Origin of the sequence: uncultured Algoriphagus sp., assembly GCF_963974835.1 — a bacterium.
Lineage (GTDB): Bacteria > Bacteroidota > Bacteroidia > Cytophagales > Cyclobacteriaceae > Algoriphagus.
Genome location: NZ_CAXBET010000013.1, coordinates 1 through 57,671, shown reverse-complemented (window position 1 = coordinate 57,671; position 57,671 = coordinate 1). Strand labels below are relative to the sequence as shown.

Annotated in this window: 39 protein-coding genes (1 of these 39 running past the window's edge); 19 read left to right on the top strand and 20 right to left on the bottom strand. The window is 40.5% G+C overall.

The features are described 5' to 3' along the window. The 8 genes from AACZ73_RS19165 to AACZ73_RS19130 all read right to left on the bottom strand — a co-directional run. Window positions 1-546, bottom strand: the beginning of a protein-coding gene (locus AACZ73_RS19165; protein WP_339880380.1) for a phosphoglyceromutase. The gene continues 549 nt to the left of window position 1, outside the view; 546 of the gene's 1,095 nt are visible here — the first part of the coding sequence; the start codon lies at window positions 544-546; its stop codon lies off the left edge, out of view. Window positions 547-702: 156 nt separating this feature from the next. Continuing rightward, window positions 703-2,253 (bottom strand): SusD/RagB family nutrient-binding outer membrane lipoprotein, encoded by a 1,551-nt coding sequence (locus AACZ73_RS19160; protein ID WP_339880378.1) that lies wholly within the window; start codon window positions 2,251-2,253, stop codon window positions 703-705. Between the two features lie 44 nt (window positions 2,254-2,297). Next, window positions 2,298-5,513 (bottom strand): SusC/RagA family TonB-linked outer membrane protein, encoded by a 3,216-nt coding sequence (locus AACZ73_RS19155; RefSeq protein WP_339880376.1) that lies wholly within the window; start codon window positions 5,511-5,513, stop codon window positions 2,298-2,300. A gap of 526 nt (window positions 5,514-6,039) precedes the next feature. Next, window positions 6,040-7,200 carry an efflux RND transporter periplasmic adaptor subunit gene (locus AACZ73_RS19150; protein ID WP_339880374.1) on the bottom strand — a complete coding sequence of 387 codons (1,161 nt, stop codon included), beginning with the start codon at window positions 7,198-7,200 and terminating at the stop codon, window positions 6,040-6,042. After that, the gene (locus AACZ73_RS19145) at window positions 7,200-11,525 is read right to left on the bottom strand and encodes a CusA/CzcA family heavy metal efflux RND transporter (protein ID WP_339880373.1); all 4,326 of its coding nucleotides are present in this window, start codon (window positions 11,523-11,525) and stop codon (window positions 7,200-7,202) included. Before AACZ73_RS19145 ends, AACZ73_RS19150 begins: the two co-directional genes overlap by 1 nt. A gap of 224 nt (window positions 11,526-11,749) precedes the next feature. Beyond that, window positions 11,750-13,129: an ATP-binding protein gene (locus tag AACZ73_RS19140; protein ID WP_339880371.1), complete on the bottom strand. Its 1,380-nt coding sequence runs from the start codon at window positions 13,127-13,129 to the stop codon at window positions 11,750-11,752. After that, the gene (locus AACZ73_RS19135) at window positions 13,126-13,794 is read right to left on the bottom strand and encodes a response regulator transcription factor (protein ID WP_339880370.1); all 669 of its coding nucleotides are present in this window, start codon (window positions 13,792-13,794) and stop codon (window positions 13,126-13,128) included. Before AACZ73_RS19135 ends, AACZ73_RS19140 begins: the two co-directional genes overlap by 4 nt. 308 nt (window positions 13,795-14,102) lie before the next feature. Next, complete coding sequence (locus tag AACZ73_RS19130) at window positions 14,103-15,353, bottom strand: PepSY-associated TM helix domain-containing protein (RefSeq protein ID WP_339880369.1); 1,251 nt, start codon at window positions 15,351-15,353, stop codon at window positions 14,103-14,105. 406 nt (window positions 15,354-15,759) lie between these two features. Between AACZ73_RS19130 and AACZ73_RS19125 the strand changes: the two genes are divergently transcribed. The 8 genes from AACZ73_RS19125 (at window position 15,760) to AACZ73_RS19090 (ending at window position 26,609) form a co-directional block, all read left to right on the top strand. Continuing rightward, window positions 15,760-16,380, top strand: a complete 621-nt coding sequence (locus tag AACZ73_RS19125) for an RNA polymerase sigma-70 factor (RefSeq protein ID WP_339880367.1) — start codon at window positions 15,760-15,762, stop codon at window positions 16,378-16,380. A 202-nt stretch (window positions 16,381-16,582) separates the two neighbouring features. Next, complete coding sequence (locus tag AACZ73_RS19120; RefSeq protein ID WP_339880366.1) at window positions 16,583-17,506, top strand: FecR domain-containing protein; 924 nt, start codon at window positions 16,583-16,585, stop codon at window positions 17,504-17,506. Between the two features lie 203 nt (window positions 17,507-17,709). Further along, entirely contained in the window at window positions 17,710-21,183 is a 3,474-nt protein-coding gene (locus AACZ73_RS19115; RefSeq protein WP_339880364.1) for a SusC/RagA family TonB-linked outer membrane protein, read from the top strand. Between the two features lie 29 nt (window positions 21,184-21,212). Next, a complete protein-coding gene (locus tag AACZ73_RS19110) occupies window positions 21,213-22,673 on the top strand; it encodes a SusD/RagB family nutrient-binding outer membrane lipoprotein (protein WP_339880363.1) in 1,461 nt (486 codons plus the stop codon). Window positions 22,674-22,710: 37 nt separating this feature from the next. Next, window positions 22,711-23,154: a hypothetical protein gene (locus AACZ73_RS19105; protein WP_339880361.1), complete on the top strand. Its 444-nt coding sequence runs from the start codon at window positions 22,711-22,713 to the stop codon at window positions 23,152-23,154. 59 nt (window positions 23,155-23,213) lie between these two features. Then, complete coding sequence (locus AACZ73_RS19100) at window positions 23,214-24,383, top strand: aminotransferase class I/II-fold pyridoxal phosphate-dependent enzyme (RefSeq protein WP_339880360.1); 1,170 nt, start codon at window positions 23,214-23,216, stop codon at window positions 24,381-24,383. Between the two features lie 15 nt (window positions 24,384-24,398). Continuing rightward, window positions 24,399-25,535 carry a permease gene (locus tag AACZ73_RS19095; protein WP_339880358.1) on the top strand — a complete coding sequence of 379 codons (1,137 nt, stop codon included), beginning with the start codon at window positions 24,399-24,401 and terminating at the stop codon, window positions 25,533-25,535. 303 nt (window positions 25,536-25,838) lie between these two features. Next, on the top strand, window positions 25,839-26,609 hold the full coding sequence (locus AACZ73_RS19090) for a DUF6503 family protein (protein WP_339880357.1): 771 nt from the start codon (window positions 25,839-25,841) through the stop codon (window positions 26,607-26,609). A 19-nt stretch (window positions 26,610-26,628) separates the two neighbouring features. Here AACZ73_RS19090 and AACZ73_RS19085 read toward each other — a convergent pair whose 3' ends face one another. Then, window positions 26,629-27,615 (bottom strand): alpha-E domain-containing protein, encoded by a 987-nt coding sequence (locus tag AACZ73_RS19085; protein ID WP_339880355.1) that lies wholly within the window; start codon window positions 27,613-27,615, stop codon window positions 26,629-26,631. A gap of 16 nt (window positions 27,616-27,631) precedes the next feature. After that, on the bottom strand, window positions 27,632-29,056 hold the full coding sequence (locus tag AACZ73_RS19080) for a circularly permuted type 2 ATP-grasp protein (protein ID WP_339880354.1): 1,425 nt from the start codon (window positions 29,054-29,056) through the stop codon (window positions 27,632-27,634). 316 nt (window positions 29,057-29,372) lie between these two features. Between AACZ73_RS19080 and AACZ73_RS19075 the strand changes: the two genes are divergently transcribed. Next, on the top strand, window positions 29,373-30,224 hold the full coding sequence (locus AACZ73_RS19075; protein ID WP_339880353.1) for a YitT family protein: 852 nt from the start codon (window positions 29,373-29,375) through the stop codon (window positions 30,222-30,224). Window positions 30,225-30,295: 71 nt separating this feature from the next. Here AACZ73_RS19075 and AACZ73_RS19070 read toward each other — a convergent pair whose 3' ends face one another. The 3 genes from AACZ73_RS19070 to AACZ73_RS19060 all read right to left on the bottom strand — a co-directional run bounded on the left by AACZ73_RS19070 (window position 30,296) and on the right by AACZ73_RS19060 (window position 33,590). After that, a complete protein-coding gene (locus AACZ73_RS19070) occupies window positions 30,296-30,718 on the bottom strand; it encodes a four helix bundle protein (protein ID WP_339880351.1) in 423 nt (140 codons plus the stop codon). An 81-nt stretch (window positions 30,719-30,799) separates the two neighbouring features. Beyond that, on the bottom strand, window positions 30,800-32,860 hold the full coding sequence (metG, locus tag AACZ73_RS19065; RefSeq protein ID WP_339880350.1) for a methionine--tRNA ligase: 2,061 nt from the start codon (window positions 32,858-32,860) through the stop codon (window positions 30,800-30,802). A 97-nt stretch (window positions 32,861-32,957) separates the two neighbouring features. Next, entirely contained in the window at window positions 32,958-33,590 is a 633-nt protein-coding gene (locus tag AACZ73_RS19060; protein WP_339880349.1) for a TetR/AcrR family transcriptional regulator, read from the bottom strand. Window positions 33,591-33,789: 199 nt separating this feature from the next. On the opposite strand from AACZ73_RS19060, the gene ligA reads away from it, so the two are divergent. Continuing rightward, window positions 33,790-36,246, top strand: a complete 2,457-nt coding sequence (gene ligA, locus AACZ73_RS19055) for an NAD-dependent DNA ligase LigA (protein ID WP_339880347.1) — start codon at window positions 33,790-33,792, stop codon at window positions 36,244-36,246. Here the strand turns inward: ligA and AACZ73_RS19050 are convergent, their stop codons facing one another. After that, on the bottom strand, window positions 36,247-36,825 hold the full coding sequence (locus AACZ73_RS19050; protein WP_339880345.1) for a hypothetical protein: 579 nt from the start codon (window positions 36,823-36,825) through the stop codon (window positions 36,247-36,249). 229 nt (window positions 36,826-37,054) lie between these two features. Here AACZ73_RS19050 and dapA point away from each other — a divergent pair, with 229 nt between their 5' ends. The 4 genes from dapA (at window position 37,055) to AACZ73_RS19030 (ending at window position 40,257) form a co-directional block, all read left to right on the top strand. Next, window positions 37,055-37,918, top strand: a complete 864-nt coding sequence (gene dapA, locus AACZ73_RS19045) for a 4-hydroxy-tetrahydrodipicolinate synthase (protein ID WP_339880343.1) — start codon at window positions 37,055-37,057, stop codon at window positions 37,916-37,918. A gap of 2 nt (window positions 37,919-37,920) precedes the next feature. After that, on the top strand, window positions 37,921-39,231 hold the full coding sequence (gene xseA, locus AACZ73_RS19040) for an exodeoxyribonuclease VII large subunit (RefSeq protein ID WP_339880341.1): 1,311 nt from the start codon (window positions 37,921-37,923) through the stop codon (window positions 39,229-39,231). Next, window positions 39,228-39,416: an exodeoxyribonuclease VII small subunit gene (xseB, locus tag AACZ73_RS19035; protein WP_339880339.1), complete on the top strand. Its 189-nt coding sequence runs from the start codon at window positions 39,228-39,230 to the stop codon at window positions 39,414-39,416. The genes xseA and xseB overlap by 4 nt, the downstream gene beginning before the upstream one ends. Window positions 39,417-39,552: 136 nt before the next feature. Next, window positions 39,553-40,257, top strand: coding sequence for a hypothetical protein (locus AACZ73_RS19030; RefSeq protein WP_339880337.1), 705 nt, complete (start codon window positions 39,553-39,555; stop codon window positions 40,255-40,257). 66 nt (window positions 40,258-40,323) lie between these two features. Here AACZ73_RS19030 and AACZ73_RS19025 read toward each other — a convergent pair whose 3' ends face one another. From AACZ73_RS19025 to AACZ73_RS19000, 6 genes are all read right to left on the bottom strand, one after another. After that, the gene (locus AACZ73_RS19025; protein ID WP_339880335.1) at window positions 40,324-40,824 is read right to left on the bottom strand and encodes a UpxY family transcription antiterminator; all 501 of its coding nucleotides are present in this window, start codon (window positions 40,822-40,824) and stop codon (window positions 40,324-40,326) included. 137 nt (window positions 40,825-40,961) lie between these two features. After that, window positions 40,962-44,366, bottom strand: a complete 3,405-nt coding sequence (locus tag AACZ73_RS19020; protein ID WP_339880334.1) for an efflux RND transporter permease subunit — start codon at window positions 44,364-44,366, stop codon at window positions 40,962-40,964. 4 nt (window positions 44,367-44,370) lie between these two features. Beyond that, a complete protein-coding gene (locus AACZ73_RS19015; protein WP_339880333.1) occupies window positions 44,371-45,504 on the bottom strand; it encodes an efflux RND transporter periplasmic adaptor subunit in 1,134 nt (377 codons plus the stop codon). Between the two features lie 157 nt (window positions 45,505-45,661). Continuing rightward, window positions 45,662-47,035 (bottom strand): TolC family protein, encoded by a 1,374-nt coding sequence (locus AACZ73_RS19010; protein ID WP_339880332.1) that lies wholly within the window; start codon window positions 47,033-47,035, stop codon window positions 45,662-45,664. A gap of 75 nt (window positions 47,036-47,110) precedes the next feature. After that, on the bottom strand, window positions 47,111-47,710 hold the full coding sequence (locus tag AACZ73_RS19005) for a TetR/AcrR family transcriptional regulator (protein WP_339880330.1): 600 nt from the start codon (window positions 47,708-47,710) through the stop codon (window positions 47,111-47,113). A gap of 486 nt (window positions 47,711-48,196) precedes the next feature. After that, window positions 48,197-48,751: a transposase gene (locus AACZ73_RS19000; RefSeq protein ID WP_339880328.1), complete on the bottom strand. Its 555-nt coding sequence runs from the start codon at window positions 48,749-48,751 to the stop codon at window positions 48,197-48,199. Window positions 48,752-49,107: 356 nt separating this feature from the next. Here AACZ73_RS19000 and purL point away from each other — a divergent pair, with 356 nt between their 5' ends. From purL to AACZ73_RS18975, 5 genes are all read left to right on the top strand, one after another. Continuing rightward, window positions 49,108-52,791, top strand: a complete 3,684-nt coding sequence (purL, locus tag AACZ73_RS18995; protein ID WP_339880464.1) for a phosphoribosylformylglycinamidine synthase — start codon at window positions 49,108-49,110, stop codon at window positions 52,789-52,791. Window positions 52,792-53,019: 228 nt separating this feature from the next. Beyond that, window positions 53,020-53,820, top strand: a complete 801-nt coding sequence (locus AACZ73_RS18990) for a LuxR C-terminal-related transcriptional regulator (protein WP_339880326.1) — start codon at window positions 53,020-53,022, stop codon at window positions 53,818-53,820. 339 nt (window positions 53,821-54,159) lie between these two features. Next, complete coding sequence (locus AACZ73_RS18985; RefSeq protein WP_339880324.1) at window positions 54,160-55,824, top strand: hypothetical protein; 1,665 nt, start codon at window positions 54,160-54,162, stop codon at window positions 55,822-55,824. 224 nt (window positions 55,825-56,048) lie between these two features. After that, entirely contained in the window at window positions 56,049-56,441 is a 393-nt protein-coding gene (locus AACZ73_RS18980) for a hypothetical protein (protein WP_339880322.1), read from the top strand. Continuing rightward, a complete protein-coding gene (locus tag AACZ73_RS18975) occupies window positions 56,438-57,598 on the top strand; it encodes a hypothetical protein (protein ID WP_339880320.1) in 1,161 nt (386 codons plus the stop codon). The genes AACZ73_RS18980 and AACZ73_RS18975 overlap by 4 nt, the downstream gene beginning before the upstream one ends. Window positions 57,599-57,671 lie beyond the last annotated feature (73 nt).

Here is a 57,671-nt window from a genome sequence, read left to right as displayed (position 1 = left end):
TGCATTGACCGGCACTCCACTTCGCTTTTCATTTATTATAAAAGGGAAAACATCCCATGATCCGAAAGCCAGTACTCTGCCCTTGAATTCATCCATCTGATTCAAGTACTCCAGCAACGTCACATTAGGGTTATCAATTTTATCATTGCTGGTGATCCGCTTATCATCTGCAAAGCCGCTCAACAATTCGTTGTATCCAGGATAGGAAAACCACATTTTATTACTGTTATCTACCTTATTGCCGTACGCACGGTTGCCATATAGCTGACCTTCATTTGCTAAAGTATTCCAAAAAAAAGGCATCAAAAGCTCTCTTCTTTTCTGTGGACTATCATCCCAAAAATCTTTAACCAATGATTTTGGATTCTTTACCAGTGCCGGGTCACCCACCAGCAGGGAGTCTGCCCCTTGAAATACTTCTTGCCATCTCATCCCATCCAGTGTAATTAAAATGATATTTTCAGTTTTGTAATCCTGTGCTTTAACGATGGAATACTGAAAAAACAGAATTGCAAATGCTGTCCAAACAATTGATTTTTTAAACATGACTCTCGTTGGGTTTTAAAAAAAGTCACCCCAAATTTTATTTGAAGAGTGACTTTTTAGATTTAATTACTATTCTCGAATTAAGGAAAAAAGAAACCTACCTACTGGGAAATTCTAAGAAAGTAGGCAGGATCTATTTTCTTTCACGTCAACTTACTAATCCACATCCCACCATACATGAGTAGTAATGGCATCAGGACCCTGACGGCCTATTGCATTCAAGTAATTTTCTCTGTTTTGCGACTGCACACTCGTAGGATACATAAATCTCACCGGAACAGTATTGATATAAGCTGCTGGGCCTGGTGTAATTTCGGGATAATCAGTTCTTCTCCAGTCATACCAGCTTTCCATTCCTGAGAAAAACAAAGCAAGCCATTTTTGAGTACCGATTTTGGAAAGCTTTTCCTCTGTGGAACCCGTGTAGGCTACCTCCGGATTAGCAAAATAAGCGTCATCTAACACTAGTACATCTGCAATTTGCGGAAGCCCAATGAGTTCATAACGGCTTTTGTAGTATGAGACGGAAGATTCTATTCCATTTTTATAATAGGTATCAGCTGTGCCTGCTGAGATATACCCCTTTTCTTTAGCTTCAGCCAAAATAAACTGCAGCTCCGAATAGCTCATCAAAATAGCTTGTGCCCCCACAGGATTTGCCAAGCTGGAACATGCGGAACATGACCATAGAAGCCCAACTCTGGAGATAAAATTCGACCCATTTTTAGCTGGATCCCCTGATGGAGAGTAAGCCAAGGCTTCTTCATCTGCCAAACCATTTGGAACTCCCTGGTAATCTCCTTTCGTCCCGATGACTCCAGCACCGGAATCATTAGTAGGCTGAGCATAGGCATATAATCTAGGATCATCCAATTCTTTCAATACGTCTTCCATTTTTTCACTTAATCTATACTCATCAAATGAACCTGATCTGGTCGTATACAAGCCATGTTGATTAGGCACATCCTGAAGATACTGCAAGGCGGCATGATCCTCATTTGAAGTGAAAATCGGGTATTGGGATGGGTTGGAAATAATCGCCTCCATATCAGCCGAAGGATCCATACGATCCGATAGTCTCATCAAAATCCTCAACCTTAGCGAATTGGCATATTTCTTCCATCTCAAAATATCCCCATCAAAAAGAATGTCGCCCTCCACACCCTCTGTGGTAGAACCGAGTAAATTATTAGCCATCTCCAGTTCCTCAAGAATTCCATTGTAGATAGTTTCCTGTGTGTCAAATACAGGATAATTCACTCCATCTTTAGCATTTGTTGCCTGTGTGTAGGGTAAATCTCCATACGCATCAGACATAAAAGAGTACATGCTGGCTCTCAGCACGTGCGCAATACCCACATAATTATTTTGCCCAGAGGCAGTGGAAATAGTAATGACATTACTCAAATCCCGCATGGAATTATAAAATGTATTGTAAGGGTCGCTCTCTGGACCCCAGTTGTACCGATCGCCGTTGGTAAACTGGATCTTGGCAGTTTGTTGCATCACCACATTTCCAGTCCCCCAGGCTTGACCGGAGATTTCATTGACTGTGTTGCGGATGATCGTTGGCAAAAGCAAACTGGAGGAAACAATCTCAGGACTGTTTGGATTTATGTTGACCTCCTCGAAATCTTTATCGCAGCCACTTAATGAAAGCATTGCTGCAAGCCCGATTCCTGCTATATATTTTATATTGAAATTCATGATTTTCTGTTTTAGAGAGTTTTTTAGATTCAAAGTTGAGCTGCTTAAAACTTCACATTAATATTGAAGCCCATACTTCTGGTAGAAGGGAAAGACATATCCTCTACACCCGGTATCAGTGTGCCACCACTCATGGAAAGAGTTTCCGGATCAAAGTGTGGATTCTCAGTCCAAAGGGCGAGGTTTCTTCCAACCAAGGATATTTTCACATCTTCAAATGGCAATCTTCCCAAAATTGATCTTGGAATAGTATATCCCAAAGTGACTTCTCTCAACTTTAAAAAAGTAGCGTCATATTTCGCAGCCTCTACGTTGTCTCTATTGTAATAGGTGTTGTGCCAGTTTCTTGACGTAGTTTCATAAGTATTTGGAGAATAACTACCGTCAGTATTCGCCACCACACCTTCTGAGATAATACCATTCCCCTCTCCTTCCAAATCATAGCCAGTTTCCCGGCCATAAAGGGTCTCAGCCAATTGACCTGAGGTACTACCAATCGTTTTGGTTCTTGATACTACAATCCCACCATATCTGAAGTCAAATAAGAATCCTAAGTTTAGCCCTTTATAGCTCAAGTTATTTTGGAAACCAAGCATCCAGTCTGGATTATAATTTCCCTGAAGCTTCAATTCCGACCCAGTAAGAGGTGTTCCAGTGCTATTGTGGATGATCTGACCGAAATATTCTGAGTTTTCATCTTCTACTCTGGAGAATCCTTTTCCGTAGATATTTCCCATTCTCTCACCTACCCGAGCTTGAATATTTGCTCCATTTCTGCCCGTAAGTGAATAGGTGTCCAAGCCTTCAGTCAGTTCTAATACTTTACCTCTGTTACGGGTGAAGTTGGCTAAGAAACTCCAGTTAAAACCACTGGATGTGTTCACTGGATTAGCATTCAATACGACTTCTATACCCTTGTTTTGGATCTCACCTGCATTGATGATTCGCGATGCATAACCAGTGGCAATATCCAATTCTATCGGGATAATTTGATTCTTGGTTCTGTTGTCAAAATACGTGAAATCCAGTCCAAGTCTTCCTTCGAAGAATCTAACATCAAGTCCTGTTTCAAAAGCACCTGTTGTCTCAGGCTTCAATTCAGCATTCGAAAGTCTACTTGACTCGGATTTTGCCTGCACAGATCCCCAAGCAGTTTGGGAGCTGTATACATTTGAAAGGCTATACGGGTCTGTATCATTACCAACTTGCGCATAAGCCAGTCTGGCTTTCAAAAATGAAATAGCTTTAGGCATAGTCACCATATCCGAGATCACAGCCCCGAAAGTAGCGGAAGGATAGAAGTAACTGTTGTTGTCCGAGGGCAAAGTACTTGACCAGTCATTTCTACCTGTAATGTCTAAGAAAAGAACGTTTTTGTATCCTATCTGACCAAAACCATACAGTGAGTTAATTCTCTTTTCCGAATTGTACTGAGACACCTGTAAGTTTACAGCCGTATTCGTAAAGTTGTAAATGCCTGGAATCAAAAGCTGAGGTGCAATAGTTTGCAAAGATCTGTTTTCCTGACGCATTTGGTTACCACCTACTGCTATGCTGTAAGTGAATATCTCTTTCGTACTCTCAGAGTAGGTCAATAGAAAATCCGTGTTCATTTCAGAGAAATATAAATTGTCTTCTCTGTAATTTCCTTTAGGGAAACGCTGCGTACTGAAAGCTCTTTTTCTATCTCTTAGCTCATTATAAGTATCTAAACCAGTTCTTAGCATCAGGTTTAACTTATCTGTAAACTTGTAGTTCACTGAGATATTACCATAGATTCTATCCTTCGCTTGTCCGTTGGTATTTTCATAGACGTTGAAGTATGGATTGTCATGGTAGTTGTAATTGTAATTAAACTGCTGTTCGCCTTCCCTACCTTCCATCCAGTAGTCTCTCAAATTGGCAGTATTAATCTGACGACCGTACCAAATCCACAGGTACATCAAGTTTTCTGTACCATAGCTAATGTTTGGTCTATTGCCGCTTTGAGATCGCTGATAGTTTACTGTTGTGTTGACAGATAGCTTGTCTGTTAGGTTTAGGCCACCATTTATTGAAATGGTATTTCTTTTCAAATCGGTGTTTGGGACTATGCCCTTTTGGTCCAAATTGGTCCATGATAGACGGATATTTGCATTTTCATTTGCGGCAGAGAGTGCAACATTATTTGATAGTGTCACTCCGGTCTGAAAAAAGTCCTTAACATTATCGGAATTGGAAACCCATGGAGTAGCAGTAATGGTACTTCCCGCTGGCGCAGTCAAATCGCCTCCCCTGAACCCAGGCACATCTCTAGGTGAGTCAAACTGTGGAATCAACAAACCAGCATCCAATCTTGGACCCCAACTCTCATCTACACCATCCGCGATGCCTGCACCTGAACCGTTTACATATTCAAATTGGCCGTTGTTTCCCTGACCATACGTGTTCTGCCAATCAGGAAGTTTCAGTGCATTGTCAAAAGTTGTATTGGAGTTGATAGTGACTCCAAGTCCTTTTTTGTTCTTACCTGTTTTGGTCGTGATCAAAATAGCGCCATTTGCTGCTCTAGATCCATAAAGTGCGGCAGCAGCGGGACCTTTTAATACCGTCATCGAAGCAATATCATCCGGGTTGATTTCACCTGCTGCATTACCATAATCCACTTCCTGATTACTTGATCCAGACGAACCAACGATATTATTGGAGATTGGAACTCCGTTGACCACGAAAAGTGGCTGATTTGCATTGATATTCAGAGAAGACTCTCCACGGATAGTCACACGGCTGGAACCTCCAATTCCTGAAGATCCGTTCGTGATCTGAACGCCCGCGACACGCCCACTTAATGAGTTCACCACATTAGTCTCGCGTGCTTCCGTAAACCTATCGCCTTCCACTTCCTGTATGGAGTAGCCCAAAGCTTTAGTCTCCCGCTCTACTCCAAGAGCAGTGACCACCACCTCATTCAGAGCCAGTCCTTCGTTAAGTGTTACATTAATTTCAGTTGAGCTGCCTACTGCCTTTTCGAGGGCTTCATAGCCTACAAAAGAAAAAACCAGAGTTTCTCCTACAGATGCTTGAATGGAGTAGGTTCCATCAACATCAGTTACCGTCCCGCGGCTGGTGCCTTTCACCAGAACTGTTGCTCCAGGCAAAGCTTCATTGTTCGTGTCAATTACTTTCCCTGTAATCCTGGCTTGTTGGGCGAAAGTAAGGTTGATGATAAACAGCATACACACTGTTACCATACATTGCCAAATGCTTTTTTTAGCAGTCATTATAAAGTAGAGGTTTTTAATAGATAAAAGTTTGGTTAGAATTATACCAAAGCTAAACCCCTAATAAAAAATTGGGATTAAAAGCTCATTAACAAAAAGTTAATTAATTTATTGTTAAAATAACAAAATAAAGCCTCAATCTTTTACTAATCAATAAAATATAGGTGAAAACAGTACGAATAATGATAGTGGATATTTTTATCACATTACCGTTGCGTTACTTAAAAGTATATAAATATTAAACCTTAGAACTTAGTACTTTTGATAGAATTATTCATCTCAACAAAGCTTTAGGATTTCTTGGAAAAAATGGGCCGATATATTTACTGTAATCAAGAAATCGCTTTCTAAAAAATAAAGCCGTACCCAAAGGCGCGGCTTTTGATCTTGGAAACATATTTTTACCTATTAATCTTCGGCATGACTTCAGTAAATAAATCTAACATCTATAGTCGCCTATCTTCTCAAGACTTTAATACTAATTAGGATTGTCAACTAGCTACTTACTAAATGGCAGAATAAGTACTTAAGGCAACAAATTAAATCCTCCATGAGTCAGAATTACAGTGTTTTGATCCAGCGCTTCATTAGGTGAAAGCTCGATCATCCCATCGCTTTCCAAGCCTGTTTTAACAGGTATTTTTTCCAACTTGAAGCCAGCCTCGGTCTTTTCACGCTGCACCAACACATAACTTTCTCCTTCAGAAACCACTACGGATGTCACTGGAACTACCCAGGCTTCTTTTGGATCCTGAATTAATTTAGCCTCCAAGAACATTCCTGGAAAAAGTAAAGCCTCCTCTTTTTCGTCCGGCAAATGAGCATGTACGTTGATTTGGCGCTCGCTATTAATTGACTGACCTACGACAAACACTTCGGCTTCCAAGGTTTTGCCAGGAACATCTGGAATCGTCACAAGTACTTTTTGACCCTTATGGATATTTGCAGCATCCTTTTCGAACACCACCAACTCAATATGCAAATGTTCTTTACTGATAATGGTCATCGCTTTCCCTCCAACAGACAGAAATGAGCCTTGCACCAAATGTATTCCATCCACAAAGCCAGAAATTGGCGATAAAACAGGAACCTTGGAACGAATGTTTTCAGGCTTCAACTGATCAGCGTTGATGTTGATTAGAGCCAATTGACGCTTTAGGCTTTCTGCCTTGGCTTTGGTAGCCTGAAAATCCGCTTCAGCTTTCAGATAGTTTTTCTGAGAAGCGATCTTCTCTCCAAACAAAGTGTTTTGCCGTTCATATTCTGCTTGCAGATAATTCAGTTGGCTACTTGCTTCCAAATAGTCCTGCTGCAAACGGATGAAGTCTGTATTTTCCAAATAGAAAAGCACTTCTCCCTTTTTCACAGGCTCACCTTCGAGTTTATTCAAACCACTTACGTAGCCGCCGAAATAAGCCGAAATCTCCTGAATACCCTCTACAGGAACTTTCACCATTCCCTGTACAGAAAGTCCTTCAGAGAACTCTTCCATTTTCGGGCTTCCCCACTCCATTTTCATCGTCTCAAATTGCTTCTGGGAAACTGTGATAAAGGGTCCTGAAGAAGTGCCTGCTTCTACTTCAACGCCTTCAGACTCGGTTTTTCCAGAACTAGTGCATTGAATAAACAAAAGACTGCTGCTTAATACTGTAGCGCTAAGGAATGTTTTTATATAGATATTCTTCATCAGTTCAGAAGGTAGTTGATGTCCAAAATAGTTTGTTGATAAGCAAATTTGCTTTGTAGGTATTGAAGGGTGATGGTCCTGGAGTTCTCTATCAGCTGCACATATTGAAGGAAGTCAATTTCCCCTTCCTGATATGATTGCTGCGCCTGTTGCAGAATTTGAAGTGAAAGTGTTTTTCCTTGGGATTCATAATACTCAATCACTCGGATATTTTGATCCAATTGACGATGCAGCTGTTGAGCTCGATTCTCCAACTGATTTCTGTATTGTTCAGCTTCCAGCTGGATTTTTTGCTGTTGAAATTCGCTGGTTTTCACATGGGACTTCTGAGCTCCAAAAAAAAGCGGTACTGAAATCCCTGCCTGAAATCCAGGATAGACTTTAGCGTTTTCTCCAGGATTGGTACCTCGAAATACTTCCAAATTAATGTCAGGAAGAAGTTTTCGTTTCTCAGTCTGAATCTGATAAATGGATTGATTAACCGCATTTTCATAATACGCTACACCTGGATGTGATTTCATATCCTCAGAAAGGACCACTTCTAAATCAATGTCTTCGTCTGAAAGCTGGAGATCACCTTCCCAGTTAAGAACTAATTTCAGTTTATCCATTGCTACCAATGAATTTTGGTGAGCTTCACTTTTTTTCAGACTGATCTCCTGACGCTTTGCATCAGCTGTCAATTTCTCCAGATAATTGCTTTCTCCTGTTTCAAATTTTCGTGTAGCGGCCCTGGTAAATTCTTTGTAAAGTGAATCCAAGTAGTCGTAGTTTTCTATCAATTCCTGCCAATATCTTGCTGCAATGAATGCCTTACTTACTTCTCCTTCAAGCTCTCGTTTTCGAAGCTCAAACTGACTGAGCTGCATTTCCGCTCCGGCTTCAAGGACATTTTTCTGAGCTCCGTATAGTGTAGGAAAAGCCATGCTTTGACTTATGCCCCACTTGCGGTTGTAAATCTCATTTTCAGCTATGTCATTTTTATCGATAGCATAATACACGTTCGTTTTATCGAGATTCCAGCCTTGACCGATTTTGGCATTTGCCATCTCAAGTGACTTGTCTGCAGCCTTGAGGTTCAGATTTCGCTCCATTCCTATATTAACCGCTTGTTCTAATGTGAGTGGACTTTCCTGGGCTTTACCAGCAAAAGAAACCATAAGGATCAACCCGAGGGAAGCTAAAACTTTCTTGGAAGTAGAGGAAGTCCCCCCATTCTTGGTTTTAAATAGCACATACAAAACTGGAAGTACGATCAGCGTAAGGATAGTCGCAGAAATCAAACCTCCTACTACTACTGTGGCTAAAGGCCGTTGAACTTCAGCTCCTGCTGAATTGGAAATCGCCATTGGCAAAAAGCCCAACGCCGCTGCAGATGCAGTAAGCAAAACTGGTCTCAAACGCTCCTTTGCGCCTTTGATTACCAGATCTTTGATATTTATATAATGTGATTCCATGGATTTGAAATGTTCAATTAGGACGATTCCGTTGAGGACTGCTATACCGAAAAGAGCGATAAATCCCACGCCTGCAGAGATACTGAAAGGCATATCTCTCGCCCAAAGCAACAGTACTCCCCCAATCGCTGAAAGTGGAATGGCGGAATAAATCATCAAAGCATCCCGAGAAGAAGAGAAGGCGAAGTAAAGCAGCACGAAAATCAGAAAGAGTGCAATAGGAACGGCAATCATCAGTCTGTTTCTGGCTTGCTGTAGATTTTCAAACTGGCCACCATAATCCACTCTGTAGCCTTCCGGAAGATCTATTTGATTGGCAACTATGGCTTGTATATCATCGACTACAGACTGCAAATCTCGGTTTCTCACATTCACACCGATCACCACTCTGCGCTGGGTATTATCCCTGGAAATTTTTGCAGGGCCTTTTGTATAGCTGATAGTTGCCAACTCTGAAAGAGGAACCGAACCACCATTTGGCAGTTGGATCGAGGCCTGCTCCAGATGTCGGATATCCTTCCGAAATGGCTCCGCAAACCTCACGACAAGATCAAATTGCTTTTCCCCTTCAAAAACTTTCCCCGCACTCATTCCCGCAAAACCCATCGTCACCACCTCATTCAGATCAGATATATTCAATCCGAACTTGGCTATTTTGCCTCGGTTGTATTCGATCTTCATCTGTGGAAGACCATCCACTTTTTCCAAAATTATATCTGCTGCACCTTCCACTCCTTGGATCGCAGCTTCGATTTCCTCAGCCGTGCTCAGCAACACATCTAGATCTTCTCCGAAAACTTTGATCGCCAAGTCTGCCCGGACACCCGTAATCAGCTCATTAAAGCGCATCTCTATCGGCTGGGTGAACTCGTATTCCATTCCTGGAATCACTTCCAACGCCTCTTTAAATTTCTCTGCAAGCTCATCCTTAGTCTCCACCGTGGTCCATTCCGAGTGAGGTTTCAAGGTCACAATCACATCACTTTCTTCCATGGACATGGGGTCAGTAGGGATTTCCGCCGCACCAATCCTAGTCACTACCTGGTTTACCTCGGGAAATTGTTTGAGAATTTTCTCAATCTCAGTGATCGTCTCCACTGTATTGGTGAGCGTGGTTCCTGTTTTCAAAAAAGGTTGGATCACAAAATCTCCCTCATCCAGCGTAGGCACAAACTCAGAGCCCATGGTTGAGAAAATCAGAATTGTTCCCACCAATAATCCAACAGCAGTGATCAGCACAGCTTTAGTATGATCCAAAGCCCAAGTAATGGCAGGCTCGTAAACTTTGTTTAGGCCATTGATAATTCTGGTAGAAATATTTTTAGGGCCAGGAGGAGTAGTCTTGAGAAAAAGAGATGAAACTACAGGGACGTAGGTCAATCCCAGAATCATGGCACCAATCAAAGCAAAGGAAAACACCTCAGCCATTGGACGGAACATCTTGCCTTCCACTCCAGTCAGCGAAAGAATCGGGATAAATACAATGATGATAATGATCTGCCCAAAGATGGCCGAATGCATCATTTTGGAAGCTCCGGTAAAGGAAATCTCATCCTTCTTCTCCTGCTTTTGAGCTTTGGACAGTCCTGCCAACTGATGATCAGCCCGGGTAAATTGGAACGCAATAAACTCCACAATAATCACTGCTCCATCGATTATAATCCCGAAGTCTATAGCCCCCAAACTCATCAGGTTGGCATCAACGCCGAAGATGTACATCATGGAAAGCGCGAAGAGCAAACTCAAGGGAATTACAGACGCGACCACCAGCCCAGAACGGAAATTGCCCAATAAAAGAACTACCACAAAGACTACAATCAAGCAACCTAAAATCAGGTTTTCAGCAATCGTAAAGGTGGTTTTACCGATCAGCTCCGATCTATCCAAGAAACCATTGATGACAATTCCTTCAGGAAGCGAAGACTTCATTTCCTCCAGACGCTCTTTCACCCGGTCTATTGTTCCTTTGGAATCAGCTCCTTTCAGCATCATCACCTGACCCAGCACTTTTTCTCCCTCACCATTTGCTGTGATTGCTCCGAATCTATTCGCATGACCAAAGCCAACTTCAGCTATATCCCGGATATAAATTGGAGAGCCATTTCTCACCTCCACGACTATGTTCCCAATATCTTCCAAGGTGGAAACCAAACCCTCACCCCGAATAAAAAAGCTTTCGTTTGTCTTTTCTATATAGCCTCCACCTGCGATTGAATTATTCATTTCCATCGCATGATATACCTCCGCAATGTCAATCTGCATTCCTTTTAAGCGTTCAGGATTGATCGCTACTTCGTATTGCTTCAGGAAACCTCCCCAGGTATTCACTTCCACCACACCTTCTATCCCGGAAAGCTGACGGCGTACCACCCAATCCTGAATAGTCCGCAAATCAGTAATATCATACTCACTTTCAAACCCTGGCTCTACGTCTATTACGTACTGAAAAATCTCCCCAAGTCCAGTGGAAATAGGTCCCATGATAGGACTACCGAAACCTTCAGGAATACTCTCTTCTGCTATTTTAATCCGCTCAGCTACCAGTTGCCGGGGAAGGTAAGTTCCCATTTTATCCTCGAACACTATAGTAACTACCGAAAGTCCAAATTTAGAAACTGAGCGGATCTCGACAACTCCCGGAAGGTTGGCCATCTCCAGTTCCACCGGATAGGTCAGGTATTTTTCCACATCTTCGGTAGCAAGATTTCTGGAAGTGGTGATCACCTGAATCTGATTGGTTGTGATATCAGGTACCGCACCTATAGGGAGATTGCTAAGTGCAAAGATTCCAAAACCTATCCACGCTGCTATAAAAATGGAAATGATAAGCTTATTCCCTATACTCCACTGAATAATTCTATCTAACATGAGAGGGGCTGTGATTGAATATAATTTTCCTCAATTATGCCAGTAGCTTTTGCTTCTTTGATTTATCAGATGGGTGAGTGGTGACCTAAGTAGCCTCCTCAATAAGTTTCTGCTAAATTTTAGACGCTTTAATCTTTAGAACTGGCAGTCAATTAGAAATAAATTTGAATTGCAAAAATGGACCACTGCCTTCTCAATCCCTGAAAAACTCCCTTAAGATTGCCTTAAATCTCCGCTGCAAAAATCAACCTAAACTCAGATCCTTTGCCTTTTTCACTATCCACTTCTAGACGAATATCAGACTCCAGAGCAAGTTTTTTTACTATTGCCAGCCCTAAACCGAGACCTTGTATCGAACTGCTGGATTCGGAAATCTCTCTATAAAATGGATCAAAAATCTTATCCAATGATTCAGTCGCTATTCCTTTTCCCTCATCTTTGATTGCTATAAAAGGAGCTCCTTCGTGGCTGCCAACCTGCACCTGAATCCGCGTCAATTGATCGGAATACTTCACTGCATTTTGACCGAGGTTATTCAGGATCATTTGCAGGGACTTTTCATTTACCTGCGTAAAAAGTGGTGTAGAAAGATTGGTTTCAACTATGATTTCCCGCCCAGCATCCTTCTGCAGTTGCTGCGCAAAGCTCTGGGTAAAAGAAACTAGTTCAACCTCTTCCCTACTCATTTTGCCCTTCCCTGCTCTAGCCAGCGATAGCAACTGATCGATCATCTCAGACATTCGATCTATACTTCCCAAAGCCATTTTGATCTTCTCGACATATTCCTCCGAAGTCCTGGGCTTACGAATCAACACTTCAAGCGTACCTCTCATCACAGCCAGCGGAGTTCTCAATTCATGCGAAGCATCAGAGGTAAATTGCTTCTCACGAATTAGCGATTGCTCCAGTCTCTCCAAAAGCTCATTAATAGATCGTGTGAGCTGGGCGATTTCATCATTTGGCTCTGCGACAGGAATACGTTCATTGAGGTTACTTTGGGAAATGAGGTTAGTCTTCTGAATGATCTTCTTGATAGGCTGAATACTTTTCCCAGCCAGAAAACGCATAGATAAAAACAAGGAAATCAGAATTCCTGGGTATAAAATCAAAAGTATATTCCGGAGATTAGTAAGCAGTTGTCGGGCATCTTCGAATGACTTTGCAACCAACATATACCCCTCCTGCCTACCTGCATGGTTAAGCGGAATCTGCATTTGGCGTACTTCCCTACTTCCTGTCTTGAGTGTCCAAGCCTCATGGTTTTTTGCGCGGTCAGGATAAAAGCTAAGATGATTCTCTCCCAGATTGGGTGATCTATCCATAGAATTACCCTGCATATCGACAATCTCTATAAAGATCGGATTAAGCTGTATCTGACTGTGTTCCTGCTCCTGCCACTCATCCTTGTGCACAAAACGAATTTCCCCATTCACCAAAAAAATCTGTCCTACATGCTTATCCGTTTCCAGTTTTAACTCCCGGTCTATGCTTTGAATAACGGTAAAATCCACAACGAGATAAATAATCGCAAATACCACGAGCACTATCAATGCTGTGACCAAAGTCAACCTTCTCGCTATTCGTTCTTTGTATGAAACGTTCATAGATCCTTCGCTATATAACCTACTCCACGGATGGTCTGTATGTAATCTTCATTGGTATTAAAATGGAGCTTTTTCCGAAGGGAATTCATGAAAACGTCAATTACCCCTGTATTGTAATCAAAGTGAATGTCCCAAACATCCTCGATAATCTGGGTACGTCGGCAAACCTGATTCTTGTTTTTCATCAGGTATTCCAGCAAAGCAAATTCTTTTTGTGTCAGCTGAATCTCCTCTTCATTTTTAAATACTTGGTGCCTGTCAGTGAAAAGTGTAATAGGTCCAAGGGTATATTTTTCTTCGGAAATAACCTTTGTTCTCAATTGTACCCGGATTCTCTCGAGTAATTCCTCAAAGTGAAACGGCTTCTTTATATAATCATTTGCCCCTGACTGCAGTCCAGTGATGGTCTCCTCTACAGTATCCTTTGCGGTAAGAAAAATGACCGGAGTATCAGGAAATTGCTTTCGGAAATCCCTACACACCTGCACTCCACTTTTCAAAGGAAGCATCCAGTCCAACAGCAAAAGATCATAGTTTCCCGTAAGTGCAAGTTCAAGTCCCTTGACTCCGTTTTCAGCTACATCCACCGAATAGGACTCCTCCTCCAAACCTTGTTTCAAAAAGCTGGAAATTCCCGGTTCATCTTCGACGACTAGAATTCGCATAATTATTTATTTACCACAGAGAGCGCAAAAGTTAGCAAATCAATCTAAGGTCCGTAATTCTAAGACTTAATATTCTCTTAAAGTTTTTCCTATTGCTCGATAATTAGCATTTATAAAGCGAGGATTGAGGATGATTTTGGCGACTCCCCCTTTTCTAAAGTGCAAGGGGGGATTTTCAAAATATCAATCCCGATAATAATTACAGGTTCTGGAGCAACAGGACAACATTAAATCGTACGCTCTGCGAAACCTCTGTTCTCTTAGTGGTAAAAAAAAAGACCTTCCACTCTCAGAAGGTCTTCACTAGCTTATGCCATTTCAGCAACTCTTGGTTGAGCTGGCCTTTTCTTAGTTGGTTTTTTCTTTCTCTTGTTCCACCAGATCAATGTTCCGGTAATCGGCAAAGAAGTAGCAATCAGGCAGGCCACAAACCAAAGGAACTTCGAAAACTGACCGAAGATATCTCCAACGTGCAGTGATTTGATCGATCGTCCAACTTGCTGACGCCAAGGTAAATCTGAGAACAAATTAGCTTCAACAACAGACAAGTCAGTTGAAGACAATGTCAACTGATCTGAACCTGATCTTGCGAAAAACCCTGTTCTGTATTTACTCACGCTGATAGGGTCAGTTGCTTTTGAAGGTAGTGACACACGGATATTTCCCTCGTAGGAAAGCTCTTCATTGGTTCTTGCAAAAATATCTTCAAGGGAAAGTTCCGCAGGGTTATTTTCTACTGTTTCGATAATTTCAGCAATCGGTTCGGGCTTTTGCTTCCCGGCAGTTTCACCCTTAGGCGTAGGCTCCTGATAAGTATCCCAAGTTTTTTGCCATCCTTCTCTGTACCATTCGTAGGACCAGAAAGGCCCGGTAGCTCCCATTATAAAGAGAAAGATCATCGAATAAAATGCGAGTGTATTATGGAGATCATGGTTTACCCGTTTCCAGTTTCCAGACCATTTTATCTTTAATCCCTGCTTCCAGCTTTTCACTTTATTAGGCACCCAAATCACAATACCGGTAATCACTCCAAGAAGAAAAAGTAAGGTTGTCACGCCATTTATGAACCTGCCCAAGTCACGGTTCCCCATACTTTCGAGTATTGGTGTCTCAATTCTATCCAATAAAAACCATCTGTGAAGGCTGAACATATAACCCATAAATTCGCCGGTGGCAGTTTTATCAGAACTGTTGCCTATAATCTCCGCAGTGTATGGATTTACATAATAAGTGCTTCCTCTTCCCTCTTCTCCTTCCTTTTTCAAAGTAAACTGAACGCTACGATCCGCTTCTTCATTCCACATCACTGCTACTACATTCGATGCAGCTGCTACCTCAAGCTCAGACTTTAATTGATCGGGTGACATTCTATTTCCAGATGCCTCTACGAAGTATAGCTCTGAATCCATAAACTCCCGGATCTCAGTATTATACACATATATAGTCCCACTTAGGCAGACGGCTATGACCACCAAACCGGAAATTAACCCAGCATATAGATGTATTTGGTCAAAAATATTTCGGACACTTTTCCAGGCAGTGGATTTCTTTGGCTCCATTAATATGGTCAGTTATAAGGAAATAGGGATTTCTACAGTGGCAAAAATAAGAGAAGATTTTTATTATTTAGATTTAATCTAATAAAGAGTTATAAAAAAAATCAGCTTCACAGTCAATGGAAGATTAATAGATGACATGTTTTGATCACCTAACAAATGGTAAAAGTGAGACCAAAAATATTAGTATTCTGATTTACAGTTAGTTAAAACGTAAATCGTAGATGATCATCCTACAAATCAAATTTTAACCCAGTATTCTAATTTTTTGATACTTTTTTTCTAATTGTTATTTTATTTGAAACTAGTTTTTGATATTTTAACAGAAATTATCTGAATTTAAGAATATATAATACCCTACTTTTTAAATTTCTGTAAATTTCTTAGAGCAACAATAAGTAAATGACTCATGCTGGAAAAATTGTTTAATGAAGAGGAAATTATTGAAAGAATCAAAAATGGTGATGAATCAGCATTTATAGAAGTCTATGATTTCTTCTGGAAGCGTCTATTCAATTTTGGCTACAATAAACTTGGAAAAAGAGAAATCGTGGAAGGTATAGTCCAAGAGGTGTTTATAGATTTTTGGACCAAGAGGTCGAAAAATAAAATTCACACCTCACTTTCCTCTTACTTGTTCACAGCTGTGAACTATCGCATTATCAATCAATACAAATCCCAGCTCATTAGGGAAAAATATTCGGAGCAGGAAAAATCCAAAGGAGTTCAGAAAAGTTCTGCAGCTGATGAAAAGACTCTCTACAATGACCTGAAGTCAAACATAAAAAAGGTAGTTAAGGAATTTCCTCCACAGCGCAAAAAAGTGTATGAACTACGATTTAATAAAGGGCTCAGCTACTTGGAGATATCACAAGACTTGGAAATATCGGTCAGTACAGTAGAAAAGCATCTTATACGTGCACTGAAAGACATCCGTGTAAACCTAAAAGAGTTTACCCTCTCCTTTTTAAGCTATTTGATAGCCGACCCTCTAATTGAAATCATGAACCTCACTAACTATTTCAATTAGAGCAATTCCACTTTAGCCTAGTCTTCACAAACTATTTATTTTACAATCCATAGGTGCATTTTTGTAAAAAATCAAAATCATGGGTTTAAAATTGATAAATACTTCAATAAAAATGAATAAATTGAAAAAAACAGGTTTATTTTTAATTCACAATGGAGGATAATTTTGTTTGAATTGACATATAAGGTATAACGAACTAGTTATGACAAACGGATACTCCAATTTATTTGATGATGAGGAAAAAGAAATTCCTGCCGGGCCTAATAGCTCGTTCGAACCGGACTTTGTGGGTCAAATGGAGAAAGAAGAACAGCAGGCGCTGAGAAAGAAAATATTGGGGGAAATAAAGTCAGGAATTATAAAACATGAGCAAAAAACTAAAAGGAGAATAAAGGTTCTCCATTATTCAAAAGTAGCTGCCTGTATTTTGATATTATTTTCATTAAGTCTCGGACTATGGCAAGCATTGGATCTAAAAGAGAAGAAATATCAAACGGGAGCAAATGAGACATTGCTGATAGAGCTGCCAGACGGATCTACAGCATTTTTGAATTCCAATTCTGTATTGACCTACTCATATTATTGGGTTACGGGATTTAATAGGAAAGTTGAGCTGACAGGAGAGGCGTATTTCAGTATTGCCAAGGATGAAGATCAGCGATTTGTCATCAATGAAGGAGAAGTAATGGAAGTCGAGGTTTTTGGAACTGAATTTAACTTTAAAAACCAACATCCAATCCACAAATTAACTCTTCTGGAAGGCAGTGTAAAACTTGGATATCAAAATGAGGAAGGAAATACAAATCGTATGGTAACTCCAGGTGAAACCATCAAACTCAATTTGGAGAGCCATCAGTTAGAAACAAAAACAGTTACTGAACCCCGGAAACTTCTTGCATGGCAGGAAAGAAAGCTAAAAATGAAAAATGAAAGCCTTGAAGATGTGCTGAGCATCGTGACCGAACTGTACGATTTAGAATTAATTGATCAAAAAATACCACCAACCAACCACCTTATCTCAGGAAGCTTACCACTAACCGACAATCCAAATGAAGTAATCGAAAACATGGAGGTGCTTTTTGGTACCAAGATGCAATTAGAACAGAATTTAATACGAGTACAATAGAATACAGCCTGCTTTTCGGCCGGATCGCAAGCAACAGTTTTAGTAAAAGTAAATAATAGTAAGAGCAAAAGCTTTTGGCCATTACCATAAGCGAAAGTAAGCTAGTGAGGTCTTTGTATTTACCATATAGAGACCTATGAATGATTAGCAATTGACCCAAAATGAAGTACGAGTTATCATTCTAACCACTAACCAATCAATCTATGCTCATCAAATTTACCCGTTACCTGTTGGTTGCAGGGGTGACAGGAGTGCTTACACTCCCACCTTCCGCGAAAGGCCAATCTCTCACACAGTACGCCAAAGGCTCAGCCACCGAACAAAAGTTGGACAAGAACAATCTGGAATCAACACTAAAAGAACTGGAAGATCTATATGCTATATCTATCGCATATCCTTCCTCGCTTGTGGATTCTGAGACAAAAATCCCTGCTGCTATCAACTCCAAGCTTTCAGCTGAGGAAAATTTGCAGAGAATTTTGAAGGGGAGTGAGATTAACTATAGAAAAGGATCAGGCAACTTTTACATGCTTGAAAAATCACGAAATAAAGACATTGAACCAGCTACCACATCTAATTTTTCTTTTCAAATACCAAGCAGTTCTACAGAGAAAATAGAAAGGACCATTCAGGGAGTAGTACTTGATGAAGATGAGGTTCCAATTCCCGGGGCAAGTATTCTCATCAAAGGAACGATGAACGGGGTTGTCACAGACATTGACGGAAAATTTACCCTCACACTTCCCGATGATAGTTCAGATGCAATCTTGACGGTTTCTTTCATTGGATTTACTACACAAGAAATAACCGTTGGTGCGATCTCTAATTTCACCATAGAATTAGTCTCATCCGATTTGGCATTGAATGAAGTAGTAGTTACTGCATTTGGACTAGAGCGTGATAAAAAGGCTCTTGGCTACTCCACACAAAGTGTAGACGGAAATGCTTTAACAGAATCCCGTCCAAGTAATGTTGCGAATAGCCTCTCAGGACGTGTGGCAGGTGTACAGGTTACCGGAAATTCCATGCCTGGAAGTGGTGCTCATGTGGTAATTAGAGGTTCATCATCCGTGGCAGGAAATAACCAGCCGTTGGTAGTAGTGGACGGGGTTCCACTCGAACAAACCTCCAGCAGACAATATGGCAATGGGCTATCTGAAATAAGTCCTGACAACATCAAAGAAATGACCATCCTAAAAGGCGCTACAGCAGCTGCTTTGTATGGATCTCGCGCGGCTAATGGCGTCATCATGGTCACCACAAAAAATGGAGCTGGCACTAAGGGAATCGGGATTGAATTCAACAGTAACATGACTTTTGATAATCCATTGGTAAAGCCTGACTTCCAAAACACCTATGGAGGCGGATCTGGCTACCGCACTTGGTATGTAGACGGAAGAAACGGGTTTGACGCTGACGGCATTCGTGGTACGGCAGGTGTAGATGAAAGCTGGGGTGCACCAATGGATGGCAGCCTAGTTCCACTTTGGTATTCAGCACCGGAAAGGGTGGCGCTTTTACCACAGCCTAATAACTGGGAAGACTTCTGGGAAACTGGCCATAGTTTTTCCAATACGATAGCGCTCTCCGGAGGAAATGATCAGGGAAGTTTCCGTGTAGCTATCGGTAGATTAGATCAGACAAGTATCATGGCTGATAACGATTATTACAGGAATAATTTTAAGATAAACACGTCCTACAAATTTATCCCAAAGCTTCAAATGAGCGTGAATGCTGAATACGTCAAGTCAGGCTCAGACAACAGGGGATTTACAGGAAGTCAGGACTTTATTTGGGCTCATAGACATACTGATTATACTAAGCTTAAAAACTGGGAGGACTATTACGATATCCAACGCCAAACCTTTAGACCTGGAGATGACTATCCATATGCCAACTGGCAGCACGAATACTTTTCCAATCCATTTTTCAACCAAAAGTATCTTCCAAACTCAAATGAAAAGGACCGCTTAGTAGGGAGCATTGCGCTGAACTACGAGATAAATGAAAACTTCAGCATCATGGCTAGGTCAGGAACTGACTATTGGAGTGATACCAGAATCAACATTAGCAGCGCTGAGAGTTTTAAGAATAATGTAAAGAGATTTGGGTCTTATTCTGAATCTGTTCTGAACAGTCAAGAGACAAACAGCGACGTTATCCTGACTTTTGACAAAGACTTGACCCAAAGACTTTCGTTGAAAATTCAGGCAGGAGCAAACAACAGAGTCAACAATTATAAAAGCACTTCTGTAAGTGTTGGCCAATTAACTATAGACGGACTTTACAACTTAGGCAACTATGCCAGCCCTGTCACCCCTTCCAGTACAATTAGAAAGCAAGTAGTAAACAGCGTATTTGGTTCGGCACAATTTGGCTACAATAATTACCTGTTTCTGGATGTGACAGGTCGAAATGACTGGTCCAGCACACTTCCTACCAATCACAATTCATTCTTCTATCCATCCGCAGCCTTAAGCGCAGTTTTGACGGACATCTTTGATATACAGTCAGGGGTTCTTTCGTTCGCAAAAATCAGAGGAAGTATAGCACAGGTAGGTAATGACGCCGATCCATATTTACTAAATCAAGTCTATACCTCAGAAGGGCTTTGGGCAGGAACAACACCTACGTATGCAGAATCGAATGAAATAGCCAACAGATCCCTAAAGCCTGAAATTACCACAGGTAAAGAAATTGGTTTGGATCTGAGGTTTTTTGAAGGTCGGGCAGGAATCGACTTCACTTACTATTACCAATCCACAGTAAACCAAATTCTCGCAGTATCCATCTCAACTGCATCTGGATATAGTAGTCAAATTCTAAATGCAGGTGAAATCACAAATCAGGGGATTGAGCTAACGATTAATGCTACTCCTATAAACACAGCTTCTGGATTTAGCTGGTACACTGCATTTAACTTCGCCAGAAACCGTAACAAGGTAGTTGAGCTGGCAGAAGGTTTGGAAAACTACATTTTAGGCACACAAAATTCGCTAACCTCTGAAGCAAGAGTTGGCCAGCCCTATGGTTCACTTTACGGAAGAAGGTATCTGAGAAGCCCTGAAGGAGAACTCATCTACAACAACGGACTTCCTGTATTGGAAGAAGGCACTTACATTTTGGGAAATATCCAGCCTGATTGGATTGGCGGATGGACCAATTCATTCGCATTTAAAGGCCTGGAGCTTAACACGTTGATAGACATGAAAATGGGAGGCGATATTTTCGATGTGGGTACGGGACTCGCAAGAAAGACCGGACAATATGCAGAGACTGCAATAGGGCGTGAAGAAGGTATAATAGGCAAAGGAGTGATGAATGTAGGGACCGCAGAAGAACCTGTGTATGTACCCAACGATGTAATCGCGAGTGCAGGAACATTCTGGAATGCTCAGAATCCGCGCACCTATCATGAATCAGGAATTTTTGATGGGACTTATGTAAAGCTAAGAGAACTGTCTTTGGGCTATGTTTTCCCGAAAAACTTCATGGGCAATAAGTTCATCCAAACTATGAAGCTTTCTTTCGTAGGTCGGAATTTGGCAATCCTATACAAAAACCATCCTCACATGGACCCTGAAGTAGACGGAAAAGGTGGAAACGGCCAGGGTTTTTCCTATGGCGAAATGCCTTCCACCCGGAATTTGGGATTCAATCTTAATGTGACATTCTGACCTATCCATCAACCAATTAAGAACTTATCATGCAAAGAATATATATATCTTCCATAGCACTACTTCTCCTGGTTTTTGGCACGATGACTTCCTGTACCAAAGACTTTGAAGAAACTAATACGGATCCAAACAATCCGGTTTCTATTTCCCCGTCACTTCTTTTGCCTAATGCTCTCCAAGTAACTGTGGATAGATATTGGGGACACAGCACTCGATATGAAAGACTAAATATTGATGCGGCAATGTGCTGGATACAGCATCTTTCACGAAACATCTATATTAATGCGGAAGGCGATAGTTATGAGATCCCACTTACTATATCATCCGGCACTTGGAATAATCTCTACCGAGAATCATTGATCAACTTTGAAAGGATGAAATCCTTATCTGCTCCCGGCGCAACCTACGAAAACACCAATTATGTGGGTATAGCCATGGTCATGCAGTCATTTGCTTATGCTTATCTAACCGATGTTTTTGGGCCTATTCCTTATTCTGAAGCACTAAAAGGAACAGCGGAAGAAGCTATAAACTCTCCAAGATATGATTCCCAGGAAGAAGTTTATGCTGGAATTCTTGCCGATCTGACAGAAGCAAATGATCTTCTATCTACTTCAGGACCAGCAGTAGTGGGAGATATTATGTTTAACGGAGACATCATGAAGTGGAAACGTTTTGCAAACTCACTTGCTCTTAGGATAGCAAATAGGCAAGCTTCTAAAAAGCCGGCAGAAACCCAGGCGATAATGAAGCAAATACTATCAGACCCCGCTAAGTACCCAATAATCGAGAGCAATTCCCAGACAGCAGAATTACATCATTTTGATGTAATAGGAAGCAGAAATAAAATGTTTGATGTGTTTTCCACACGGTCTGACTGGAATATAAGCTCTACACTTATTGACAAACTACTCGCTCTTGATGACGAGCGTATCTCTGTTTATGCACAGCCTCTGGCGGATGGTTCCTACGCAGGACTTCCAAACGGGTTGACGGATGCTGCAGCCGGCACATACAACGCTTCGCGAATCGGACTAAAATATCTGGATCCTACTGCACCAAGTGTCTTGTTGACTTATGCCGAAGTAGAATTCATCAAAGCAGAGGCAGCCCTCGATGGAGATATTGATGGGGATGCTGCTGAGTTCCTAGAGAGTGCTATCAAAGCATCGTTCCAGCAGCAAGGATTAGTGATGCCGAGTGATTACATGACTAGAATCGGAGGAGTAACCAAGGAAAGCATCATGACACAAAAATGGATCGCTCTCTTTGGACAGGGAGTAGAAGCCTGGAATGAATACCGAAGAACGGGGTTTCCAGTGATGCCCGCACCAAATCAAAATGCAGTCTTTTCAAACGATGGAATCCTTCCCACCAGGATAGAATATCCTACTTCAGAATATTCTCTGAACAAGGCAAACCTAGACGAAGGCGTCAGTAAACTAGGCGGGTCTGACAATATGAGAACTCCACTTTGGTGGGTAGAGTAACAGTAAATCGTATCTCCAAAACTCAACTGAAATACATATGAAAAAGTCATTTAATATATACTTAGTACTGGCCGTCATCGCCACCCTTTCCTTCACACAGTCCTGTGTGGATGCCGATGAACTCACCACACCGAATGTGGCATCTCCGGTCTTGGTTTTACTGGAAGGAACATCTTTTCCGTCATCATCCCCTGTCACGGTAGGATCCAGATTCCTGGAACTTGACAAAACAAATATTCTGGATAACACCCAAGGGATTGACTCAATTCCTGTTTCCAACCTGGACATTGCTGTATTCATCAACAATACTGACGAAGTAGCAAGACTAGTAACAGATACTGATGGCAATGCTGATTTGATAGTGTCCTGGGCTGATTTGGGGCTGCCGGAAGCGCAAAGCGGCAGTCAGGTACGTCTTGAATTTACTGGAAAGTACAAAGAAGTTGCCTTCAGAAAATACCACACAATACGAGTCGATTAACACTCAAAATTATTATTACAAAACCAAAAATTATTCCTTTAAATCTTACAAAAACAGTTATGAATCATTCTATTAACAGACGAAATTGGATCAAATCCAGCCTTATGGCAATGGGAACCATGGCACTTGCTCCTGCTTTTGCTCTCCCAAAAAACAAAGCACTAGCGGCCTATCAGCCTGACTCTATTCTAAATGAGCACATCCCGATGTTCAAATATGACGAAGCACGGATAGTAGCGAAATTAAATGCTAATGAGAATCCCTATGGACCTTCTCCGAAGGTGATCAAAGCTATTTCCGAATCCATTTCGCTAGGCAATAGATATGGTCACGGAGAAGCAAAGGTACTTCTTGACATGATCGCCGAAAAAGAAGGCGTATCTCCGGATCACATCATGCTATCACCTGGATCTTCTGACATCTTAGAAAAAGTAGCATTTGTACAGTTTATGAATGGCGGTAATGTAGTATCTGCAGATCCTTCTTACATGTCTTTGATGAATACTGCCCAAAAGCTTGGTGCAACATGGAAGCCTACTCTTTTGACAGGTGATTTCCAGCATGACCTTGACGCTATGGAAAAAGCTGTAGATGCAGAGACTAATTTGGTTTACATATGTAACCCAAACAATCCTACAGGATCTATTACAGATGCCACCAAACTCAAAGCATTCTGCTCAACCGTATCCGAAAAAACTCCAGTGTTTGTAGATGAGGCATATCTGGAATTTTTGGAAAACCCAGAAGAAAGTTCAATGGTAGGATTGATCGCAGAAGGTAAAGATGTAATCGTAGCAAGGACCTTCTCTAAAGTTCACGGAATGGCAGGACTTCGAATAGGATACATGGTGGCTCAACCAGAGCGTATTGAGAGTATCACATCTATGGTAAGAAGTACTATGGGACTTTGCGTCACTTCTCTTAACGGAGCTATTGCCAGTATGAAAGATCCAGGGTTCATCACCAGCTGCAGAAATATGAACAGTGAATGTAGAGAATATACCAAAGGTGAGATCGCTTCACTTGGATACGATATCATTCCTTCACACACCAGTTTTATGATCTTCCCATTACGCATGGAAGGACAGCCATTTATGAAAGGAATGTATGATAGCGGAGTAGGCATCAGAGTATTCAACATCGACAAAAAACCGTGGTGCCGAGTGAGCATGGGAACAATGGACGAAATGGAAATTTTCGTCGATGCTTTCAAAAAAGTAACAGCTTAAGATTATTAACCAACTATGAGTATTGCACTTCAGAAGACTCTTTCACTGCTTCTCTTGATAGTTATTGGGATTTTTCTCCAGAAAAAACTACAAAGTGAGGATCAGAAAAAAGGGTTAAAAACCATAATTCTAAACATCGCATTGCCGGCTATGATCTTTGTCGCACTGTTGAAAATCGAAATCAATCCGGATCTCCTTATTCTTCCGGTTTTGGCTTTAGTATTCAATATTGTGATGATCTTCCTGACTAGGTATTCCTTGCCGTTCTTTGGCATCAAGTCTGATACTCCTGCGATGCGAACACTGATGTTGCTACTACCATCTTTAGCTCCTGGCTTGACATGTTTCCCCTTTATAGTAGAGTATCTTGGAGACGATGTGCTTGCCTGGGCAGCATTGGCAGACATAGGAAATAAGCTTTTCGTATTGGTATTAGCCTATTTACTTGCAATGTCCTGGTATTACAAAAACCAGAATCTAAAAGCAAAATCCAATGGGGAAAAAGTAAAAGAGCTATTGATCGCTATGGTAAGCGAACCTATCAATATGGTAATCCTAGTGGCGATCATCCTCCTCAGCTTTGGCTTCAACTTGGAAAGTATGCCTGGATTTCTCAGTGAATCTATCCTTATGATGAAGGATATGATGACTCCTTTGGTCTTGCTTTTCATAGGGATAGCAGTGATTTTCAAGTGGGATCAGTTACGCATGATTACCTCCCTACTCACTTTCAGAGCTGGATTTACATTTCTAATAAGCGGTCTATTTATTTGGCTAGTACCTATGCCATCTGAAGCTGCAGTTATCCTAGCAGTAGTTTTCCCTCAAAGTGCAGTGAGCTTCTGGCCATTTGCGCATATGTCATCCATAAGAAAACTTGAATATGAAAATGAGGATCAGAAAAGTAATCCAACCTTTGATCTGGAATTGGGAATAAATGTTCTGGCAGTTTCTATGCCTTTCAGCACCTTATTGATTTTGGGAGTTTTCACTTCGGGTAGCTATTTCACTTATCCAATTCACGTCATTACGATCGGTGCATTAATGGTGGGTTTAGCCCTGTTGCCAAAGGCAATTCAATGGATAAGAAATGCTGAGTTTAGCTTTGATTCTCTTAGAGAAAAGGTGCTAAAGGATAGTTCAGTAGAGTAATAAATATGAATTTCCCTATGATACCCCTAGGGCTTAACACAGAAAAATGTGGCAGGAAATAATATGAAATTTAGCTTTTAGCTTATCCCATACTTCAATCTAGAAAATGGTAGCATATCGGAAATAGTTAATTAAATGTAGGATTACAGAATATACTATAGGTCTGAACAATGAAAATGCCTGAGCTTTGCTTGGGCTTTTTTTATGCAAAACCTTAAAGATGCTTTTGAGAATTGAAGTGAAATTTCCAGCTTGGGTTAAATCCTATTTACTATTAAATTGAAAGCCCAAACTGTATTTAACATGCGCATTCATAACTATACTTTTCCAATTATTGCTCTGCTTTTTATTCTCATTTCCTGCCAAAGCAAGGTAGAAAAACCTCTTCCTGAAATTTCTCCGGAATTTACCACCGTATTGGATGCACATGGGGATTGGAAAAAATGGTTCAATGCAAAAGCTGAAAGCTATGCTATGATTCATGAAGGCGTAATGACCGAAGAAGATGCCTTTATCAACCTGGAAAGCAGGAAAATCAGATTGTCCAATTCAGAATTTGAAATTGGCTATGACGGAAATCAGACTTGGATCAGCCCAAACAGAGCCGCTTATAAAGGAAATTCAATAAAGTTTTATCACAACCTTTACTTCTACTTTTTCAATATCCCCTACATTTTCACAGATCCGGGTGTGACCGTTGAAAAGGTAGAAGACAAAATGCTGAACGGCAAAAAATATCCTACCTTCCAGGCAACATTCGATCCCAATACTGGATCAAGCCCAAAGGATCAATACTTTATGTTAGTAAATCCGGAAACGAACCGTCTGGAATATCTTCTCTACACAGTCACCTATTTTGGCGATGAAAACCCGCCATTTAGCGCTTTAAAATATGAGGACTACCGTAATTCCGATGGAGTATATTTTCCTCGCATTCTTACAGGGTATACTTTTGAAAATGATTCTACAAAGAGCATGAGGTATCAAGTCACGTTCGCAGATGCCTTACTTCTCGATGAAGAGTTTGATTCGGAAATATTTGAAAAGCCTGAAGATGGTGTGTTCTCAAATTGATTGAGAGCGATACTAAAATCTAATTTTGAGACTGCCGCTGGGTTTGAAAGGTCTGATTGTCCCGGATGGTGAAGAAGTTAGAGTCAACTAGATTGGATGTGTCATTGATTTTCAGCTGAAGATTATCTAGGTATTCATGCAATCCAAAACTTATAATTTCCCCTACTTCTGCAAATTCCAGTCTTGATCGCAGTTCCCCAATTGCCTTTTCTGCGGAGTTCATATACCCTCCACCTAGGTTACCGGAAATATTGTGCAAGCATTTTTCAGCTTCTTTCAGGCAATAGTAAATTGATCTTGGGAAGTACTTATTTAGTACCAAAAACTCCACCACGTTGGAAGACTCAATATTTCCATATAGTCTGCGGTACGTATTGAATGCTGTCACTGACTTCAGCAAAGCCATCCAATGCAGAAAATCCAGAGGAGTTCCTACTTGTTGATCCGCTGGCAAAAGAATATGATATTTTACATCCAGAATCCGGGAAGTTTTATCTGCTCTTTCTAAATATTGGCCCAATTGGCGGAAGTACCAGCCTTCAGTTCTGGCTACACTGCTATCCGCAATCCCATAAATCAATAAAATCTGATTTTTAACTTTTTCAAAAAATGGCCTTGGATCCTCTTTCTTCCAAACCCTCTTTTCCAAGCCATCCTGCATCATGTAGTAAAGTTCATTGGCTTTTTCCCAAGTTTCTTTATTAAGATTCTCACGGATGATTCGCGCATTTTCCCGCGCATTCTTAATGGTAGAAAGCATGGAATTTGGATTTTCTGCATCAAAACCCAAAAAGAATAACACCTGATTTCTTTCATATCCGGTACATTTTTTCTCATATAGATGCAAATCACCTGTAGCCGCGATTAACGGATGCCATTGCTCTTTCAGATCCACCGGCAGATCTTGCATTAGATTGAAATTCACATCAATAAACCGGGCATAATTTTCAGCCCGCTCCAGGTATCTCCCCAACCAATAAATACTGTTTGCTACCCTACTTAGCATATTTTTTTCTTATTATTTAATATAAAACCCAAGTATCCTTACTCCCTCCACCTTGTGAGCTGTTCACTACCAACGAGCCTTTCTTCAAAGCTACTCGAGTCAGCGCTCCCGGGATTACCTCTATTTCCTGACCGTACAAAATATATGGTCTCAAGTCTACATGCCTTCCGCTTATTCCCTCATCACAGAGAGTTGGAACTGTGGAAAGTGACAAAGTGGGCTGAGCGATGTAATTTGTCGGGTTATTTCTGACAAGTTCTCTGAATTTTGCATGCTCTTCCGGAGTTGCTTTTGGGCCGATCAGCATACCATAACCACCCGCTGCATTAGTTTCCTTTACTACCAATTCTTCTATGTGATCCAGCACGTATTGCCTATCCTCTTCTTCTCGGCATAGATACGTGGGTACATTATTCAAAATCGGTTCTTCATCCAAGTAGTATTTGATGATTTTAGGTACATAAGCATATACAGCTTTGTCATCAGCCACTCCAGTTCCAGGTGCATTCGCCAATGCGATATTGCCGGCTTTATAGGCTTCGAAAATACCAGGAATACCCAGCATAGAATCTGGATTGAAAATCTCTGGGTCCAAAAAGGTATCGTCGATTCTTCGGTAAAGTACATCTATTTGCTGTAACCCTTTGGTGGTTTGCATGTATACTTTTTTGTCCTCTACGATCAGATCCACTCCATTCACTAGTTCCACGCCCATTTGAAGAGCAAGATAGGAATGCTCGTAATAAGCAGAATTATATATACCTGGAGTCAATACACCAACTACAGGCTTTGGTTTTCCCGAAAGATTCTGAAGCATTCTCAGCAATTTCGTAGGATAGTTGGATACAGGCATTACACCCTTCTGATTAAAAATATCCGGATATACACGCTTGATAATTTCCCTACTTTCCAACATATAGGATACTCCCGAAGGACACCGAAGATTGTCCTCTAAAATATAGTATTCCCCATCCTTGGCCTTTACCAAATCCGTTCCGGTGATGTGGCACCATATACCCTTAGGTGGAGTGAGACCTATACATGGCTCCAAATAGTCCTTACTTTTCAAAATCAGTTCGGATGGGACAATTCCATCTTTGAGAATATTTCGCTCATTGTAAATATCCTGCAAAAACATATTCAGCGCCTTCGTTCGCTGCTTTAAGCCAGCCTCTAATTTCTGCCATTCTACATTTGGGATAATTCTTGGAATGATGTCCAAATGAAGAATTTTCTCCATCCCCTGATTGTCATGATAGACATTAAAAGTCATCCCCATCGAGCGCTGAGTCTGATTGGCAGAATGCTGAAGATGGTTCATCTTTCGTGAACTTGTCTTTTTCAAATGATGGTAAAACTCTTGGTAATGCTCTCTAACTTCACCCTCTCCAGAGATCATCTCATCGTAGTGCTCCCCTGCGTTGTATCCGTCGGTCTTCATAAGTTTATCTAAAATAAAACAAGCTTCAAAAAGATAGATGAAAAAGCGTAATTGTCAAAAATTTTATGAAAATAGGTTGAAATTTTTATCCAAATACAGATTTTAAGGATGTATTATTAAAATAATGATTCAATAATTATCAATTCCTCAATCACACCAAACCTTTCATCGGTCTTATGTTTCGCCATAAGTTAACTATTTATTCTTGGGTTAGATGCAAGGAATATCTGAACAGTTGATTAAAAAATTCTATTTTCGAGGCATGGTAAAGCGACTTTTAAAAATTCAGGATAGTGCTCTAGCTAAAAGAAATAGGATGTGGCGACAGATTAAAGATGGCCTTTTCATAGCTATAGGTGTTGTGATGGCAAGCATTGGATTGAAAGGTTTTTTACTACCAAACGGTTTCTTCGATGGAGGGGCTATGGGAATGTCACTCCTGCTGGAGATGCTTACTCCGATCAATCTTTCGGTATTGATAATTTTGGTTAACCTACCCTTCATATTCTTGGGCGCTCGGCAGGTTTCACTTCAGTTCGCTCTCAAAAGTGCTATAGCAATTTTTGGTTTGGCATTCTTGGTTCATTTTATTGAAGTCCCAGCTATCACCGCCGACAAATTACTGATTGCAGTCTTTGGTGGCTTCTTTCTGGGATCAGGGATTGGCTTTGCTATCCGGGGAGGAGCAGTAATTGATGGGACAGAGGTTTTGGCAATTTCTGTAAGTAGAAAATCCAGCTTGACCGTGGGAGATTTTATCACGGTATTCAATGTTTGTCTTTTTATTGTTGCTGCAATTTTCGTGGGTATAGAAACGGCCATGTACTCTATGCTTACCTATTTCTCTGCTTCCAAAACAGTGGATTTCATCATTAATGGTGTTGAAGAATACCTTGGCGTTATGATTATGTCTCCACAAAACGAGGACATCAAACAAATGATCTCCTATGATCTGGGTCGTGGGGTAACTGTTTTAAAATCAGATGGAGGCTATGGGAATAAGGCAAATGAAATGCCTGATAGAAAGGTACTTTTCTGTGTGATTACCCGGTTGGAAGTCACTAAGATGCTTGTTGAAATCAACAAAATCGACCCCAAAGCTTTTGTAATTCAATATCCGATCAAGGATACTAAAGGTGGGATGATTAAGAAGAGACCTCTTCACTAAAATTATCAATGTTCAATGGACAATTTTCAATTATCATGGGTTGATTTACTTGAACATTGATAATTGATAATTTATTGGGCCATATTCTTTCTTGTATTAAAAATGATCTTACCAAAAATCGCACAAAGCTCTTCAGATTCTTTTAGTAGCACATTTCGGTGAATAGTTTCACCAAATTTAGAATAGGTTAAAATCTTTAGTGTTGATCGGGATTCCTTCAATTCTTTTAAAACTATCCCATTTTTATGCATAAAGTCCTTTTTACTCTCAGCTCCCTGAGCTTCACCATAATTAAGACAAGCACCAGAAGCAGATCTTATCAATTGATTTCGCAAATGAAGCTCTGCAAAAGTATCTCCAAGTGAATTACAAAATTTAATCGTTTCACCAGCAAAACGAACCAACCGATCTTCTAAATCATATCTATTATCCATAAAATCCATTAAAAAAGCCCAATCGAATTTAATCCAATTGAGCCAATTTTTATTGATCAATTTTCAATGGTCAATAATTAATTTTCAAGGTTGAAGTCCTCAACACTTGTCCATTGAAACTTGAGTTTGAACTTTGATAATTTATGAAATCGTCGATCCGCTCGCCGTGCCTTCATGCGGCACCATCAGCTTCAGCTTGCCGTCTTTATCTTCTGCCATCAAAATCATTCCTTCAGAATCAATTCCCATCATTTTTCTTGGGGCCAAGTTGATCAACATAGTCACTTGCTTGCCAACCAAGAATTCCGGCTCAAAATGCTCTGCTACTCCACTAAGAACTGTTCTTTCTCCTAATCCAATATCTACTTTTAGTTTTAGCAATTTCTTTGACTTCGGCATTTTCTCTGCTTCCAAAATAGTCACCACCCGCATATCCAGCTTCGCAAAATCATCATAGGTGATTATCTCCTTCATTGGAGTCACAGGTGCATTTTCAGCTTCATTCATCTTCTTGGCATCTAATAGTTTTTGTACTTGTTTTTCTACGGTTACATCTTCTATCTTCTCAAATAGCAATCCCATCTCTCCTAGTGAATTTCCAGCATTCAGGATTTCGCTCTGACCAGCTTCAGACCAATTTATTTTTTCCATACCAAAAAGATCCACCAGTTTCCCGGCAGTAAAAGGCAAGAATGGCTCAGACACAATCGCCAGATTTGCTGCGATATTTAAGGCAATATTGAGTATTGTCTCAGTGCGGGTTTCGTCAGTTTTAATGACTTTCCAAGGCTCAGTATCAGCCAAGTATTTGTTCCCCAATCGAGCCAATTCCATCACGATGCTCAAAGCCTCACGGAATCTATAGCGCTCAATGGATGCGGCGATTTTCTCAGGGAATTCCGCCAACGCATCCAATATCTCCTGATCATAACCTGTTACTTCTCCTCGATGCGGGATTATACCCTGATAATATTTATGTGTCAAAACCACAGCACGATTCACGAAATTCCCGTAGATGGCCACCAGTTCTGAGTTATTTCTAGTCTGGAAATCCTTCCAGGTAAAGTCATTATCCTTAGTCTCAGGCGCATTGGCAGTCAGCACATAGCGAAGTACATCCTGCTTACCTCTAAACTCCTCTAAATACTCATGAAGCCAAACCGCCCAGTTTCTTGAAGTGGAAATCTTATCCCCTTCCAGATTTAAAAACTCATTTGCAGGCACATTATCCGGGAGGATATAGTCGCCATGTGTTTTTAGAATTGCCGGAAAAATAATGCAGTGGAACACTATGTTATCCTTTCCGATAAAGTGAACCAGCTTGGTATCCTGATCTTTCCAGTACGGCTGCCAATCAATACCCTTTTCTGCAGCCCATTCCTTCGTAGAAGATATATATCCTATAGGAGCATCAAACCAAACATAAAGCACTTTTCCTTCAGCATCCTGTAAAGGAACTTTGATGCCCCAGTCCAAATCTCTAGTCATTGATCTGGCTTGAAGACCTTCTCCAGCTTCCAGCCAAGAACGGCACTGTCCAAGCACATTGTTTTTCCAATCCTCCGCATGGTCTTCCAAAATCCACTTTTTAAGGAAATTTTGATACCTCGCCAAGTCCAAAAACCAATGCTTAGTCTCTTTTAAGACAGGAGTTCTACCGCTAAGTTTTGATTTTGGGTTGATTAGTTCTGTCGGGCTCAGAGAGCTGCCACACTTCTCACATTGATCTCCATACGCATTAGGATTGCCACATTTTGGGCAGGTACCTTCTATGTATCGATCCGCCAAAAACTGATTGGCTTCCTCGTCATAGTACTGCTCTGTACTTTGCTCCAGAAACTCACCTTTTTCATACAGATCCTTGAAAAATCCCTGTGCTGTCTCATGATGGATAGGCGCTGAAGTTCGGGAATAATGATCAAAACTGATCCCAAATTCCTGAAAGCTACCCTTCATGATTTGATGATAGTGATCTACTACTTCCTGAGGCGTTTTCCCTTCCTTTTTTGCTTTGATAGTAATCGCTACTCCGTGCTCATCCGAGCCACAGATATATGCCACGTCTTTGCCTAAGCTGCGCAAATAGCGCACGTAAATATCTGATGGAATGTAGCATCCTGCCAAATGACCTATGTGAAGCGGTCCGTTGGCGTAAGGTAGCGCGGAAGTGACTATATATCTTTTGAAGTGCTTATTGCTCATGATCAATCTAAGATTCGAAATAGTAAACCCTGCTTTGAAAAATAAAATTCAATGCAGGATCAGGGCGCAAAGATAGGAAAATCAGGCTTAGGCTACCTTAGGCATTTGCAAATTCATTGCGGGCTTCTTCAGTCAAAATCCCATTATAAATAATCGTAATCGCCTGGTCGTAGATATCTGCAGGAGGAATCTTCATCCCATTTTGAATAGATTCAGGAAACTTGCTGATGAACTTTGGATCCATAAGAGATTGTATGGCAGCGGCATACAGCATCACTACTAGATTGATATTTACGGTAGGATTAACCAATCCTTCTTTTACGCCCTGCTCCAACAATTGCTTGAAACGTGTATAGGCGGACTCGTTGATATACTGCGCAAGCCCCTCCCAGATTTCAGGAGTATACTCCCGCAAGTCTTCAAAAAGCCCCGGATTAATTGGGCCAAGTAAGGAAGCCATTACAGATAAGGTGGATTTGAGCTTTAGAGGAAAGGATATATATCGATTATCTACAATTGCCTCCACTTTGGCTGTGAGCTTGGTTTTGGCAACTTCAAAAGAAGCAGCTAGCAACTCAAATTTCCCAGGATAATATTTATAAAGTGTCTTTTTACTTATCCCCAGTAATTTGGCTATATCATCCATGGTGGTATGCCTATAGCCTTTTTCCAGAAAAAGCTTGTAAGCTGCATCCAGAATTTTGCTTTCTATAGTGGCTTTATTAGGCATTGGTAAATGAGAATAGATCGGATTGCAAAGGTTTGAAATTAAAAAAGGATAATCCAAAAATAATAAGGAGGAAGACAGAAGACGGGAACCCGGAATCATGGAAAAGCACTACCAATAACCCTTCCTTTTCTTCCCAATCTCTGCGACTTTGCCGTAAGTATCTATTATTTTTACAAGCCCTAATTTTTCTAAAAAGCCCATGAATCCACAGGAAGCCGAAAAGCGAATTGCCCAACTCACCCAGGAAATCAACTACCACAACAATCGCTATTATCAGGAAAGTAGTCCTGAGATCTCTGACTATGCGTTCGATAAGCTTTTGGAAGAATTGATCGCTTTGGAAACAAGCTTCCCGGATTTACTTGATCCCGACAGCCCAAGCCAACGTGTAGGCGGCACAATCACCAAAGAGTTTCAAACGGTGGAGCACAGCACTAAAATGCTTTCTCTTGGAAACACATATTCAGTAGAAGAGCTGATAGCCTTTGACGAACGTGTAGTGAAGGGGCTTGGACATCACGTGTTCGAGTATTTCTGTGAGATGAAATTTGACGGTGTTGCCATCTCTTTGGTCTATGAAAATGGTCGATTAATTAGGGCAGTCACACGGGGCGATGGATATCGAGGCGACGATGTCACTGCTAATGTGCGTACGATCCGTAATATCCCTTTGGAAGTAAAAGGTGATAACATTCCATCAAAATTCGAAGTGCGGGGAGAGATCTTCTTGCCATTAAAGGAGTTTCTTAAAATAAATGCTGAACGTGATGCAGCTGGGGATGCCCTACTCGCCAACCCAAGGAATGCTGCTTCGGGAACTCTAAAAATGCAAGACTCCTCTGTAGTTGCCAAGCGAAGATTGAATTGCTATTTCTATCAGTTGCTGGGTGACGAGCTCAGTGTGAATACGCATTCCGAAGCGATTTCCCTCATAGAAAAATGGGGATTCAATGTCTCCCAGACCTATAGAAAAGTCAATAACATTCAGGAGGTAATCCAATACATAGAAGACTGGAAAGAGAAGCGCTTTTCTCTTCCTGTAGATACCGACGGAGTGGTTCTGAAAGTTAATAATTACGATCAACGTGAGGAACTGGGCTTTACTGCCAAAAATCCACGCTGGGCGATTGCCTATAAATATAAGGCTGAAAGCGCTGAGACGGAATTGCTTTCTGTGACTTACCAAGTAGGGAGAACCGGAGCGATCACTCCAGTCGCAAATCTTTCTCCCGTGAGTTTGGCGGGAACCACAGTAAAACGTGCCTCTCTTCATAACGCCAATGAAATTGAGCGCTTGGATTTGCACGAAGGTGATTTTGTTTTTGTGGAAAAAGGAGGAGAAATAATCCCAAAGATCACTGCAGTAAATCCAGAAAGAAGAAGTACCGAAGCAAAACCTATTGCTTACATCACACGCTGCCCGGAATGTGACACCGAACTGGAGCGCAAGGAAAGCGAAGCCAAGCACTATTGCCCCAATGCCGAATCCTGCCCTCCTCAAGTATTGGGAAGGATAGAGCATTTTGTGCATAAACGTGCAATGGACATAGATTCCATGGGAACAGAGCGAATTAGAGCATTGATCGATCAGGGATTCATCACAGATCCAGCAGATATCTATGAGTTGGAAGGAAGAAAAGAAGAATTACTTGGTCTTGAGATGTCTCAGGATCAATATGAAACTGAGGGCGATGGCATTCTCTATATCACCTTGGAGAAAGCACTTTATGCCATAACAGAAGGCTTGACTTTCAAACAAGTTCATGATTTTCTTTCCGAAAACAATGAATTGCCACTTGCACAAATGCTTAAAGCATTTCAGGATCATATCAGAAAATTGAAGAAGAAAGTCCCTTCGAATACTGCGATGATCGATTATCTAATTTCAAATCTAAACGGTCACAACCTTCCCAAACTCGAAGATTACCTCCCTGTGGCGGTGGTGTTAGATCTTTTCCTCAGTAGAAAAGTGGATTTTCAACAGGTACTTGAAGTCAGCAAAAAAGAAGGAACTGTCCATGGCATTTTACTAAAGCTCAACTTAGGCCTCAATCAGGAACTAACTGATCGGATCAAAAAACTTAAAGCCAATACCTTTCAGGACGGAGTCATTAAAAATATGATGGAAGGAATTTCCGCCTCCAAAAATCAACCTTTCGAAAAGGTACTTTTCGCTTTGGGAATCAGGAATATTGGTGAGAACACCGCTCAGCTCCTTGCAAGACATTTTGGTACTATAGAAAAATTAGAAGCTGCCACATCTGAACAGTTATTGGATATCAACGGAGTGGGTGAAACGCTAGTCCATAGTATTCAAGACTTCTTTGCCCAACAAAAGAATCAAGAGATCATCGCTCGGCTCAAAAGCTCTGGATTGAAATTCGAAGTGGATGAATCTGAATCAAAACAACTCGGAAATTCATTGGAAGGCAAACGCATTCTGGCCAGTGGTAAACTGGTTCATTTCAAGCGTGATGAAATAAAAGATGCGGTAATTGCACATGGAGGCCAGTATATTTCCTCTGTATCCAAAAATCTGGACTTCATAATCGAAGGTGAAGACATGGGGCCAAGCAAAAAAGAAAAAGCCCAAAAGCTCGGCGTTCCGATGATTAGCGAAGATGAGTTTTTGAAGATGATAGGTGGGGGCGAATAATCATGGTTTTTTAAAGAACATATCATCCTCCCAAGAATCAGGATTGTTGATTATGTAATTTGAGATTTTAAAATGCGATTTCTCATTTTTGATTACATGGTCATGGAAACTCCTCTGCCAAACATTGTAAATATCAGTATTTGTGCGATGCCATTTGGTCACCCCTATTTTATATCCTCTTACGATCGACCCTATTGTTCTTGAAGGCGATTTGAATTCTGCAGTTTGTGGCTGTAGGGGCGAATCAACATTCGCCCTTTGCGGTTCATTGAAAGAAAGTTTATCCGCTGGTAGAGAATCAACAATTTCAATAATCCCATGAATGTGATTGGGCATCACAACAAATTCATGTAGAACAACTTCTGGATAATGACACGGTATTTGTGACCAACCATTTTGAGCCACACGACCAGATTGGCTTAGATGCATGATTTGTTCTTTGCCTGTTTTCAAAATTTCCCCAAAAAAACATTCTCGCTTATAGCAGCAAATTGTAATAAAATATAGAGCAGATTTAGAATAATAATATCCCTTTAATCTGACGGATCGACGATGATGCAAATTAGGATTGTATTTCATGATCGCTAAAAATTCGGTAATTAACACTTCTAAAAAATCATATTAAATATAACTAAAATCAATTTCCACATGATGGGTAGGAGCGAATAATCATTCGTCCTAGCAGAATAATGGTTGAGATTGATTCTGGGCGAATATTGATTCGCCCCTACATCAAACCCTTTTTTTCCAAAAACTGAATGTCAATTCCTATCATCCCATTATCTTTAGCCTCCCAAACCTTATACCCATGCAGCAACTTAAAGGAACCGGCGTAGCCCTTGTCACTCCATTTCATGATGATTACTCTATTGATTTTGATGGGTTAAAACGTCTAATCGATCACGTAATTGAAGGCGGGGTGGATTATTTGGTGGTTTTGGGAACTACAGGCGAGACTGTTACGCTCTCCTCTTCTGAGAAAAAACAGGTACTTAATGCCTGTCTCGAATATAATAATGGCCGTGTACCTGTAGTTTACGGCATGGGTGGAAACAATACCATGTCCGTCTTAAGTGATATTGCCAACACTGATTTCTCCGGTATCACTGCTGTTCTTTCTGTCAGTCCTTATTACAACAAACCTTCTCAAGCGGGGATAATTGCCCATTACAAAGCTATTGCTGATGCATGTCCTGTTCCTGTAATTCTTTACAATGTTCCAGGCAGAACCATGTCTAACATCACTGCGGAAACCACCTTGAGTCTTGCTGAACATTCCAACATCATCGGCATGAAAGAGGCTAGTGGCAACTTGGAGCAATGCATGCAGATCGCTGCTAAAATGCCGAAAGAATTCTTGCTAATTTCAGGCGATGATCTTATGACCAAAGCTTTGTATAGCATTGGCGGATCAGGAATTATTTCAGTGATGGCAAATGCGCTACCTGCAACTTTTAAAGCCCTATGCCATGGCTCAGAGGAAGAAAGTCTGAAAGCAGCATTCTCACTTCTGCCTTTGAACAGTCTCATGTATGAGGAAAGCAATCCTGTCGGTATTAAGAACTTGCTTTGTCACATGGGAATTTGCGATGACCAGGTAAGACTTCCCATGCTACGTGCAAGTTTAGGTCTAAACCAAAAGATCAAAGCTGAATTCCAAAAACTCAAGTAAGCATGCAAAATGCCAGATCAATATCCGAACTCAACCGGCTGATCCAACAGGCCCTGGAGACGGAATTAGATCCGGTGATTTGGGTCATTGGTGAAATCGCTGATTTCAGGCAAGCCCCTCAGGGACATGCTTATTTTGAATTGGTAGAAAAGCAAGGCAATACAGTCCAAGCAAAAATCAAGGCAAACCTGTGGTCTTTTGCCTACAGAGCTGTTGCAGCTAGATTTGAATCCATTACTGGCTCTAGCATCAAAAACGGCATGAAAGTGCTAGCACAAGTTGCGGTAAACTTCCACCCTGTATATGGATTAAGTATCAACGTAAAGGATATTGACCCTTCTTTTTCTTTGGGAGAAAGAGCAAGAATTCGTCAAGAAACAATAGACCGACTTACCCAAGAGGGTTTAATACGCCTCAACGGAAGACACCTTCTGCCTGCAGTTATTCAGAAAATTGCGATTATCAGCAGTCCAACAGCTGCTGGCTATGGTGACTTTGTCAATCAACTTGAGAATAATTCCTACGGATACCAGGTCTATCACAAGCTTTTCCCCTCAGCAATGCAGGGAAATGAAGCGGTAGCATCTTTGATAAGAAGTCTGGAACAGATAGAAGCAATAAAGGAGGAATTGGAAATAGAAGCCGTGGTGATAATCCGAGGTGGTGGCGCCCAATTGGACTTGGATTGCTTTGATGATTACAGGCTTGCTTTCAAAATAGCTAACTTTTATTTGCCAGTTCTCACAGGAATCGGACATGAACGGGATGAAAGTATCGCAGATTTGGTTGCACACACCAAATTGAAAACACCAACTGCAGTGGCGGAATTTTTACTTTCAGGATTCAGGGAATTTGAAGAAAATCTTGGTTTGGCAATGCTTAGATTAGATCGGGCTACCCGTCAAAAACTTAACGAAGAACACACACGGATACAGCAAATAGCTCATCAAGTCAAGGCACTTTCAGAAAGTCGCCTTAAACTGGAATCTGAGAAAGTGAATTCCTCTATTAACAGAATTCGAATTTCCGGTAAAAACATCCTGCAGATCCAGAAAAATGTATTGGATTCTTTTGAGAAAAATATGAAACGAGGACTTGATCGTTTTTTGCAAAAGCAAAGTCAAAATCTGGATACAAAGGAAACTTTGCTTCGACAGTTGAATCCAGAGACTATTTTAGCAAGAGGCTACACCCGAACGGAAATCAATGGAAAGCCAATCAATATTGCAAAAATCCAACTTGGAGATGAATTGGAGACACAGACATCCAGAAATAAGATTAAAAGTACAATCACACAAATTGAGGAAAAATGAGCGAGCTTAACTATAATGAATCATTGATCCGTCTGGAAACCATTCTAACGGAACTTGAAGAAGGAAAAAAAAGTGTGGATGAACTTTCTGAGCTTGTAAAAGAGGCTGCCGGGCTAGTAAAAGTTTGTAGGAACAAATTAAAAACTACAGAGGAAGAAATTAAAAAAGCATTCGAAGAAGCCTGATTTTTTGTATTTACCATACTAATTTTGGCATTTCTCTGTTTTGAATATAATTCCAAACAGGGTATTGGCATATTTGTTGCCAATTTTGCATCAAGTCATTAAGTAAGTGCATTTCACCCAAATAGACTTAGCAATTATGTCAAAACCATTCAATTTCTTCTTAGGGGTTTTCCTGCTTTTTGCAAGCACGGATATGTTTGCCCAAAGCTTTTATAAAGACAGGCAATCGAGAGACATTATACTCAGCGTCGGTGTGGGGCCATCCTTTTCATATCTTGATAACGGAGGCCAATACAGATCATTAAACTTTGAAATCAAGCCTTCGGTATCTGTCGCATTGAATAAAAAGCTTACCGATATGTTTGAGATAAGAGCTACAGGTGGAGTCCAATGGATTTCCAGCGGTGGTAATCCCAGCAATGATGTAATGGATTTTTGGACTGCAAATAATTCCTCATTTACTGCCGTAGGTTCTATTTACTACTTTGATATAATGCCAAGCATTTATATCATCCCTTTTGGTCATCACATGAATAGAAGCATGTTTAATTTTTACGGAGGATTAGGGCTCGGAGTGATGCATGCAAGTACAGATCAAACCAAATCCTACAGTATAGATGAAGTTCCCCAGCGCGTTAAAAGAACAACTGGATATATACCAGTGAGAGGTGGGGTTACCTATACGCTTGGTGCAAATTCTGATATTGCATTAGAAGGAACTTTACTGGCAACTTTCACTGATACTATCGATGGGAATGCAGGATTTAACAAATTTGGAGACCACTTTATCCAGGGTCAGGTAGTGTATAGAAGATACTTTTTCTCAAAATATAAGGATTAAACATCAACTACATCCTTGCAAATATTGCGAGTAGTTTTGCTATAAATGACCTGATTAAATGAAAAACTAAGTAGTAACTTCCAAGAACTTTCTTGGTACCGAGATCAATAAATTCTGATAGATACCCGGAATTCTAATTAGAAAATAATCCTGATTTCCTTTTTCGATAACTTCCCCAGTCATATTCTGAAGTGGTCCACCTATTACCTTTACTTTTTCACCAGGATCTATTTCTGACCCGTCAGATTCTACCCCTACCCCTGTCTCTATTACTCTCTTGATGATATCCAGATCCTCTTCCCGCACGGTAGCATGCTGACCGGAAAAGTGGACAAATTTCACCGCCCCTGGTACCTGAAGACACTCCCACAATTGATTTCGCCTAGTCTTTACGAATACATATCCGTTGAACATGGCTCTCTTGACCTTCTTTTTGCGGTCAGACCATTGACGAAGCTCCTCGATCATCGGAAGATAAACTTCCCATCCCTTTTCAATCAACCGATCAGCCACTTTCTTCTCTGACCGTGAAGCAGTGTACATCACATACCACTTTAAATCTTCCATTTTGCTCGTATATTTTGGGGAGGCGAACTTACAAATTCCAAGCTGGAAAGGGAAAAATAACCTTCACTAAAAAACAAAAAACCTCCGAGACATAGCCCCGGAGGTTTTAACAAAAAAAACCACCAACCTTAATCCAATCAAGATCGAAGTTTGCTGATTCTCATGTTGAGTTTATCTGCCAACAAATACATGACTGGTACTATAACTAACGTAAGGAAGGTTGCAAAGGTTAACCCGAATATTACAGTCCAAGCCATTGGTCCCCAAAAAGCTGCGTTATCCCCTCCTACATAAAATTGAGGGTCAAAAGAACTTAGCAAACTTCCAAAATTTATATTCATACCTATTGCCAGTGGAACCAATCCAAGCACAGTAGTGATGGCTGTGAGCAATACCGGTCTCAATCTTGTCTTTCCTGATTCCACTATACTTGCGATCATCAGGTCAAATGGTAAATGATCCTTAGGCCCCATTCCCAACTCGTCTCTTTTTCTCTCACGAACAAGATTCGTATAATCTATCAATACAATTGCATTGTTCACTACCACTCCTGCCAGCGAAATAATCCCTATACCGGTCATAATCACGACGAAATCCATATTGAAAATCACAAGTCCCAAGAATACTCCAATAGTACTCAGAACTACAGAAGCCATGATAATGAATGGGGTAGTCACCGAGTTAAACTGCGCCACTATAATCAGAAAGATTAAGGAGACTGCTATACCCAATGCGCCCAATAAGAAGTCCATGGACTTTTGTTGCTCCTCCTGCTCACCTGTGTATTTTACAGAGATCCCGTCAGGCACTTCATAGTTTTGAAGAGCTGCCTGCACCTGGGAGTTCACGGCAGTTGGATTGTAGCCATCCAGCACATTCGAATAAATAGTAATCGCTTTCTCCAGATCCTTTCTCTTCACCGAACCATAAGTGGATCCGTATTTCACATCTGCCACCGCTGAGATCGGCACTTCACGCTTCTCTCCAAACTTATCCCTGAATCCAATTTTCTTATTTACAAGTGTATTGATGTCATATCTAAATCCTTCTTTCAAACGAAGTTGAATAGGATAGTCATCCTCGCCTTCTTTATACTTGGAAACTTCCAACCCAAAAAGGGCTGTGCGGAGATCCGTAGCAATCTCTGAGCTCGACAGTCCAAATCTTCTGGCCTTGTCCCTGTCGATATCCAAAATCACCTCAGGATTACCCAAAGAAAGATCCGACTTCAATTCCTCTACTCCCGCAATATTTTGATTATTAAGATATTCTCTTGTTTTATTTACAAAGGATATCAACTGATCGTAATCCTCGCCTGTAAATTCAAGATTGATAGCTTTTCCTACCGGAGGTCCATTACTTTGCTTATCCACGGTCACTAATACCCCGGGATATTTCTCGGTAAGCTCACGGACCTTTTCCATCGCACCGTTGGTATTTATACCTTGCCGGTCTATATAATCAACAAAGCCTATGGTAATTTTAGCCTTGTGTGGGGTAGGCTGGTTACTTGATCCTTCCATAGGATCTCCTGTGCCTTCACCTACCTGTGTGATGACAGACTCCAAAATACCTTTATAGTCATCAAGTGCCACCATGAGTTCATCTTCCATCCCATCCACAAATTCATTTGTAGCCTCAATGTCCGTCCCTATAGGGAATTCGATAAATACATTGACTAACTGCGGTTGGTTATCAGGAAAAAATAAGACTTCAGGAGCTCTTACGCCCAGCAGTACCACAGAAAGAATCAATAGCATAAATGTACCGACGAGGAATTTCATTGGCTTTTTGCCATTCAATGCATAGATCAATATGGACTCATACATATTCTCCAATTTGACCAAAAACACCGTCTGAAACCATCTGATAGCTCTACGCAAAAGGAAGACGTTAAAGGCGGTCAGCACACAAGCGATCAGCATTAAGGTACCTAAAGCCGTCCAGCCAACTAAGTAAAATAGAGCCGATAAAATCAGGAATATTCCTGCTACGATAATGGATTTCTGCTTAGGCTTATTTTTACTGATATCCTCCACTTTCATAAAAATGGCAGTCAATACAGGATTGATGACCAACGCCACAAAAAGCGAGGAAGAGAGCACGATAATCAAAGTGATTGGGAGGAATTTCATAAACTCTCCCACGATATCCTTCCAAAATGCTAAAGGTAGAAACGCCGCCAGTGTAGTAGCTGTGGAGGTAATAATCGGCCATGCGACTTCTCCTACCCCCTCTTTAGCTGCCTGCACCGCATCCTTCCCTTCAGACATTAATCTATAGATATTCTCCACCACCACGATTCCGTTGTCCACCAACATCCCAAGTGCTAGAATCAGTGAGAAAAGCACCATTAGGTTAAGCGTAATACCAAAAGCATTCAAAATCAGGAATGAAATAAACATCGAAAGAGGTATCGCAATACCCACGAACAATGCATTTCTAAATCCAAGGAAAAACATCAAAACCAACACCACTAGAATCACCCCGAAGATGATTGAGTTTTCCAGGTCACTTACCTGGAGCCTCGTCTGCTTTGACTGGTCATTGGTGATGGTGATCTCCAGATCAGGAGGAAAGCGATTTGCTTTAGTCTTCTGGATTATTTCCTTGATTTTATCAGCAGCATAAAGCAAATTTTCACCACTTCGTTTTACCACGTTGATCGTGACTACCGGTAGGTTTTTACTTCTTGCATAGCTAGTCCGCTCTTTATAGGTATCCTTTACTTCGGCAACATCACGGAGATATACGATTTTCTGGTTATCGGTTTTGACGATTATGTTCAGAATATCCATGGGATCCGTAAATTCCCCATCTACACGTAATGTGCGCTGAAAATCTCCTGAGCGAATATTTCCACCCGAAATGGTCACATTTTCTGTTTGTACGGCAGTAGCAATATCATTGAAACTCACCCCCACAGATTCCATTTTATAGGGATCTGCATTGATCTGAATTTCTCTTTCCACCGTTCCTGCCAGATCAGCTTTTGATATTTCGGCAAGTTTTTCGATTTCATCCTCCAGGTATTCACCGAATTTCTTCAGCTCTGCCTCAGAGTAATTACCCGAAATATTCACGTTCATAATCGGGAAATCTGAAGTATTGATTTCCACTACATTTGGATCCTGATCCAGATCAGAAGGCAACTCACTCTTTGACTTATCCACTGCATCCTTCACATCCTGAATCGCTTTGGAAATCTCTACTCCAGGATTAAACTCAATTACTATAGAGGAAAAATCCTGCACTGAGGTAGAAGTGATATCCTTGATGTCATTCAGCGACTTCAGCTCCTTTTCGATAGGTCTGGTGATGAGGTTCTCCATATCCACCGGCGAGTTACCAGGGTATGGTGTTCCTACATATACCGTAGGGATTACGATTTCAGGAAAGCTCTCCTTGGGCATATTGCGATAAGCACTTAAGCCTAAAAAAGTAATGATCAGTGTCAGAATCACAACGGAGGTAGAATTATCCACAGACATGCTGGATAACCCAAACTCACGCGTTTTTATAGGTTTTTGATTTTCCGCCATCTTATTACAGCTGAGCTATGTTCACACTAAAATTATCTCCCACTTCACGGAATCCCTTGTCCACAAGAACTTCATCGCCTTGTAGGCCTTCCAGGATCTCTGTCTCCTTATCAAAGGTCTTCCCTCTTTCTACATATTTCTTCTTCGCCGTGCCATCTTCCACTACAAAAAGGTAATCCCCCCTATTATCACTTAGAATCAAGTATCCCGGTACAATCACAGCCTCATTGTTTTCGTAATCCTGAATTTTCAGGACAGAAATCATATTAGGCTTCACCATTTGCATTCTCGGCAGATACACTTCCACCTTGAAAGTCCTGTTATTAGGATTGATGATCGCGCCTACAGCCGATACTTTTGTTTGGATTTCCTCATTGATTGATGGAAAACTGACATCAACTGAATCTCCCTTTGTAAGCACACCCACATAAGACTCAGAAATATCTGCTTCAATGAACAAATCACTCTCTCCTACAAACTGAAACATTGCTGCACCAGGCTGCACCAGTTCCCCCAATCTTACCTGAACGGTTTCTATTGTTCCTGAAAAAGGCGCTCGGATTACCCCTTTGGCAAGTTCCGTTCTGGCGCTGGCCAAACTTCTCTCCAAGCCTTCTTTTCGGTTCTTCGCCTCCAGGAATTGCACTTCTGTACCTATCTTCTGGTTCCAAAGTCTCTCCTGCTTTTCAAACAACGTGTTGGCAAGATCCATGGTGTTCTCCAGCTCTTCGATAGATCGCTGAATGGATTCAGTGTCTATTCGTGCCAGCACCTGACCCTTTTCCACTCTCATGCCTTCGATAGCAGGTATTTCTAGGATCCTACCGGAAGTTTCAGCACTGATGCTTACATTTTTCTTAGAAAGCACAGACCCTGTCACCTCCACATAATGCTCAAACCTTCCTTTTTTAGCTTTTGCTGTGGTGATGAGGATCGATTTATGATTTTGCTTCGCAAATTCGGGGTCAAGGTTGATCAGTTCAGCCTCCAGTTCCTTTATCTGATTATTTATTTCGTTGGATTCGGTTTTTAGCTTTTCCAATTCAGCTTTTTTAGCCTCCACCCCTTCTTCCGTAGCACAGGCAAAAGCGGCAAAGGTCAGTGCGAATAGTGGTAAAAATTTATAGGTTGCTTTCATATGAATATTATTTTTCTTTTAGAGGCATCCCGAATTTATCGGGTGGAATTTTGCATTGTCCAATCAACTTGATGTAATGTTCTGACGCTGCTCGATTTTTATGATGTTTGATATTGTGGTTCCTTAATAAATCCCGTTCTGGGAGCCGAATTTTGGGTTAATCAATTATTTGTTCCTTTAAAATCCCTAAGGCTTTTTCCAAGTCTACTTTGGAAATCAAGCCATCATATAGTGCACCTAGGTAATTGATTTCTGATTCTATCAAAGCGGCATCAGCCTCCACCACCTCCAAATTGGAGCCCACACCTTCGTTATATTTGATTTTGGAGATATCATAAACTTCCTGAGCCAACGTCATGCTTTCCCGCTGTACCGCAAGAACTTCAAGATCGTTAGCCAGGTTCTGCTTGGCCTGATAGATCTCCAATTGTATATTTTGCCCTAAGTAGAACCTTTGATTTTCCAACTGCTGCAGTTGAATTCTATTGCGTTGAATTCTAGCACTTTTTGAGAGTCCGTCGAAAATCGGAATATTCAAAGACACCCCTATCATTGAAGAACTAAACCAATTTATAGGTTTAAATAGCGTATTAAATGAATCACCTGCCCCTGATCTGGTGAAGTTCGCACTCAGGTCAAGTGTGGGAATATATTGTGAGGTATTGTACTTCAGGTCCAGTTGAGTCAACTCAAGGTTTGTTTCCAGCTGATCCATTTCCACCCGATGAGAACCTTCCATCATCTGAAGTGCTGCCAGATCCTCTTCGGGATTCAGTTCAGCTAAGGTCTCGGTAATGACGATATCGTAATTCTTCGGAAGCCCGAGTTGAATTTTCAGCAACTGCTTAGAAATATCATAGGCTGTCACGCTTCTCTTCAATTGTGAAAATGTATTGTTTCGCTGAACCTGGATTCTAGACACTTCTATTTTCTCTGAAAATCCAGCCTCATTCATAGCTTTGGTCTCTTCCAATAAGGAATCAATTCTGGTGAGATTTGCCTGCGAAAGCTTAATACGCTCCGCGTTAACTAAAACTCCGAAATAAGCTTTCTTTACGTTTTCGATTACGTCGTTTTCCGCCTTGGTTTTGTCGTATTCAGTCAAGGCTTTGTACGTCTTAGCGGCACGAAGACCCACAAAGAAGGAACCATCAAAGATCATCTGGGTCAAATTCACCCCGGCATTAGCAGAGTAGTTAACACCAAATCTTGCTGGGATTACATCAGAAGGATTGCTAGGATCACCAAACGGTGGTTCATTGGGCAAAAACACCACTTGTACCAATGGATTGTAATTTATCCCAACAGTTCCATTAATCTGAGGCAGACCAGCTGCACCCTCTTCCTTGATAGTAGTCTGCGAAATCATCACTTCTAACCTAGCATTCTTCGCATCCACATTATTTTCCAAGGCGTACTCCAACGTCTCCTTGAGATTGAGCTGCAGGACCTCCACCGGAGCCACCTCTTGGGCATATATCTCAGTCCTGATCAAGATCAAGGCTAAAATTGCAGCAAAATAAATCTTCATTTTAAACATCATTATATTCTAAAAAAGGATCCTGTATTTTAATAGTTAAGTAATTAGAAAATTTCCCCTTGTGGATTAATTTGAATTATGCTTTTGCAGATAAGATTGTCTGCCTTTTTCGGTAAAGATTCCGTGTAGAAAATGATCCAGCACAGACACCTGCAATTCCATCAGGTTAAAATCAGAATTCCTGAAATTCACCAAATCAAAGCCGGCACTTATCTGATCCACTCTCATCTTGGCTAGTATCGGTGAATTTATTTCGGGACGAAAGTAACCCAGTTCCTTGCCTCTTTCAAGTACATTGACAAGATCTGTCTCAATAACTTCTGCTCTATACCTTTCAAACAACTCCCAGGTATCCGGGAAATAGCGTTGAATCTCCATAATTACCAAAGGATTCATCTTTCCCATTCTTTCCCTGACCATTTTGGATGTGTACACTAAGTGCTCTATGACTCCATCTCCGGTATCCAGAAAAGATTGTAGACTTTGGCAATCCTGCTCCAACACGGTGGAAAAAGCAACTTTTACCAGCTCTTTTTTATCTTTAAACTCCTGGTAAATAGTTTTTTTCGAAATCCCGGCAAGCCTGGCAATATCCTCCATGGTCACTATTCTCACACCGTAACTGCTAAATTGCTCTATAGCTACCTCCAAGATCTTTTGTTTCATATCATCTCCACTCCTAGATTATTAATTAAGGGTGTAATATTACGGAAACTTTCAAAACTCACAAAGTTTCCTGTGTATCATTTCCGAACAATATTTGGCGTTAACAAAAAAATAATATAGAAAAATGTGCGAAAATGAACATATAGCTTAAATTTTGGAATTATCAGTGGGGAAGATTTAGAAGAAAGGCATTAGACTTGAGATATTAGATATAAGACATTAGACACAAGATTTGAGATCAAATCACCAGTAATCAAGAATAATTATCGGCGTTATGTGAGAAGTAAATTATGACCACAGAAGCAATCTCCTGTCAGACTGAGCGTAGTCGAAGTCCAGTCAAACAATTTTGAGCACTGACAAACTGCCACTGTGCACTGCCATTGACCCACAGTAATGAAGTCTCCTGACTTCTATTTCAAATACAACCCATAGTGGTCTGAAGACTGCATCATTTCAGGCACAACTCATGAGACTTGCGCCCCGCTATTGAATCAGAATTACATCAATCAACTTTTCTGGTAAACCTGCATAGCTCGATGCACTGCTATAAACATAATCCTCTGCTGAATACACCAATCCAGAAACTACTGGGTTCAGGTGTATGTAATTGAGACATCTACTTATCCTTTCATTTGTATTTAGCTCAATCGGATGATTATGTTGTTGCCATAATTGAAAATTCATATTGTTTGAGTTTTTTGCTCCCGCTTTCCTAAAATGATCAAGCAAAAACTCTTTCCTACTTTCATCTTGGCTGGCCTTAATAGAATTAAGAATTTCTGTCGCAGTAAACTTTTTGAAGTCACGTATAATAGCCTCGATGGTTGGTTCACTGCTTCTTCCAATGATCAAATGAATATGGCTTGGCATGATGCAATATGCACACAAGTCCAAGCCTTTATTGTTTTGGCAGTATTTTAAAGAATCTATCAGAATATCTCTATAGATTTTTCTAGTAAAGAGATCTATCCATTCTACTACAGTAAAAGTGACAAAATATAGTTTCTCTTGATCTCTGATTTTGTATTTTCTGCTCATCTAAAAAATCATATGGCTACTACTAGTAAGTTACTTAAAAGTGAAATATATATTTTAAGAATTAGTTAATAAAATCGGGCTGAGTCTGGTTCAAGTCTATTGACTTGGACCACCATAATGAAGTCTCCTGACTTCTATGTTAATTTTAAACCATAGCAGTCTGAAGACTGCATTATTACAGGCACAAGCCTGCCTGCTGCAGGCAGGTCTGAAGACTTGCGCCAATCAAGACGTGCGCCAGTCAAGTACTACCACTGTGCACTGCGACTGAACAGTATATTTTTCAATCTTTCAATTTTCAAATTTTTCAATCTACCCCCCAAATGCTTACCTTTGCAACTTACCAGCCAAAGGACATGATTTTCTTCTTTGAATCCCCTCTAAAAACCGTTTACGCTGTACAATCCCCACAACCTTTCGCACCCGAAGACCTAGAAAAGCTGACTTGGCTTTTCGGTGGAGCTACAGCCATCAACACACCATCACTTTCCGGAAAATACTCAGGACCCCGCAAGGAAATGATCACTCCATGGTCAACCAACGCTGTGGAAATCTCTGCAAACATGGGAATTCTAGGAGTTGTCCGAATCGAGGAGTTCTTCCCACTAAACGAAGGTGACACCATCGACCCTATGCTTCAGAAGGCATACGATGGACTTGATCAGGAGATTTTTGATATTCACTTGCAGCCAGCAGCTATCGTAGAGATTAGTGATATCGCTGCATATAATAAAGAGCATGGCTTGGCACTTAGCCAGGAAGAAGTAGATTATTTGGGCAATGTTTCCAAGCAATTGGAGCGTCCACTGACGGATTCTGAGGTTTTCGGATTTTCCCAAGTAAACTCCGAACATTGCCGTCACAAGATTTTCAACGGTACATTTATTATAGATGGAGTAGAAAAACTACAGACGCTTTTCCAACTCATCAAAGAAACTTCCAAAGCGCACCCTAACCGTATCGCTTCAGCTTACAAAGACAACGTTGCCTTTGTAGCTGGACCAAAAGCACAGCAATTCGCACCGAAAACAGCGCATCAAGCGGACTTCTTCGAAACCCGAGACATCGATACGGTTATTTCCCTGAAAGCTGAAACACACAACTTCCCAACTACCGTGGAGCCTTTCAACGGCGCGGCAACCGGAGCTGGTGGAGAAATCAGAGACCGTATGGCTGGCGGAACTGCCTCTATTCCTTTGGCAGGAACGGCTGTATATATGACTTCATATCCTCGTTCCGAGAAAGGAAGATCTTGGGAAAGCAAGTTGGAAGAACGTCCTTGGCTGTACCAAACGCCTATGGATATCCTGATCAAAGCTTCCAACGGAGCTTCGGATTTCGGAAACAAATTTGGTCAACCGCTGATTTCCGGATCCCTTTTGACTTTCGAGCATGAGGAGGACGGCAAGCACCACGGTTTTGATAAGGTAATCATGCTAGCTGGTGGCGTGGGCTTCACCAATGCCAAATACACTAAAAAAGACGCACCAAAAGCTGGTGATCAGATTGTGATCATGGGCGGCGACAATTATAGAATCGGAATGGGCGGCTCGGCTGTTTCTTCCCTTAACACCGGAGAACTTTCCAATGCAATCGAGCTAAACGCAATTCAGCGATCCAACCCTGAGATGCAAAAGCGTGTTTCCAATGTGATCCGCGCCATGGCTGAGAGCGAAGACAACCCAATCATTTCCATCCACGATCACGGAGCTGGCGGACATTTGAACTGCCTTTCTGAATTGGTGGAAGATGCCGGAGGAACAATCCACATCGACCAACTTCCTGTGGGTGACCCTACCCTTTCCGCTAAGGAAATCATCGGAAACGAATCCCAGGAACGTATGGGATTAGTGATTGGCAAAAAAGACGTAGATACATTACATCAGATCTCTGACCGTGAGCGTGCGCCATTCTATGTGGTAGGCGAGACGACCGGAGATATGCATTTCAAATTTGAAAATAGCAAAACTGGCGAGAAGCCGGTGGACTGGAACCTGAGCTACATGTTCGGGTCTTCTCCTAAAACCATTTTGGAAGACGATACGACCAACGCTTCTTTTGCGGAAGCAAACTATGAAGCTGACCTGATCCAAGCATACATCCGCGATGTATTGCAACTGGAAGCAGTGGCTTGTAAGGATTGGTTGACCAATAAAGTTGATAGATCCGTGACAGGTCGTGTGGCTACACAGCAGACCGTCGGTGAGATCCAACTTCCGCTGAATGATGTGGCTGTAATGGCGCTTGACTTCACCGGAAATAAAGGCATCGCAACTTCCATTGGTCATGCGCCAGTGGCTGCTTTGGCAGACCCTGAAGCAGGTAGCCGATTGGCGATCGCTGAGGCGATGACCAACTTGATTTTTGCACATATTCAGGACGGCTTGCAGGGAATTTCCCTTTCTGCCAACTGGATGTGGCCATCCAAAAACAAAGGCGAAAACGACAGATTGTATAGAGCAGTTGAGGCCGTTTCCAAGTTTGCCATTGATCTGGGTGTGAATATTCCTACCGGAAAGGATTCCCTTTCCATGACTCAGAAATATCCTGACGGAAAAACTGTTTACTCTCCTGGAACGGTGATTATCTCCACAGTAGGTGAATGTAGCAACGTTCAGAAAACAGTGAAAACTGCCCTGAAACCTATCAAAGGAAGTAGAATCCTTTACATAGATTTCTCCAAGGACGACTTCAAACTGGCTGGTTCCAGCTTCTATCAGGCCTTGAACAAGGTTGGAACAGAAACGCCAGACATCAAAGACCCTAGATATCTTGCGAAAGCATTTACAGCTGTACAAGATCTGATCGATCAGACTTGGATTCTTGCAGGACACGACATCTCTTCCGGTGGCTTGGTAACAGCCCTTTTAGAAATGTGTTTCCCGGTGCAGAATATAGGTTTGAAAGTAAAACTGGATCGCCTTCATGAGGCGGACACGGTGAAAGCATTATTTGCCGAGAATCCGGGAATCCTGATTCAGGTAGCAGATGACCATGCGGTGGAAACTCTTTTGGTAGAAGCTGATATTGATTATGTGGAACTGGCGAAAGTGACTGATTCCGGAAATATCGAGTTTGCGGGAAAAGACCTGACCCTGGATATCGCTGATCTTCGCGATGTATGGTTCAGATCTTCTTACTTATTGGACAGAAAGCAAAGCGGAGAGAAACTTGCGAAGGACCGCTTTGAAAATTATAAAAATCAGCCATTGTCATTTGAGTTTGCAGAAGGCTGGAAAGGCAGCTTCGAAGCTGCTGGGCTTGATCCTTTCCGCACAACAAAAGGCAAGGCTAAAGCAGCAATCATCCGTGAGAAAGGTGTGAACGGCGATCGTGAGATGGCTTACTCACTTTGGTTGGCAGGATTCGAAGTAAAGGACATTCACATGACCGATCTGATTGCAGGCCGTGAAAACCTGGAAGATGTACAGATGATCGTCTTCGTGGGTGGATTCTCTAACTCCGATGTACTGGGATCGGCCAAAGGCTGGGCAGGTGCCTTCCTATACAATCCTAAGGCTAAGCAAGCACTGGACAACTTCTATGCAAGACCTGACACCTTGAGTTTGGGTGTATGTAACGGTTGCCAACTGATGGTAGAGTTGGGCTTGGTTACTTCTGATCATACTGACAAACCAAAGATGCTTCACAATGCATCCCATAAGTTTGAATCTACCTTCGTGAACGTAACCATCCCAGAAAACGAATCAGTGATGCTAGGTTCACTAAGCGGACAGAGACTAGGCGTATGGGTAGCACACGGAGAAGGCAAGTTCTCACTTCCTCAAGCAGAAAGCGACTACAACTTCGCTATGAAATACAGCTACGAGGCCTACCCAGGCAATCCAAACGGTTCCGATCACGCTACTGCAGGTATCGCTTCCGCAGACGGTCGTCACTTAGCCATTATGCCGCATATCGAGCGAAGCCTGAAGCCTTGGAACTGGGCGCATTATCCTGCTGATAGAAATGATGACTTTACGCCATGGATGGAGGCTTTTGTGAATGCGAGAGTATGGATTGAAGATCATAACTCTTAAACTTCGACATTCTTCATTAGGAATTAGAGATTGGAGAATAGAGATTGTGTAATTACAAGCGCTTCGGTTCTTCTTCAATATTCATAATTTCAAATACTAAAAAATCCCTTAGAGCAATCTGAGGGATTTTTTTTAAGATTTTTGATTCTCTTAATATTCATATAGAGAATAATTGTATTTATTCAGCTTTTTAATTACTATTAATAACATTTTTAAATTTATATCATAATGGACAATTTTTTAAGCAGCCAAGTTATAAACTTGTGGAAGAAAGAATATTCTTCTCGTTTGAGCATAAATACAAAGTTTAGTGCTTCTCATCAATTCCATCAAGTTGTAGCCATGTGCTCTCCGGGGAACTCCTTTTATTACATTCTAAACTTTTCAAATCTCAGCTTTGAATACATCCATCCCAATGTAGAACAGGTAACTGGTATAAAACCTGAGGAAGCTACTATCGAAAAATTGTTAATAAATTCTCCGTCTAAAGAACTTGAGTTAATCGAAATAAAGGAAAAAATAATCATTGACTTTATGTATAGTTTCCTAAGGCAAGAAGATTACTTATTCTATAAAATAATATATGCATATAAGTGCAAATCTAAGAATGGAAGTAATCAAACTATGTTACTCCAATCAACCGTAATATCACAGACAGATGATGGGAAAATTGCGCATGTTTTTGGAGTGCATACAGACATTACACATTTAGGTAATGTAACTACAGACTGGGTTTCATTCATTAGTCTAAATGGTAAACAATCATACCTTAATATCAAGGCGGAACATGGAAGTTTTAACGCCAAATTGGCTAATCTTGAAAAGAAATCAATCACAGCCGATCTCACCAAACGTGAGAAAGAAATCATCACACTGATGAGTCAAGGACTTAGCGCTAAATCCATTTCTGAGAAACTTTTTATCTCTTTCAACACTACCCGAACTCATCGAAAAAACATCCTTTGCAAAACAAATTGCTCTAATACCGCTGAATTGATATCAAAGTGTTTAGCTGAAGGGATTATTTAGAAAAAAATACGCCTTTTGTAGGATTTTAAATAGGCTAAAAAATACGCAACTTCGAAAATAAATAGTGATAATCATGAATATGGATTTGACAGGATTTTAAATAAGAACAAACAGCAGACATGAGAAACTAAAGCCTATACCTAACAATTAATTTCTTAAAATGTCCATCTTTTCGAGAATTCAAGCTTTAAACGAAGAAACATAGTAAAAAACCTGTGTTGGCTTTCCTCCTTAAGCGTAACTATCTGAATAATTTGAAATCCATGAAAATGGCAATTAAATTATATAACAAATTTTCAACATCATGAGCAAAGGCAAATATTTTTATAGCAATTCACCATGTTAGATGACAAATTACCCTATATATTATTTCTAGCTATATGCCATATAGTTACGCTTATAATTTTCCTAATTTTGTTCATTATTTTAGCTAACCGCATTTTAAGAAAAAAAAGTAACAACCGGGCAGAAAAAATTTTAGCTATCGCCCTAACTTCGTTTTTTTTCAACAGCACATTACAAAGCGCCATTATTTCTCCAATCACGACATTGGTTTCAAACCTACAAAAACTATTTTTTGCTACATACAATTATGAAAATATTGATACAAATAACCTGAGTTCAAGTGAAATAGATAATGTTTTGTACAAATATCAATTAAATGAAAACACTATATCAATAGATCAAATGTTGACTTACTATCCACTTTCAAGGCTAATCTCAGCAATTTCGCTTTCAATTTTAATATATTTTTTAATTCTCTACGTAAAAAAAAACATACCCACCGAAATCAATCAAGAAGCCACACCTTTTGCGAAAAAAAGTGCAATTATTCTTAATTCAATTATTACATGTACATTAATACTAAGCCTATTTTTAGTAATAAGCGTTTGCATAACCATACCATATCTAAATGAGATAAGCAAACCAACAGCCTTTACTATCGCCCGTTTGGAAGCAACGCTTAACGATAATTCCAGCAAAGATTCCTTAAAACTAATAGAAACTATTGTAAATCCATTTCCTGAACAACCTCTTGAAAAACTAATTTTATCTGACTCTCTTAAAGTTATATATGAAAAACTCAATAGTCAACAAAAAGAATTAATAACTCAGAAAATTAATAGTTTTGAAAAAAATTACAAATTATACAACTCAGAACGATCCCTAGTTATTAAATCTCTTACTGATTTCAAAAACAACTTTACATCAAATGAAAATAGTTACAAAAAGAATATTCTTGTCAACTTCGAAAATGAAACCCAGTCAATTATGGTAGATAAAGGAGATCTATTTCAGTCGTCAGTGGAGAATTTTTCCTATTTCGTTCAAAGACAGAAAGAAAGTTTCGAAAACACACTTCAAATGCTGAATTATTCTGATAATTTCAATTATGAAACGACTCAAAATGCTATAGACCAAATTAAAAATGAAATTAAAGTTACTGGAAACTCTAGATTAGATAGTTCATATATCTTACAAAATTATTACAATCCACATCTATCCTCTTATCAAAGTAATTTAGCCAAACCTGATTTATACCTCTATTTGTCAGCCGATGTAAGAGATGGGTCGGAATGGGGCTTCTTTGGATTCTTAGCTAATCCTTTAATTAGAACCCAATCTTCTGAATTAGTATTACTAATGGGAATGTTTGGGTTCGGTCTTTTAGGAGCTTCCCTACTTTCCTTTCAGCAACTAAGCAACAATGGTGATTTTGTTGAAACTTTTAAAACTAAACCGCTAATAATTAATTTCGGAAATGTACTTGCAAGGGGGGTTGGAGCAGCACTTGTTATATATTTAGCCACAAAGGGAGGGCTATCTATTTTTTCTGCCAGTTCAACAACTGATGCAAATGGATACATCTTGTTATTAACCTGTTTCGTAGGAGCGGTTTTTAGTGAAAAAGTATGGATCAAAATCCAAAAAAGCATTATTCCAGATGAGGTAAAGAATCCTATTCCTCCCATTCCTCCTGCTCCTGCTCCCCCCCTGAAATAAGTGCAAACAACGGTTTAATCTATAGATTATAAAGAAAATAAAAAAGTAGAGATATCAAATTTATTTTAAACATACTTCAAATGAATTTTAAATTAGCTATACTATACGATATTTAAATTTGTACTTTAACCTTGATTTTTCATTGTCTAACTAAACTTAGTTAAATAATATTTAATTGACTAAAAATAATTTAAATAATTTTACAAACTATATTAATTCTTCAGATGTCAAACACATATAACATCGGTCTAACTACCGGACAAATCCATTTAGCTGTGGACATTACCACAGTAGGACTCGCTGCCACTAGGGCCAGTGTTTTAATAGTCAACAATAATAGCCCGGGAGTTCCAGTAGCACACTCTGTGGATGCAACAGGAGATATAAATGGAAAGCCAATTGGTGGAGGGGTTTCTCTTAAAGGAAAACGTCTAACAATTTTTACAATGGTAACGCTGACCGGCGATGATCCAAATGTGCGTGCTATCGAGGCTCAAGCTGTTCGTGGCCAATATGAACTCTCAGGCGGAGATGAGGATATAAAATCTTTTAATAATCCGGTGAAGTCTTTTCAAGATCCTAACGTATTTGTCATTTCAGTAATTGATCTGCTATGAGAAAATATCTAATTTTCATAGTATTATCAGTAGGTTACAGTAACGCTATAGCCCAAACTTCAGAGAAGACCGCAAGTACAAGCAAAGACCTTGCTGTTCCATTTTCTCCTGCATTTTCCATTACTGACATCACCCCTTCATTGGTACAAAACCCAACTACACCAAAAGCTTTTACGTTGGGAGTTGCCCAATCCGCAACTGCAGGATCATCTTATTTTCCTGACAATTATTCTGCACAATTTGCGCCTATCTGGTGGATTGATCCAAGTGGGATAAGTATTTATTCATATTTGGGTCTTGACCTTCCAAAAGATGGAGAAAAGCTAGGTGACAACACCCAACATAATATATTTTCAGGCTTGAAATTTAGTACAATGTCTATTGGGTTTGTGAACAAAGACCTTATTCCAGATAATTTAGATGAAACACAAAATATTTTTTCTATTGGCGTTCACTCAACATTCATTAAATTTTTTAAGAAAGAGCACATTGCGAAACTCCAAAAGGAAATTAACCAATGGCATATAAATGCGCTTACGGATTTAGAAAGAAATCAAGCTCTTATTGATGCAATCACAAGAATTCCTTTAGATGATTCTCTTCGTAATGAAAAAATAGATGATTTAACCAAACAATTCACACAAACTAACTCACTCGGAAATCTTAAAAATATAAATAAGCTTATTTCAGAAAAACCTATTTTCACATGGGATTTATCTGCTGCGATAGCGGGATATGGTGTAAGTAGCGATGAAATAAAAACTGGAAGAATGGGTGTTTGGACTGGTTTGGCTACCAATTTAAAACTGAAAGAAAATACACAAAACTACTTTTCAATAAATGTTTTAGGGCGCTACTTGTATGACCAATTTCAGGCCAATGATGAGGGAATCATCGGAAGCGCAGATAATATAGATGTAGGTGGAAACTTAGGCTTTGAATTTGATCGACTTAACATTTCTGTTGAGTCATTATACCGTTTTACTAATGGAGTAGCAAATTCAAGCAACAGGACAATTGGTTTGATTAGCGTTAAGCTTACAGACAATCTGTTTATCAATGGTACTTTTGGCAAGGATTTTTCTGGACCAAATAAGCTTATTTCCACATTCGGAATTAATTGGGGCTTTGGTAATGAAAAAATTAAACTGCCATAAATCCCATATAAAAAGATGCATAATAATAATAATAATAATAATAATAATAATAATAATAATAATAATAATAATA

What these genes read in the sequence shown, in the direction of transcription:
- AACZ73_RS19160 (WP_339880378.1), bottom strand. Translation starts at nt 2,253, where the DNA reads ATGAATTTCAATATAAAATATATAGCAGGAATCGGGCTTGCAGCAATG.
- AACZ73_RS19155 (WP_339880376.1), bottom strand. Translation starts at nt 5,513, where the DNA reads ATGACTGCTAAAAAAAGCATTTGGCAATGTATGGTAACAGTGTGTATG.
- AACZ73_RS19150 (WP_339880374.1), bottom strand. Translation starts at nt 7,200, where the DNA reads ATGAAGAATATCTATATAAAAACATTCCTTAGCGCTACAGTATTAAGC.
- AACZ73_RS19145 (WP_339880373.1), bottom strand. Translation starts at nt 11,525, where the DNA reads ATGTTAGATAGAATTATTCAGTGGAGTATAGGGAATAAGCTTATCATT.
- AACZ73_RS19140 (WP_339880371.1), bottom strand. Translation starts at nt 13,129, where the DNA reads ATGAACGTTTCATACAAAGAACGAATAGCGAGAAGGTTGACTTTGGTC.
- AACZ73_RS19135 (WP_339880370.1), bottom strand. Translation starts at nt 13,794, where the DNA reads ATGCGAATTCTAGTCGTCGAAGATGAACCGGGAATTTCCAGCTTTTTG.
- AACZ73_RS19130 (WP_339880369.1), bottom strand. Translation starts at nt 15,353, where the DNA reads ATGGAGCCAAAGAAATCCACTGCCTGGAAAAGTGTCCGAAATATTTTT.
- AACZ73_RS19125 (WP_339880367.1), top strand. Translation starts at nt 15,760, where the DNA reads ATGCTGGAAAAATTGTTTAATGAAGAGGAAATTATTGAAAGAATCAAA.
- AACZ73_RS19120 (WP_339880366.1), top strand. Translation starts at nt 16,583, where the DNA reads ATGACAAACGGATACTCCAATTTATTTGATGATGAGGAAAAAGAAATT.
- AACZ73_RS19115 (WP_339880364.1), top strand. Translation starts at nt 17,710, where the DNA reads ATGCTCATCAAATTTACCCGTTACCTGTTGGTTGCAGGGGTGACAGGA.
- AACZ73_RS19110 (WP_339880363.1), top strand. Translation starts at nt 21,213, where the DNA reads ATGCAAAGAATATATATATCTTCCATAGCACTACTTCTCCTGGTTTTT.
- AACZ73_RS19105 (WP_339880361.1), top strand. Translation starts at nt 22,711, where the DNA reads ATGAAAAAGTCATTTAATATATACTTAGTACTGGCCGTCATCGCCACC.
- AACZ73_RS19100 (WP_339880360.1), top strand. Translation starts at nt 23,214, where the DNA reads ATGAATCATTCTATTAACAGACGAAATTGGATCAAATCCAGCCTTATG.
- AACZ73_RS19095 (WP_339880358.1), top strand. Translation starts at nt 24,399, where the DNA reads ATGAGTATTGCACTTCAGAAGACTCTTTCACTGCTTCTCTTGATAGTT.
- AACZ73_RS19090 (WP_339880357.1), top strand. Translation starts at nt 25,839, where the DNA reads ATGCGCATTCATAACTATACTTTTCCAATTATTGCTCTGCTTTTTATT.
- AACZ73_RS19085 (WP_339880355.1), bottom strand. Translation starts at nt 27,615, where the DNA reads ATGCTAAGTAGGGTAGCAAACAGTATTTATTGGTTGGGGAGATACCTG.
- AACZ73_RS19080 (WP_339880354.1), bottom strand. Translation starts at nt 29,056, where the DNA reads ATGAAGACCGACGGATACAACGCAGGGGAGCACTACGATGAGATGATC.
- AACZ73_RS19075 (WP_339880353.1), top strand. Translation starts at nt 29,373, where the DNA reads ATGTGGCGACAGATTAAAGATGGCCTTTTCATAGCTATAGGTGTTGTG.
- metG (WP_339880350.1), bottom strand. Translation starts at nt 32,860, where the DNA reads ATGAGCAATAAGCACTTCAAAAGATATATAGTCACTTCCGCGCTACCT.
- AACZ73_RS19060 (WP_339880349.1), bottom strand. Translation starts at nt 33,590, where the DNA reads ATGCCTAATAAAGCCACTATAGAAAGCAAAATTCTGGATGCAGCTTAC.
- ligA (WP_339880347.1), top strand. Translation starts at nt 33,790, where the DNA reads ATGAATCCACAGGAAGCCGAAAAGCGAATTGCCCAACTCACCCAGGAA.
- AACZ73_RS19050 (WP_339880345.1), bottom strand. Translation starts at nt 36,825, where the DNA reads ATGAAATACAATCCTAATTTGCATCATCGTCGATCCGTCAGATTAAAG.
- dapA (WP_339880343.1), top strand. Translation starts at nt 37,055, where the DNA reads ATGCAGCAACTTAAAGGAACCGGCGTAGCCCTTGTCACTCCATTTCAT.
- xseA (WP_339880341.1), top strand. Translation starts at nt 37,921, where the DNA reads ATGCAAAATGCCAGATCAATATCCGAACTCAACCGGCTGATCCAACAG.
- xseB (WP_339880339.1), top strand. Translation starts at nt 39,228, where the DNA reads ATGAGCGAGCTTAACTATAATGAATCATTGATCCGTCTGGAAACCATT.
- AACZ73_RS19030 (WP_339880337.1), top strand. Translation starts at nt 39,553, where the DNA reads ATGTCAAAACCATTCAATTTCTTCTTAGGGGTTTTCCTGCTTTTTGCA.
- AACZ73_RS19025 (WP_339880335.1), bottom strand. Translation starts at nt 40,824, where the DNA reads ATGGAAGATTTAAAGTGGTATGTGATGTACACTGCTTCACGGTCAGAG.
- AACZ73_RS19020 (WP_339880334.1), bottom strand. Translation starts at nt 44,366, where the DNA reads ATGGCGGAAAATCAAAAACCTATAAAAACGCGTGAGTTTGGGTTATCC.
- AACZ73_RS19015 (WP_339880333.1), bottom strand. Translation starts at nt 45,504, where the DNA reads ATGAAAGCAACCTATAAATTTTTACCACTATTCGCACTGACCTTTGCC.
- AACZ73_RS19010 (WP_339880332.1), bottom strand. Translation starts at nt 47,035, where the DNA reads ATGAAGATTTATTTTGCTGCAATTTTAGCCTTGATCTTGATCAGGACT.
- AACZ73_RS19005 (WP_339880330.1), bottom strand. Translation starts at nt 47,710, where the DNA reads ATGAAACAAAAGATCTTGGAGGTAGCTATAGAGCAATTTAGCAGTTAC.
- AACZ73_RS19000 (WP_339880328.1), bottom strand. Translation starts at nt 48,751, where the DNA reads ATGAGCAGAAAATACAAAATCAGAGATCAAGAGAAACTATATTTTGTC.
- purL (WP_339880464.1), top strand. Translation starts at nt 49,108, where the DNA reads ATGATTTTCTTCTTTGAATCCCCTCTAAAAACCGTTTACGCTGTACAA.
- AACZ73_RS18990 (WP_339880326.1), top strand. Translation starts at nt 53,020, where the DNA reads ATGGACAATTTTTTAAGCAGCCAAGTTATAAACTTGTGGAAGAAAGAA.
- AACZ73_RS18985 (WP_339880324.1), top strand. Translation starts at nt 54,160, where the DNA reads ATGTTAGATGACAAATTACCCTATATATTATTTCTAGCTATATGCCAT.
- AACZ73_RS18980 (WP_339880322.1), top strand. Translation starts at nt 56,049, where the DNA reads ATGTCAAACACATATAACATCGGTCTAACTACCGGACAAATCCATTTA.
- AACZ73_RS18975 (WP_339880320.1), top strand. Translation starts at nt 56,438, where the DNA reads ATGAGAAAATATCTAATTTTCATAGTATTATCAGTAGGTTACAGTAAC.